Here is a 56,189-nt window from a genome sequence, read left to right as displayed (position 1 = left end):
TGCACAGGCCGTGGAAGGTGCCGATCCACATGCCGCGGGTGTTGATCGGCAGCATCGACGACAGCCGCGTCTGCATTTCCTTGGCGGCCTTGTTGGTAAAGGTCACCGCCAGGATGCCCGCCGGCGAGACCCGGCCGTTCTGGATCAGCCAGGCGATGCGCGTGGTCAGCACGCGGGTCTTGCCGCTGCCCGCGCCCGCCAGGATCAGCGCCGGTTCGTCAGGCAGGGTGACGGCGGCTAGTTGTTCGGCGTTCAGGTTGGCAAGCAGGTCGGACATCGGATCAGCCTTGTGGATTGACGGCAATTATACCGGCGGGCCCTGTCCTGCAAGTCACATCCGGCGGGGCCGGATGGCCGGGAAATAGGCACCAGCCTGCCACCCCCGTATAATTTAACGTTTTACTGGCGCAATGCCGGCCGCCGACGGCCGCCGCCTCGCCAGGCGCAGGCCGAAGCACCCTGCGACGACCCCCGACGCCAATATCGACATCCCAGCATGACCGCCCAAGACCAGTCCCTCGCCAAAAGCTTCGAACCCACCGCCATCGAGGCGAAATGGGGCCCCGAGTGGGAGAAGCGCGGCATTGCCAAGCCGACCTTCGACCCTGCCCGCCCGGACTTTGCGATCCAGCTGCCGCCGCCCAATGTGACCGGCACGCTGCATATGGGCCACGCTTTCAACCAGACCATCATGGACGGCCTGGCGCGCCATGCGCGCATGAGCGGCGCCAATACGCTGTGGGTGCCGGGCACCGACCACGCCGGCATCGCCACCCAGATCGTGGTGGAGCGCCAGCTCGAGTCGCAGGGCGTGTCGCGCCATGACCTGGGCCGCGAGAAGTTCACCGAGAAGGTGTGGGCCTGGAAGGAAGAGTCGGGCTCGACCATCACCCGCCAGGTGCGGCGCATGGGCGCTTCGATCGACTGGAGCCGCGAGTACTTCACGATGTCGCCCGAGATGTCGAAGGCGGTCACCGAAGCTTTCGTGCGCCTGCACGAACAGGGCCTGATCTACCGCGGCAAGCGCCTGGTCAACTGGGACCCGGTGCTGGGCACCGCCGTGTCGGACCTGGAAGTCGACAGCATCGAGGAAGAAGGCTCGCTGTGGCATATCCACTATCCGCTGGTCGAGGCTGATGCCAAGGGCGGCCTGACCCACCTGACTGTGGCCACCACCCGCCCCGAAACCATGCTGGGCGACGTGGCCGTGATGGTCCACCCGGAAGACGAGCGCTATGCGCACCTGATCGGCAAGTTCGTGCAGCTGCCGCTGACCGAGCGCCAGATCCCGGTGATTGCCGACGAGTACGTCGACCGCGAGTTCGGCACCGGCGTGGTCAAGGTGACCCCCGGCCATGACTTCAACGACTATGCCGTGGGCCAGCGCCACAACCTGCCGCAGTTGTCGATCCTGACGCTGGACGCGAAGATCGTTGCCGACGCCCCCGCCGCCTACGCCGGCCTGGACCGCTTCGACGCGCGCCGCGCCATCGTCGAGGACCTGGACAAGCGCGGCCTGCTGGCCGAGGTCAAGAAGCACAAGCTGATGACCCCGCGCAGCGAGCGCACCGGCAGCGCGATCGAGCCGATGCTGACCGACCAGTGGTTCGTCGCCATGAGCAAGCCGGCGCCGGAAGGCACCTTCTACCCGGGCCGCTCGATCGCCGAGGTGGCGCTGGAAGCCGTGCAGAGCGGCGAGATCAAGCTGGTGCCGGAAAACTGGATCAGCACCTACAACCAGTGGCTGGGCAATATCCAGGACTGGTGCATCTCGCGCCAGCTGTGGTGGGGCCACCAGATCCCGGCGTGGTATGACGATGCCGGCAACTGCTTTGTCGGCCGCACCGAAGAAGAAGCGCTGGCAAAGGCAAAGGCCGCCGGCAGCACCGGCAGCCTGCGCCGCGAGGAAGACGTGCTCGACACCTGGTTCTCGTCGGCGCTGGTGCCCTTCTCCTCGCTGGGCTGGCCGGGAGAAACGCCCGAGATGCATCACTTCCTGCCGTCGTCGGTGCTGGTGACCGGCTACGACATCATCTTCTTCTGGGTGGCGCGCATGGTCATGATGACCAAGCACTTCATCGGCAAGGTGCCCTTCCATACCGTCTACGTGCACGGCCTGGTGCGCGATTCGGAAGGCAAGAAGATGAGCAAGTCCGAGGGCAACACGCTGGACCCGGTGGACCTGATCGACGGCATCGACCTCGACACGCTGCTGCAGAAGCGCACCACCGGCCTGCGCCGCCCCAAGGACGCGCCCAAGATCGAGAAGAAGACGAAAAAGGAATTCCCCGAGGGCATTCCCGCATTCGGCGCCGACGCACTGCGCTTCACCTTCGCGTCGCTGGCCACGCTGGGCCGCAACGTCAACTTCGATACCGGCCGCTGCGAGGGCTACCGCAACTTCTGCAACAAGCTGTGGAACGCGACCCGCTTCGTGCTGATGAACACCGAAGGCCATGACTGCGGCATGGGCCCGTGCAACAACGACTGCGGCCCAGACGGCTACCTGGATTTCTCGCAGGCCGACCGCTGGATCGTGTCGCTGCTGCAGCGCGTGGAAGCCGAGGTCGAGAAGGGCTTTGCCGAATACCGCTTCGACAATATCGCCAACGCCATCTACAAGTTCGTCTGGGACGAATACTGCGACTGGTACCTGGAACTGGCCAAGGTGCAGATCCAGAACGGCACCGAGGCCCAGCAGCGCGCCACGCGGCGCACGCTGCTGCGCGTGCTCGAGACCGTGCTGCGCCTGGCGCATCCGATCATCCCCTTCATCACCGAAGAGCTGTGGCAGAAGGTGGCCCCGCTGGCCGGCCGCGCCAAGGGTGACGGCTCCGAGACCATCGCGCTGCAGCCCTACCCGCTGCCTGCGGTCGCCAAGATCGACGAGCAAGCCGAGCAATGGGTTGCGCGCCTGAAGGAAGTGATCGATGCCTGCCGCAACCTGCGCGGCGAGATGAACATCTCGCCGGCCCAGCGCATCCCGCTCTATGCTGAGGGTGACAGCACCTTCCTGAAGGCGGCGAGCGCACATATCCAGGCACTGGCGAAACTTTCCGAGGTACGCGTCTTCGAAGATGAAGCTGCCCTGCAGGCTGAAGGCGCCGGCGCGCCGGTCGCCATTGCCGGGGGCAACCACCTGCTGCTGAAGATCGAGATCGATGTCGGCGCCGAGCGCGCGCGCCTGTCGAAGGAAGTCGAGCGCATCGGTGGCGAAATCGGCAAGTGCCGCGCCAAGCTCTCCAACGAGAGCTTTGTCGCCAAGGCACCGCCTGCCGTGGTGGCGCAAGAGACGCAGCGCCTGGCCGATTTCGAGCAGACGCTGGCCAAGCTGCAGGGCCAGCTGCAGCGGCTGCCGGCCTGACGGCACGGCGGCCGCATTCACGCCCCTGCCTGCCGGGGGTTCTGTCCGGCTTCGTCGGACAGAACCGGACAGACGACGCCCGCAATGGCTGGCAGGGTTATGGACTGGAATCTGAGAGGTACACCTGATATGGAAAATCGCGTCACCAAGGCTGTGTTCCCGGTTGCGGGCCTGGGCACTCGCTTCCTGCCGGCCACCAAGGCCAGCCCCAAGGAAATGCTTCCGGTGGTGGACAAGCCGCTGATCCAGTACGCCGTGGAAGAAGCCATGGCCGCCGGCATTACCGAGATGATCTTTGTCACCGGCCGCTCCAAGCGCGCCATCGAGGACCATTTCGACAAGGCCTTCGAGCTGGAAGTGGAGCTTGAGGCCAAGAACAAGCAGGCGCTGCTGGACGTGGTGCGCTCGATCAAGCCCGCCAACGTGGAATGCTTCTACGTGCGCCAGCCCGAAGCGCTGGGCCTGGGGCATGCGGTGCTGTGCGCGGCCAAGCTGGTCGGCGACACGCCGTTCGCAGTGATGCTGGCCGATGACCTGATCGACGGCAACCCGCCGGTGATGAAGCAGATGGTGGATACCTTCAACCACTACAACTGCTCGGTGCTGGGGGTCGAGGAGATCACGCCGGAGCAAAGCCGCTCCTACGGCGTGATCGACGGCCGCGAATGGGATGCGGACGTGATCAAGGTCTCCGGCATCATCGAGAAGCCGGCGCCGGAAGACGCGCCGTCCAACCTGGGCGTGGTCGGCCGCTACATCCTGACCCCGCGCATCTTCGAACACCTGCGTGACCTGAAGCCGGGCGCCGGCGGCGAGCTGCAGCTGACCGACGCGATCCAGTCGCTGCTGGGCCAGGAGCAGGTGCTGGCCTACCGCTACCAGGGCCGCCGCTATGACTGCGGCAGCAAGCTGGGCTACCTGAAGGCAACCGTTGAATTTGCCTTGAAGCACCCGGAAGTCGGGACTGAATTCAGCGCCTACCTGGAATCGCGCGAGCACCTGACCGGCATCGGCAGCTGATCGCGCCCTGCCCTGCGGACAGGAAAGGAAGTTCCTGGACGTCTGCAGCCGTGAGAGGCCGCAACCATTCCGGCAAATGCCGGGAGGGTTGCGGCCTCTCCTTATTTGCGCTCAGGCGATGTAGGACACCGTCGGCAGCGCGAACGTTTCGCGCACCAGCCCGGCCCGCTGCGTGACCTTCGCGCACGACAGCTCCAGGTGTTCCCGCAACAGCTCAGCGGCCTTGCGCGGCGCGCCTGCGGCGGCGGCCTGCAGCACGGCCATGTGCTCGGAGAGGAAGGGATCTTCCTGCGGCATCGGCGCCGACGCTCCCAGTACATGCTTGCTCAGGGTCAGGATGCAGCGCGTGCGCTGCAGGCTGCCCAGCAGCTCCTTGTTCGGGCACAGCGACAGCAGGCGCACGTGCAGGTCATGCTCCAGCTTGTCCATGGCGGTGCGCGACACCTTCGGGTAGACACGCTGCACCTTGTGCAGGTCTTCCATCATGGCAGCCAGCTCGGCCGCGTCCGCATGGACGATGGCGCCGCGCAGCGCGGCCGGCTCCACCAGTGAGCGCAGCTCGTAGAGATCGTGGATGCGCTGCGCATCCAGCGGGATGATGACCCAGCGCTGGCGCTCGTCCTTCTCCAGGATGCCCAGGCTTTCCAGGCGCAGCAGCACATCGCGCACCACGGTGCGCCCCACGTTGAAATAGCGCGCCAGCTCGACTTCGTTGACACGGTAGCGCCCGAACACCGACAGGTGGACCAGGTTGCGCTCCACCTCGTCGTAGATGACCTCCCAGCCCAGCGTCTTGCGTGCCACGTCCGGCGCGCTGTCCACGCCCAGCATGGCCGCGTCCAGCGGCACACGCCTGGGCTCGGTGCCGGCCGGGCCGGCGACATAGCCGCGCCCGTCGAAGCGGCTGACCAGGCCTTCGGCCTCCAGCTCGCGCAAGGCCTGCCGCACCGGCGACCGGGTGGCGCGCAGAATCTCCGCGACCGGCCCTTCCAGCAGCACGGTGCCCTGCTCCAGCGTCCCGTCCAGCATCGCCTTGCGCAGCACCTGGTGGATCAACGCGTAGATCGGCGCATGGCGGCTGGCTTCCTCCGCTTCCAGGCTGGCAGCAAGGGGGGCGACGCGATTTCGGTCTCGTGTCGTCATCGATGGGCTCGGCACTTTGTCTCCAGAACGTGGCGGTCGGTCAGTGTAGCCATGGCGGCACGCCAGGGCATCTCATCGCATTCCATCATACACGGGTATCCACGGATATTGATCATTGCCGGCAATGGTCATATATTTCATCCCACCACGGCGCGTGTCGCACGCCGCAAGCACGACAACGAAGCCACAACAAGAGACAGGGCGCGCGCCGGCCGCGGCGGCGCCACGAGAAGGAGGAACCCGCGCCGATGGACTACCAGTTTGATTTCAGTTTCCTGTCCACGGGCTGGCGGGACTTGCTCGACGGCGTGTGGCTGACCTTGCGCATGTCGGTCGCCACCATCGTGTTCGGCTTCGTGCTGGGCACGGCGCTGGCCGTGGTGCGCACGCAAGGCCCCGCGTGGGCGCGCCGCTGCGTCACGGTGTATGTGGACGTGATTCGCAATACGCCGCTGGTGATCCAGGCCTTCTGGCTCTTCTTCGGGCTGGCGGCGGTGCAGGTGCGGGTGCCGGCCATGGCGGCGGCAGTGGTGGCGCTGGTCGTGAACGTGTCGGCCTATACCACCGAAATCGTGCGCGCCGGCATCGAGTCGGTGCCGCGCGGCCAGCTCGAGGCCGCTTCCTGCCTGGGGCTGTCGCGCTGGCAGATGCTGCGCCTGGTGGTGTTGCCGCAAGCGGTGGAGCGCATGTATCCGGCGCTGATCAGCCAGTTCGTGCTGATGATGCTGGCCACTTCGATCATGTCGCAGATCTCGGCCGAGGAACTCACAGCGGTGGGCTACCGCATCCAGTCGGAGACCTTCCGCGGCTTCGAGATCTACCTGGTGATCGCGCTCGTCTACCTGCTGCTGTCCTGGCTGCTGCGCCTGTCGATGGCAGGCATCGGCGCCCTGGCCTTTACGCGCCGCCGGCGCCTGCAAACCCCTCTCTGAACCGGAGCGCGCCTCATGCACGGAATTTCTTTCGATCAAGTGTTGTTCATCCTGCGCGGCGCAGGCTGGACCTTGCTGCTGGCAGGCATGGGCTTTGCCGGCGGCGCGCTGGTGGGCGTACCGCTGGCGCTGGCGCGCAGCCGCGGCGGGCGCGTGCTGCGCACGCTCACGGGCGCCTACGTGCAGCTGGTACAGGGCGTGCCGCTGCCGGTGATCATGTTCGTGGTGTATTTCGGCATCAGCGTGGGCGGCTTCGAGCTGCCGGCGCTGGTCGCCGCGGGGATCGCGATGACGGCGTATTCCAGCGCCTACCTCGGCGAGATCTGGAAGGGCTGCATCCAGGCCGTGCCGCGCACGCAGTGGGAGGCCGCCGAATGCCTGGCGCTCACGCCGCTGCAGCGGGCGGTGTACGTGATCCTGCCGCAGGCCGCCCGCATTGCCATTGCGCCCACGGTGAGCTTCCTGGTGCAGATCGTGAAGAACTCGTCGTACGCGGTGGTGATCGGCTTCTTCGACCTGACCTATTCGGCGCGGGTGGTCAACAACTCCACCTTCAAGCCCTTTCTGGTGTTCACCATCGCCGCGGCGCTGTATTTCGCCATCTGCTATCCGCTCTCATCGCTCTCGTACCGCCTGGAGCGCCGCTTCAACAAGGCACGCGCCTGAGCCTGACAGCGCCAAAACCCGACAACAAAGGAACGTCATGGAGACAAGCGTGGACGAAGTGGTCCGCTTCGACAAGGTAAGCAAGTCCTTCGGACAAGTGGAAATCCTCAAGGGCGTGAGCTTCTCGGTGCGCCGCGGCGAGGTGGTGGCCCTGATCGGCCGCAGCGGCTCGGGCAAGAGCACGGCCCTGCGCTGCATCAACGGGCTGGAGCGCGTGAGCGGCGGGGCCCTGCATGTGTGCGGCCATGCCATGCACGAAGACGCCGTTGACCTGGGCGCGCTGCGCAAGGAAGTCGGCATCGTGTTCCAGAGCTACAACCTGTTCCCGCACCTGACCGTGGCCGAGAACGTCATGCTGGCACCGCGCAAGGTCAAGGGCATGGGGCGCAAGGAAGCGGGCGAACTGGCCCGCCACGTGCTGCGGCAAGTCGGCATGGAAGAGCGCGCCGACTACTACCCGGAACAGCTCTCCGGCGGCCAGCAGCAGCGCGTCGCCATCGCGCGCTCGCTGGCCATGCAGCCGCGCCTGATGCTGTTCGACGAAGTCACTTCCGCGCTCGATCCCGAGCTTACCGGCGAGGTGCTGCGGGTCATTGAAAAACTGGCCGAAGACGGCATGACCATGGTGCTGGTCACGCACGAGATGTCGTTCGCGCGCTCGGTGGCGGACCAGATCATGTTCATGCACCAGGGCATCGTCTGGGAATGCGGCAGTGGCAGGCTGCTTGACGAACCTGCCACGCCGGAACTGCGCCAGTTCGTCAGCAACGGCCTGTAAGCGCGGCAGCGCCCGCTCAGCAAGAACCCGTTTCGATATCCAACAATATGGAGACAACCTCATGAACTATCGCCGCTATCTCTTTGCCCCACTCGCCGCCCTGCTGCTGGCCGGCACCTCCGCCGCCTCGGCCGACACGCTCGACACCATCAAGCAGCGCAAGAAGATCCTGGTGGCGGTCGATATCAGCGCGCCTCCCTACGGCATGCTGGATACACAAGCCAGGCAGAGCGGCTCCGACATCGAGACCGCGCGCCTGCTCGCCAAGGACCTGGGCGTCGACCTTGAGATCGTTCCGGTCACGGGCCCCAACCGCGTGCCCTTCCTCCTCACCCGCAAGGCGGACGTGGTGCTGGCCTCCTTTTCCGTGACGGACGCGCGCAAGAAGGTCATCGATTTCTCCGAGCCGTATGGCGTGATCCCCGTGGTGGTGGGCGGCCCGACCAAGGCCCAGGTCAAGTCCTTCGCCGACCTGTCGGGCAAGACCGTCGCGGTCACGCGCGGCACCACCAGCGACCAGGAACTGAGCCGGGGCGCCAAGGCCGTGGCAGCGGTGAATATCGTGCGCTACGAGGATGACGCGACCACCAATACCGCGGTCTCCACCGGCCAGCAGGACTACCTGGCCGCGGCCATCAGCGTGATTCCGGAGGTCAGGCGCAGCAATCCGTCGCGCGACCTGGAAATCAAGTTCGTGATGCAGACCTTTCCCTATGCGATCGGCCTGCGCAAGGGCGATACCGCCCTCAAGGACTGGCTCGACGGCTGGGTCAGGACCAACCTGAAGAACGGCAGGATCAACGACATCTACAAGCGCTATTTCGGCCTGTCGCTGCCGGCCGAGATGCTGAAATAAGGAACGAGGGAGCTCATCGCATGAACGCACCTGCCAACCCCGGCAAGGCAGCACAGCTGCACGCCGCCTTGCGCGTGATCCGGCTGCACCCGGAAGACGACGTCGTCATTGCCCGCGACCAGCTCGTGGCAGGCACCACGCTCGACGAAGAAGACGTGACTGTGCTCGGCCTGGTCCCGCCCGGCCACAAGGTGGCAACGCGCGCCATCGGCGCCGGCGAGGCGGTGCGCCGCTACGGGCAGATCATCGGCTTCGCCAGCCAGGACATCCGCCCCGGCCAGCACGTGCACACCCACAACCTGGCCATGGGCGACTTCACGCGCGACTATGCCTATGGCGCCGATGCGCGCGCGCCGGAGCCGGTGCCGGCGCCGGCCACCTTCGCGGGCATCGTGCGGGCCGATGGCCGCGTGGCCACGCGCAACTACATCGGCATCCTGACCTCGGTGAACTGCTCGGCCACGGTGGCGCGCGCCATTGCCGACCACTTCCGCCGCGACATCCATCCCGAGGCGCTGGCCGCCTATCCCAACGTCGACGGCGTGGTGGCGCTCACGCACGGCGTCGGTTGCGCGGTGGACCCGCAGGGGGAAGGGCTGGCGCTGCTGCAGCGCACGCTGGGCGGCTATGCCTGCCATCCCAACTTCGCCAGCGTGCTGGTGATCGGGCTGGGCTGCGAGACCAACCAGATTTCGGCGCTGCTTGCCACCCAGGGGCTGGCCCACGACGACCGCCTGCAGACCTTCACCATCCAGGACAGCGGCGGCACCACCAGGACCATCGCACGCGGCATTGCCATGATCCAGGAGATGCTGCCCGCCGCGAATGCCGTGCAGCGCCAGCCGGTGCCTGCCAGCCACCTGGTGGTGGGCCTGCAGTGCGGCGGCTCCGACGGCTACTCGGGCATCTCGGCGAACCCGGTGCTGGGCGCGGCGGTAGACCTGCTGGTGCGCCACGGCGGCACTGCCATCCTCTCCGAGACGCCCGAGATCTACGGCGCCGAGCACCTGCTCACGCGCCGCGCACAGACACCGGAAATCGGCCGCAAGCTGGTGGCGCGCATCCGCTGGTGGGAGGACTATTGCGCGCGCCACGGTGCCAGCATGGACAACAACCCGTCGGCAGGCAACAAGGCGGGCGGGCTGACCACCGTGCTGGAAAAATCCCTGGGCGGCATCGCCAAGGGCGGCTCGGCCAACCTGGCCGAGGTCTATGAGTACGCGCAGCCGGTGCGCGCGCGCGGCCTGGTGTTCATGGACACGCCGGGCTACGACCCCATCTCCGCGACCGGCCAGGTCGCGGGGGGTGCCAACCTGATCTGCTTCACCACGGGGCGCGGCTCGGCCTACGGCTGTGCGCCCTCGCCCTCGGTCAAGCTGGCGACCAATACCGCGCTGTGGCAACGCCAGTCCGATGACATGGACCTGAACTGCGGCGCCGTGCTGGACGGCAGCGCCACCATTGGCGGGCTCGGTGAGGAACTGTTCCGGCTGATGCTGGACACCGCCTCCGGCAAACGTTCACGCAGCGAGCTGCACGGCTACGGGCAGAACGAGTTCGTACCCTGGCAGCTGAGCGCGATCACCTGAAGCCCGCCGGCGCGCAGCCGGCGACGCGGCGGCCCATCGGGCCGCTGCGCTGCGTCTTGCCCCGCCTCAGTCCAGGCGGCGGCACATGCAGTGCGTCCAGGCGCCGAAGCGGCGTTGAAATTCCCTGGACAATTCCAGTTCGGTCGGCAACTCGTCCACGGATGTCAGCGAGAAGCCATAGCGCGCAAAAAAGGCCGGATGCTCCGTCGTCAGCAGGACGGCCTTGGTGCAACCGTTAGCACGGGCGCGCATCAACAGGGCCGCAACCAGATGGGTCGCAATTCTTCGCTCCCGAAAATCGGGAAGCACGCCAACGGTCCTGACGACAAAGGTCTGGTCGAATATCTCCCCGCAGGCACAACCAGCTACGATTTCCCCGAATTCAGCGACATGGCACAGACATGCGGCCGGCCTCACATTTTCAACTGACAACCCACATTGCTGCAGCACTTCCGAAATAGCTTGAATATCGGCAATTCCAGCGGCTCGGATACGGACGTCCCTTGGCATCGCCTCTCCTGAATCACTTGATCAACTTCCGCCCTCCCCACAGTGACCATCACGGCACCAGGCAAGGGCGCAGTAGTAATTTAGCGCATACATAAAAACCAGCCCAATCCGGGTAAACACATGTGCCGCGGCGCCGCCATTATGGGGAGAATAATGCAGCCCAAAACCGGCGGAAACGCAATGGGATTAATCCTTGCGAGATGTCCCGCCAGGAATAATGCAGGACTTGCAATTTACGCCAATCTCGCATTGCCGCGCGCCTGGAAAATCGTGCCGATATTCATCGACGCAGAATCCCAAAGAAAAAAGCCACGTAATTCTGATTACGCGGCTTTTTTCTTTGGGAGCGGGAGCGCTTCAGCGGCGGCGCATGTAGAACACAAACACCTTGTCCACTTCCGAGTGCGACAGCAGCTCATTGCCGGTCTGCTTGGCAAAGGCCTGGAAATCGCGCGTGGCGCCGGGATCGGTGGCCAGCACCTTGAGCACATCGCCGCTGGCCATGTCGGCCAGGGCCTTCTTGGTGCGCAGGATCGGCAGCGGGCAGTTCAGGCCGCGCGCATCCACTTCTTTCTGGAACTCCATTCGTCTCTTCCTTCGATTCTGGGGGCTGGGCGGCTGGCCGGAGGCCAGCCTCACCAACGGTATTGTAGCGAACCCCCGACCAGGCTGAAGTCGTGCGGGCGGCGCGGGTCCGGAATGTCGGCGCCGGTCTGGCGGTCGAAGAAGCGCACCGGATAGCCGCGCGCGGCCAGCCAGTCGGCAACCGCGAAGCCGGTGCCAGCCGACCAGACGCGCACGTCCTCCGGCGCCACCAGCTTGTAGTCGGCCAGTTCCTCGGACAGCGCCACGGTGCCGGTCGCCTTGACGTGGTAGGCAATGATCAGCTCGTTCTTGCGCATGAACTCGTAGACGCCGATCAGCGACACCGACTCGGTATCGAGGTTGGTCTCTTCCTTCAGTTCGCGCGCCACGCCCAGCTCGGGCGGCTCGTCACGCTCCAGGAAGCCCGTCACCAGCGCGAACATGGTCTCCGGCCAGGCGGCATTGCGCGCCAGCAGCAGCTTGTCCTGGTACTCCACCACCGCCGCCAGCACCGGCAGCGGGTTGTTCCAGTGCACGAAGCCGCATTCCTGCTGCACGCAGGCGTGGCGTTCGCGCCCGGACAGCGGCAGCACCTCAAGCGGCGCGCCGCACTGCGGGCAGAATCGGTATTGCATTTGGGGGCTCCTGAAGGGTCTCGTCGTTATAGGTATGGGTGCCGGTCAGGCGCCGCAAGCCGCCCGCATGTCGGCGGCCAGCGCCTCGACCGTCTGCGGCTGCAGGTCCCATGAACACATGAAACGGCAGCCGCCGGCGCCGATAAAGGTATAGAAGCGCCAGCCCCTGGCGCGCAGCGCCTCGATCGCGGGCAGCGGCAGCTCGGCGAACACGGCGTTGGACTGCGTCGGGAACATGATGCGAACGCCCGGAATATCGCTGATGCGCTGCTGCAGCAGCTGCGCCATCGCATTGGCATGGCGCGCGTTGGCGAGCCATACGTCGTTCTCGAGCAAACCCAGCCACGGCGCGGAGATAAAGCGCATCTTCGACGCCAGCTGCCCGGCCTGCTTGACGCGGTAGGCAAAGTCCTCGGCCAGGCGGCGGTCGAAAAACACCACCGCTTCGCCCACCGGCAGGCCGTTCTTGGTGCCGCCGAAGCACAGCACGTCGACGCCGGCGCGCCAGGTAATCTCGGACGGATGCACGCCCAGCGACGCCACCGCATTGGCAAAGCGCGCGCCATCCATATGCACGCGCAGCTGGCGGCGCTTGGCGATGGCAGCGATCGCGCGCACCTCTTCCACGCTGTAGACGGTGCCGACTTCGGTCGACTGCGTCAGCGACACCACCTTGGGCTTGGGGTAATGGATATCGGAGCGGCGCGTGACCAGCGCCTCGACCGCGTCAGGCGTGAGCTTGCCGTCAGCGCCGGGCGCGGTCAGCAGCTTGGAGCCGTTGGAGAAGAACTCCGGGCCGCCGCATTCATCGGTCTCGATATGCGCCAGCTCGTGGCAGATCACCGAGTGGTACGACTGGCACAGCGCCGACAGCGCCAGCGAGTTGGCCGCCGTGCCGTTGAACACGAAGAACACTTCGCAGTCGGTCTGGAACAGGTCGCGGATACGGTCGCAGACCTTCTGCGTCCAGGAATCGTCGCCGTAGGCCTGCTCATGGCCGCTGGCGTTGGCTTCCAGGAAATACTTGAGCGATTCCGGGCAGAAGCCGGCGTAGTTGTCAGAGGCGAAGTGCTGCATGGTGTTCAGTGTGGGGCTGAATGGAGCCTTACTTCTTGTCGGCCCACAGCTCGCCGCCGGTGGCCCAGTTCTCGCGCTTGATGTCGGTGATGATGATGTCGACGGCCGAGGCCGAGCAGCCCAGGGTCTCGCAGCTGACGCGCGTCACTTCCTCGACAAACTTGCGCTTCTGCTCGATGGTACGGCCTTCAAACATTTCGACGTGGAAAGTCGGCATGCAATGCTCCTTTGATGAATGTGGTTGAGTCGCGGCGGGAAATCGATCCCGCTCAGTCCCGGTATGAAGGATCGATTCTATCCAGTTTGCGCAGCAGCGCGGGCCACTCCATCACGCCTTCGACGGCGCCGTTGTCGTAGAGTTGCTCCGAGGTCTTGTCCGCCACGGCCGCGCCTGGCTGCACCAGCGCACCGCCCGCCTGTGCGGCAATCTGGACCTCGCAGGCCTTGATCAGCGTCGCCATCAGCACATAGGCCTCGGCCACGGTGCGGCCCACCGTCAGCGTGCCGTGGTTGCGCAACAGCATGGCGGGATGCCCACCCAGCGATGCGGTCAGCCGCGCGCCTTCGGCCGGGGTGAAGGCCAGGCCTTCGTAGTCGTGGTAGGCCATGCGGCCGTGGAAGCGCATCGCGTGCTGCGACAGCGGCAGCAGCCCGGCGGCCTGCGCCGATACGGCAATGCCGGCGGTGTTATGCAGGTGCATCACGCACATCGCGTCGGCGCGCGCCGCATGCACCGCGGCGTGCAGCGCAAAGCCGGTCACATTGACCGGATGCACGGTCGCGCCGACGACCTCGCCGCGGCCGTTGATCTTGACCAGGTCGCTGGCGCGGATCTCGTCGAAGGCAAAGCCGAAGGGGTTGATCAGGAAGTGGTCGGACTCGCCCGGCACCGTGGCGGAGATATGGGTGTAGATCAGGTCATCCCAGCCCTCGCGCGCGGCCAGGCGGTAGGCGGCGGCCAGGTCGACGCGCACACGCTGTTCTTCGGCGGAAACGGGCCGGATGGGGGCACCCGCGGCACGCGCGGGCTGCAAGGCAAAAGACATGGGGTCGCTCCTGCGCCGCCCGGTCTCGCGTGCCGGGTACGGCCCCGGCCTTCTGTGCCGCGCCACGGGGGCTGCACGCCAGGCGCGGCAGCCGCTCGCGTGGCGCGCCAGGCGGCAAAGGCAATACTTTAGCGCACCTTGCCGATCAGCTCCGGGCAGCCGCCAGCGGCCAGGCGCGGCCCATCCAGGCGAACACCAGCGCGCCGAGCAGCAGCGCCGCCGCCGCGCACGCCAGCGAGCCGGCAAAGCCGCCGGTGCGCGCCACCAGCGCGGTTGCCAGCGGCGGCCCGGCGATCTGGCCCAGGCCGTAGGACGCCGTCATCAGGCCCATCAGCCGCGCCGCTTGCGGCCCCCACAGGCGCCGCGCCTCGCGCATCGCAAACGCCACCAGCGCGGTGAACGGCAGCCCCGCCAGCAGGCTGCTGAGGGCAAAGCCGGCCACGGTCGGGAACACCACCGCGATCGCCACGCCCAGCGCCTGCATGCCGTACAGCAGCGTCAACAGCTTGCGGTTGTCGTGCGCCATGCCGACCCGCGTGACCAGGAACGCGCCCACCGTCACGCCCGCGCCGAAGATCGGCCAGAACAGGTCGGCCCAGACCGTGCCGGGCAGCGCCTCGCGCGCAATCACCGGCAGGAAGGTCGCGGTGATGATGTAGCCGAAGCCGGCCAGGCCGTAGGCAAAGGTCAGCGCCCAGGTCTGGGCATCGAGCCGCGCGGCGCCGGTGTCGGCTGCCGCCGGGGATGCCGACACCGGCGCCGTCATCGGCACAGCCGGCTGCGCGACGAAGATCCGCCAGACCGCCGCCACCAGCACCACCGCCAGCGCCGTGAACGCGAGCCAGCCATAGTCCGCATGCCAGCCCGCACCGACCATGCCGGATGCACCCAGCCCAGTGACCACGATGCCCAGCCCCGGCCCGCAGAAGATCAGCCCGGCGAGTTCCGGCTTGCCCAGTTCCGCCAACCGCTGCAGGCACCACCCCGCGGTGTAGACCATCACCACGGCGCTGGCCACGCCCGCGGCGGCGCGCCACAGCGACCATGCCGCCATGCCGCCCGGCAGGGCCATGCCCAGCGTCAGCAGCACCGTTGCGGCCAGGCCCCAGCGCACCATGCGCACCGCGTCGGGCCGGATGAACATGCACACTGCGGCGCCGGCGAAGTAGCCGATGTAGTTGACCGTGGCCAGCCAGCCGCCCTGATCCAGCGTGACGGTGCCGTCATGCAGCATCATCGGCAGCAGCGGCGTAAAGGCAAAGCGGCCGATGCCCATCACCACCGCCAGCGATACCAGGCCGGCCATGGCCACCGCCACCGCGCCGGCTTCGCGCCGTGCCGACGCCCGGGTGGCCACGCGCGCAGCGGCGGGGTGTTCAGGGTCGAGGCTGTGGGGGTTCGGCATGGCTGGAGGCTGGCGGGGCAGCGGTTGCATTGCGATGCCTGTATGCTACGCTGGCTTCATCATTCCAAAAAATGAATTATCAAGATGTCAGGCATCTTGATAAGAGATGAATAGCCTCAGGAGTCCCGCATGGACCTTGCCGCCCTCGAGATCTTCCGCGCCGTCGTCGAAGCCGGCGGCATCACCCGTGCGGCCGAGCGGCTGCACCGGGTGCAGTCCAATGTCACCACGCGCATCCGCCAGCTGGAGCAGTCGCTCGGGGTCGACCTGTTCGTGCGCGACGGCCGGCGCATGGTGCTGACGCCTTCCGGGCAGACCCTGTTCGACTATGCCTGCCGCATCCTCAGCATGACCGAAGAGGCACGCCAGGCGGTGCTGCCGGCGCGGCCGCACGGCCGGCTGCGCATTGCCTCGATGGAGAGCACCGCCGCCAGCCGCCTGCCCAATGTGCTGGCCGCGTACCACCAGGCCTGGCCCGCGGTGCAGCTGGAGCTGGTGACGCTGGCCACGCGCCAGGCGCTGGATGCGCTGGCGCGCTTCGAAGTCGAATGCGCCTTTGTCGCCGAGCCGCTGACCGACCCGGCACTGAGCGCCGTCCCGGTGTTCGAGGAAGAGCTGGTGGTGATCACGCGCGCCCGCCATCGCCCGGTGCGCACCGCGGCCGACCTGGAGGTGCCGACGCTGCTGGCGTTCGAGCCCGGCTGCAACTACCGCGCCCGGCTCGAGAACTGGTATGTGATCGGCGATGCGCCGACGCCGCGCGTGCTGCAGCTGAGCTCGTACCATGCCATCGTCGCCTGCGTCGCGGCCGGCATCGGCGCGGCGATCGTGCCGCGCTCGGTGCTGGGGCTGTACCGCGACCTGCCCGCCATCCGCCAGCACAGCCTGGGCGCGGCCGGCCGCGTGCGCACGCTGCTGGCCTGGCATCCGTCCATGGCCAGCGCGGCCTTGCATGCGCTGATCGACACGCTCACCGCCCACTCACCCGGCCCCTCGGCCAGGCCGGACCTGGCGGCGGCCTGAGCGCCCGGCGCGCGGGCCCGAGGCAGCCCGCGTGCAAGATGTGCCCGGTGGCCTACACTTGAAGTGGCGCCATCACGGCACCTTGCGTGCCCCGCCCCTCTCATGAAACCTGCCACCGCGCTGCTGCGGGCCCTTCGGCCGATGTCCGGCCGGCTGCTGGCCGGCCTGGCGCTGGCGTGCGGCGCCGTTGCCCTCGCCGGCCCAGGTGCCCGTGCGGCGCCGCCCTCCGGCGCCTCGGCGCCTGCCGCCACCGTCACGACCACGGCAACCGCGCCGGTCTACGTGATTCCGCTCAAGGGTGCGGTCAGCCCCGCCAGCGCCAGCTTTATCCTGCGCAGCATGGAACGCGCGCGCGCGGGCGGCGCCCAGCTGGTGGTGCTGGAAATGGACACCCCGGGCGGGCTGGACGCGTCCATGCGCGAGATCATCCAGGCCATCCTGGCCTCGCCGATACCGGTGGCCAGCTACGTCTATCCCGGCGGCGCGCGCGCGGCCAGTGCCGGCACCTACATCCTCTACGCCAGCCACATCGCGGCAATGGCGCCGGGCACCAACCTGGGCGCGGCCACCCCGGTGCAGGTCGGCATTGGCGGGCCGCAGAAGCCAGAGGCCCTGCCCGGCGCCAAGCCCGCCTCCACCCCCGCCAGCGAGCCAGCGCGGGCCGACGCGATGGAACGCAAGCAAATGCACGATGCTTCGGCCTATATCCGCGGCCTGGCCCAGCTGCGCGGACGCAATGCCGAGTGGGCCGAACGCGCGGTGCGCGAATCGGTCAGCCTGTCGGCCGACGAGGCCCTGGCCCAGCGCGTGGTCGACCTGGTCGCCCCCGACCTGCCCGCGCTGTTGCGCCAGGTTGAAGGCCGCACGATCACCGCTGCCGGTGGCAAGGCCGGCGTGCTGCACACCGCCAATGCGCCGGTGGTGACGCTGGAACCCGACTGGCGCAACCGCTTCCTGGCCGTGATCACCGAGCCCAGCGTGGCGCTGCTGCTGCTGATGATCGGCATCTACGGCCTGATCTTCGAATTCTCCACGCCGGGCATGGTAGTGCCCGGCATTGCCGGCGCGATCTGCCTGCTGGTGGCGCTGTTCGCGCTGCACATGCTGCCCGTGAACTACGCCGGGCTGGCGCTGGTGGCGCTGGGCATCGGCTGCATGGTGGCGGAGCTGTTCCTGCCGTCCTTCGGCGCGCTGGGCGTGGGCGGCATCATCGCCTTTGCCTTTGGCGCGGTGATGCTGATCGACACCGACGTGCCGGGCTTCGGCGTGCCGCTGCCGATGGTGGCGGCGATGTCAGCGCTGTCCGCGATTTTCGTGTTCGGCATGTCGGCGATGCTGGTGCGCTCGCGCAAGCGCCCGGTGGTCAGCGGTGCCGACACCCTGGTCGGCGCCCGCGGCGAAATGCTGGACGACCTGCGCGAGGAAGGCTGGGCCACGGTGCGCGGCGAGACCTGGCGCGTGCACAGCGCCAGCTCCTTGCCGCGCGGCACGCCGGTGGTCGTCACCGCGCGCAAGGGCCTGGTGCTCGAGGTGATCGCCGCCGGCAACGCCCCGCTTGTCCCGACAACTCCACCCCAACCGACGCCAGACAAGGGAGCCTGACCATGGCCTACGGATTCAGCTTCGGCGGTTTGATCTTCCTGCTGGCACTGCTGGTGATCACCTCGTTCCGCGTGCTGCGCGAATACGAACGCGGCGTGGTGTTCATGCTCGGACGCTTCTGGCGGGTCAAGGGCCCGGGCCTGGTGCTGCTGATCCCCGCCGTGCAGCAGATGGTCAGGGTGGACCTGCGCACGGTGGTGATGGACGTGCCGCCGCAGGATGTGATTTCGCGCGACAACGTCTCGGTGAAGGTCAATGCGGTGGTGTACTTCCGCGTGGTCGATCCGGAACGCGCCATCATCCAGGTGGCGAACTTCCTGGAAGCCACCAGCCAGCTGGCGCAGACCACGCTGCGCTCGGTGCTGGGCAAGCACGAGCTGGACGAGATGCTGGCCGAGCGCGAGAAGCTCAACCTCGACATCCAGCAGGCGCTGGACGCCCAGACCGACGCCTGGGGCATCAAGGTCTCGAACGTCGAGATCAAGCATGTCGACCTCAACGAAACCATGATCCGCGCGATTGCGCGGCAGGCCGAGGCCGAACGCGAGCGGCGCGCCAAGGTGATCCATGCCGAGGGCGAACTGCAGGCTTCGGAGAAACTGCTGGAAGCGGCACAGATGCTGGCGCGGCAGCCGCAGGCGATGCAGCTGCGCTACATGCAGACGCTGACGCAGATTGCGGGAGACAAGAGCTCGACGATCGTGTTTCCGTTGCCGATGGAGTTGCTGACGGTGCTGGGCAGCGGCAAGGGAACGCCGGAAAAATAAAAAGCAGAAAGGGCGCCGGGGCGCCCTTTCTGCTTCTGTGACAACGTCAGGCCCGACCTGCTGGTTTGCCCCCCTCTCCCGCACGCGGGAGAGGGGGGCAAACCAGCGGCGGCGCTACGCGAGTCAGATCTTGCCCGCCACCCACTCGCCGACACCAGCCAGCGCCTGCGGCAGCTTGGCCGGCTCGGTGCCGCCAGCCTGGGCCATGTCGGGACGGCCGCCACCCTTGCCGCCCACCTGCTGCGCGACAAAGTTGACCAGCTCGCCGGCCTTGACCTTGCCCGTGGCATCGGCGGTGACACCAGCGATCAGGCTGACCTTGCCGTCGGACACCGCACCCAGCACGATGGCCGCACTCTTCAGCTTGTCCTTGAGCTTGTCCATGGTCTCGCGCAGGGTCTTGACGTCGGCGCCGTCCAGTTGCGCGGCCAGCACCTTCAGGCCCTTGATGTCGACCGCCTGCGCGGCCAGCTCGTCGCCCTGCGAGGCGGCCAGCTTGCTCTTCAGGCGTTCCAGCTCCTTCTCCAGCGCGCGCACCTGGTCCTGCACCTGGCCGATGCGCGGCACCAGCTCCGACGGCTGGGCCTTCAGCACGGCGGCGGCTTCGTTCAGCCTGGCGTCCAGGCCCTGCAGGTAGTGCAGCGCGTTGTCGCCGGTAATGGCTTCCACGCGGCGGATGCCGGCGGCAACGCCGCCTTCCACCACGATCTTGAACAGGCCGATGTCGCCGGTGCGGTGCACGTGGGTGCCGCCGCACAGTTCCTTTGAGGTGCCGATCGACAGCACGCGCACGTCGTCGGCGTACTTCTCGCCGAACAGTGCCATCGCGCCGCTCTTGACCGCGTCGTCGAACGGCATGATCTCGGCATGCGTGTCGTCGTTGCGCAGGATCTCGGCATTGACGATCTCTTCCACGCGGCGGATCTGCTCGTCGGTCAGCGCCGCGTTGTGCGAGAAGTCGAAGCGGGTCTTGTCCGCATCCACCAGCGAGCCCTTCTGCTGCACGTGGCTGCCCAGCACTTCACGCAGGGCCTTGTGCATCAGGTGGGTGGCCGAGTGGTTGCGCACGGTGCGCGCACGGCGCTGCGCGTCGACCTGGGCCGACACGGCATCGCCCACCTTGAGTGCGCCGCCTTCCAGCGTGCCCTGGTGGCCGAACACGTCGGCCTGGATCTTGGTGGTGTCAGTCACGGCGAAGACGGCATTGCCTGCCTTCAGCACGCCCTGGTCGCCGGCCTGGCCGCCGGACTCGGCGTAGAACGGGGTGTTGTCGAGCACCACCACGCCGGTCTGGCCCGGCTGCATGGCGTTCACGGCGGCGCCGTCCACATACAGCGCGGTGACCCTGGCTTGCGGCAGTTCCAGCTTCTCGTAGCCGTGGAACACGGTCTTGTCGCCGGTGTACTCCAGGCCGGCGGCCATCTTGAACTTGCCGGCGGCGCGCGCCTGCTCGCGCTGGCGGTTCATGGCCGCGTCGAAGGCGGCCTCGTCCACGCCGATTTCCTGCTCGCGGCACACGTCCTGCGTCAGGTCCAGCGGGAAGCCGAAGGTGTCGTGCAGCTTGAACGCCAGTTCGCCGTCCAGCGTCTTGCCGCCCTTGAGCTTCAGGTCGGCCAGTGCGGCGTCAAGGATCGACATGCCGTTCTCGATGGTCTCGAAGAAGCGCTCTTCCTCGGCCTTCAGCACTTCGGTCACGCGCGACTGGGCTTCAGCCAGTTCGGGATAAGCCTGGCCCATCTGCTCGACCAGATCGGCCACCATCTTGTGGAAGAACGGGGTCTTCTGGCCCAGCTTGTAGCCATGGCGGATGGCGCGGCGGATGATCCGGCGCAGCACGTAGCCGCGGCCTTCGTTGCCGGGGATCACGCCGTCGACGATCAGAAACGAGCACGCGCGGATATGGTCGGCGATGACCTTGAGCGAGTTCTGGTTCAGGTTGTCGATATGGGTTTCACGCGCGGCGGCCTTGATCAGCGCCTGGAACAGGTCGATCTCATAGTTGCTGTGCACGTGCTGCAGCACCGCGGCAATGCGCTCCAGGCCCATGCCGGTGTCCACGCACGGCTTGGGCAGCGGCGTCATATTGCCCTGCTCGTCGCGGTTGAACTGCATGAACACCAGGTTCCACACCTCGATGTAGCGGTCGCCGTCTTCCTCGGGCGATCCCGGCGGGCCGCCCCACACGTCCGGGCCGTGGTCGTAGAAGATTTCCGAGCACGGGCCGCACGGGCCGGTGTCGGCCATCTGCCAGAAGTTGTCCGAGGCGTAGCGCGCGCCCTTGTTGTCGCCGATGCGCACGATACGCTCGGCGGGCACGCCCACTTCCTTGGCCCAGATGTCGTAGGCCTCGTCGTCTTCCGCGTAGACCGTCACCCACAGCTTCTCGGCCGGCAGCTGGTAGGTCTTGGTCAGCAGTTCCCACGCGTACAGGATGGCATCGCGCTTGAAGTAGTCGCCAAACGAGAAGTTGCCCAGCATCTCGAAGAACGTATGGTGGCGCGCGGTGTAGCCCACGTTCTCGAGGTCATTGTGCTTGCCGCCGGCGCGCACCGAGCGCTGCGCCGAGGTGGCGCGGGTGTACGGGCGCTTGTCGGTGCCCAGGAACACGTCCTTGAACTGCACCATGCCGGAGTTGGTGAACAGCAGCGTCGGGTCGTTCGCCGGCACCAGGCTGGACGAGCGGACCACGGTATGGCCCTTCGATTCGAAGAACTGCAGGAACTTGCTGCGAATGTCTGAGACTTTCATGGGATGGCGGACGCTTGCCCTGGCGTGGCCGGGCGCGACGAATCAGTATTGGATTTGCAAACCGTTGATTATACGGGCAAGGCAGCCTGCCGGGCACGTCAGGCATGGCGCCGGGGAGCCGGCCGGCTATCGCCCAAATCCCATCGCCACAAGCGCCTTATAAAGCACCCAAAGCCGCACCGGCGATTTGCCGGTGGTACATTGCAGGCAACCCGTGCTGGCCCCTGCTTGCAGGGGCGCGCCGCCCCCTCGCCGTTGCGACCGATCCCCCGCCTTACCCACTGCATTGACTACCGCCATGGGAGCTTTAAGCCATCTCCGCGTCCTCGACCTGACCCGCGTCCTTGCCGGGCCGTGGTGCGCCCAGAACCTTGCCGATTTCGGCGCCGACGTGATCAAGATCGAGCGCCCCGGCGCCGGCGACGATACCCGCACCTGGGGCCCGCCCTGGCTCAAGGACGAGGACGGCCGCGACACCGCCGAAGCCGCCTACTACCTGGCCGCCAACCGCAACAAGCGCTCCGTGACCTGCGACATCAGCACGCCGGAAGGTCAGCAGATCGTGCGCGAGCTGGCGGCGCAGAGCGACGTGGTGCTGGAGAACTACAAGGTAGGCCAGCTCAGGAAGTACGGCCTGGACTATGAGTCGCTCAGGCAGGTCAAGCCCGACCTGATCTACTGCTCGGTCACCGGCTTCGGCCAGACCGGGCCGTACGCCGCGCGCCCGGGCTATGACTTCATCATCCAGGGCATGGGCGGCTTCATGAGCCTGACCGGCGAGCGCGACGACCTGCCCGGCGGCGGCCCGCAGAAGGCCGGCGTGGCCATTTCCGACCTGATGACCGGCCAGTACGCCACCATCGCCGTGCTGGCGGCGCTGGCGCACCGCGACCGCACCGGCGAGGGCCAGTACATCGACATGGCCCTGCTGGACGTGCAGGTGGCGATGCTGGCCAACATGAACACCAACTACCTGGCCAGCGGCCAGGCGCCGCGCCGCTGGGGCAATGCGCACCCCAATATCGTCCCCTACCAGACCTTCCAGGCCGCCGATGGCTGGATCATCGTGGCGGTGGGCAACGACGGGCAGTTCCGCAAGTTCGTCACCGACGGCGGCAAGCCCGAGCTGGCCGACGACCCGCGCTTTGCCACCAACCCGCAGCGCGTGGCCAACCGCGACGTGCTGGTGCCGATCCTGGCCGAGATGGTGCGCCCGCGCACCCGCGCCCAGTGGATCCGCGACCTGGAGGCCGCCGGCGTGCCGTGCGGCCCGATCAACACCCTCGACGACGTGTTCGAGGACGACCAGGTCAAGGCGCGCGGCCTGCGCGTGGACCTGCCCCACCCCAGCGCCGGCGAGGTCAGGCTGGTGGGCAGCCCGATCAAGATGAGCGCCACGCCGCCGCAGGCACTGCGCCACCCGCCGCTGCTGGGCGAGCACACCGACACGGTGCTGGCCGAGACGCTGGGCTACGGCCCTGAGCAGATCGAAGCGCTGCGTGCAAAGGGTGTGCTGTAAGATTCTCCTCCTGCCGGCGGGCGGCCCTGGTGCCCCGCCGGTGCCTTCCCGAAGCAGTTCAGTCCCCACTGAAGCAAAGGCAAAGGAGAATCCATGCTGACCGACGCCATACTGTCCTTCCTGCATTTCCTTGCGATCTTCGTCCTGATCACCCTGATGGCCGCCGAGGCCGTGGTGCTGCGCCCGGAAATCACGCCGGCCGCGGTGCGGCGCCTGTCGCTGTACGACCTGTTCTATTTCCTGTCGGCGATGGTGGTGCTGGGCACCGGCCTGCTGCGCCTGTTCTACGGCGCCAAGGGCGCCGACTTCTACCTGCACAACCCGTGGTTCCATGCCAAGGTGGGCGTGTTCGTGCTGATCGCGCTGTGCTCGCTGCCGCCGACCTTCGCCATCGCGCGCTGGCGCAAGCAGGCGCGCCGGCTGCCGGATTACGTGCCGCCGCCGTCCGAGTTGAAGGCCGCCCGCCGCTGGGTGATGATCGAAGCCCACCTGGTGATCCTGCTGCCGCTGTGCGCGGTCATGATGGCGCGGGGCATCGGCGCCAGATAAGAATCCCAATCCCCTGAAGTCCGAAACATGCTGAAGAAACTGCTTGCCGCCGCGCTGACCGCGGCCCTGCTGCCCGCCGCCGCCGTGGCGGCCACCAATGCCTACCCGACCAAGCCGGTCCGCTTCGTGGTGCCCTACCCCGCCGGCGGCCCGCTCGACACCGTCGCGCGCGCCATCGGCGAGAAGCTGCGCGACAGCCTGGGCCAGCCGGTGGTGGTCGAGAACAAGCCCGGCGCGGGCGGCAACCTGGGCGCGGACTACGTCGCCAAGCAGCCGGCCGACGGCTACACCATCGTCATGGGCGCGGTGGCCACGCACGCCATCAACCCGACGCTGTTCAGCAAGATGCCGTACGACCCGGTCAAGGACTTCGCGCCGATCACGCTGGTGGCCGACGTCCCCAACGTGCTGGTGATGCACCCGGGCAAGGCCGCCGACCTGCATATCAACAATGTGCGCGACCTGGTCGCGTACGCGCGCAAGAATCCGGGCAAGCTGGATTACGCCTCGGGCGGCAACGGCAGCGCCGGCCACCTGTCGGGCGAGCTGTTCAAGAGCATGGCGAAGGTCAGCATGGTCCATATCCCGTACAACGGCGCCGCACCGGCGCAGCTGTCGGTGCTGTCGGGCCAGACCGACCTGATCTTCGACAACCTGGCTTCGGCCTCGGCCAATATCAAGGCGGGCAAGCTGAAGGCCTTTGCGGTCACCACCGCCAGCCGCGCCGCGGCCTTCCCGGAACTGCCGACCATCGCGGAAGCCGGCAAGGGGCTGGGCCTGGAAGGCTTCGACATCTCGACGTGGTTCGGCGTGTTCGCGCCGGCCAACACCCCGCGCGAGATCGTCGAGCGGCTTAACCATGAGATCGTGGCAATCCTGAAGACCGACGAGATGAAGGCACGCCTGGCCCGCATCGGCGCACAGCCGGCACCGACCACGCCCGAGCAGTTCGCGGCGCTGATCCAGCGCGAGCTGAAGAAATACGCGCAGATCGTGAAGGTATCCGGGGCGAAGGTGGATTGAAAACAAGGCGGCCATGGCCGCCTTTTTTGTCATTACTCCGCCTCGGCGCCCTCCCCGCCCCGCTCTGCCCCTTCCTTGCGCCGGCGCGGCCATAGCCGCCCGCCCGAATCCCCGTCCAGCCGCGGCAGCAGCAACCCCACCTGCAGGATCTGCGCGCCTTCCATGCGCGTCACCGTCAGCGGCAGGCCGGCGATCGCGACGCTGTCGCCCTCCACCGGCGGCGAGGTGAAGGCCCGCTGCATGGCAGACTCAAGCGTCAGCGGCTCCTCTTCCGGGGTCAGCGCGCGCGTGCCGTACAGTGCCGCGACGTCGCGCAGCAGCGCATCGCCCGACAACAGGAAATCATGCGAGGCCTGCTCCCAGGTAGGCGCGCGGCCCGGTGCCTGGAACAGCGCCGACAGCATCGGCAGGGTCGTCACCGGCGCCAGCACCGAGACGCTGTCGCCGGCGCGCAGCACGGTCTGATCCAGCGCCGCCAGCGCATCGTCGCGCGCCACCGTCAGCAGCCGGCAGCGCGGCGGCAGCTCCAGCTGGTCGGCGCGCACGTTCTCCACGGGCGCATTGGGCCCCACCTCGAACTGCATCACCTCCAGGATCGGCGCGCGCGTGCCGCGCAGGCGCGAACGCGCCAGCGGCTCGGGGTAGCCGGGGCGCCGCACGCGCGCCAGGCGCGCCGCCACCGACACCGTGGTGCCCTGGAACAGCAGGCTGGCCAGCACCACGGCAAAGGCGATCCGGAACAGCAGCCCCGATTGCGGCACCTCGCGCAGCAGCGGAAACAGCGCCAGTACGATCGGCACCGCGCCGCGCAGGCCCATCCAGGCGATAAAGCCGGTCTCGCGCGCATTGAAGCGGAACGGCAGCAGCGCCAGCCACACCGCCACCGGCCGCGCCACCAGCATCAGGAAGGCCGCCACCGCCACCGCCGGACCGGCCACCTCCCAGATCCGGTGCGGCGACACCAGCAGGCCCAGCAGCAGGAACATGGCCGACTGCGCCAGCCAGGCCATGCCGTCCATGGCGCGCATGGTGTCCGGCGTCACCGCGCGCTCGCGGTTACCGATCAGCATGCCGGTCAGGTACACCGCCAGGAAACCGCTGCCGCCGGCGCTCTGCACCAGCGCGAACACCATGGCGCCGCCCGAGCACAGCAGGATCGCCTGCAGCCCTTCGGCCACGCGGATGCGCTCCAGCACGCGGGCCAGGCAATAGCCGAGCGCCAGGCCGAGCACGCCGCCCACGCCGAACTGCACCAGCAGCCGCGTGACCAGGCCCAGCGGCGTCAGGCCGTCAGGCGCGGTCAGCCATTCGATCAGCGTCAGGGTCAGGAAGATCGCCATCGGGTCGTTGATGCCGGACTCGATCTCGAGCACGCTCGCCACCCGCTCCTTCAGCCGGATGCCGCTGCTATTGAGCATCGAGAACACCGCGGCCGCGTCGGTCGAGCCGACGATGGCACCAAGCAGCAGCCCGAGCCTCCAGTCGATGCCCAGCAGCCACGCGGCGAACACGCCGACCAGCGCTGCCGTCACCAGCACCCCCACGGTCGCCAGCGACAGCGAAGGCTTCAGCGCCACCCGGAAGGTGGCAAAGCGCGTGCGCAGCCCGCCATCGAGCAGGATCACCGCCAGCGCCAGGTTGCCGACCAGGAAGCTGAGCCAGGTATCGGAGAAACGGATGCCGCCCGGCCCGTCCACGCCGGCCAGCATGCCCACGGCCAGGAAGACCAGCAGGAACGGCACGCCCAGGCGTGCCGAGAAAGCCCCCAGCACGATGCCCAGCGACATCACGACGGCGCCGATCAGAATGATGTGGTCAATGCTCTCCAAACCGCTCCTCGCGTTGCGTAGTGGTTCCTTGCGGAACCTTTCAAACCTTTCAGCGGCGGGTAGCGCCGCACGGCGCACGACCGCCCCGGATGATAGCGCAGCGACTGGCGCCACGGCCCGCCAACCCGCTCCCAGCTTGGCTTGGCGGCACTTTTAAACGCTCTTTCACTAGGGGATACCCTCAGCATGACCCTGTTTGCAGACATCTGAAAGGTAGCTGAAAGGTCGCCCCCTTAACTTCCACCCTGCCCGTAGGAGAGCTCCCGCAAACTGCCGCATTGATGCATCGCAACAAAGGCAGAGGAAGGGAGCCCTCCTGAGATTTCAAGCAGTCTTATCGAGGAGATTCACTTTGCGCATACGTAGCCAAAAGGACTTCGCCTCCGGCCTGATGTTCATCCTGGTCGGATTCGGCTTTTCCTGGGTCGCGCGCGGTTATTCCATGGGAACCGCCGCAAAAATGGGACCGGGATACTTCCCGTTCTGGCTCGGCATCGTGCTCGCCCTGCTGGGCGTGCTGGTGCTGTGGGGCTCGTTGTCTTCCAAGTCGGAAGAAGACAACCTGGCCCGCTGGGACATCAAGACGCTCTTGTGGATCCTCGGTTCGGTGGTGCTGTTCGGCCTGCTGCTCAAGCCGCTGGGCATGGTGCTGTCGGTGCTGGTGCTGGTGCTGGTGTCGTCGATGGCCAGCCATGAATTCAGCTGGAAGGGTGCCATCCTCAACGCCATCATCCTGGTGCTGATCAGCCTGGGCGCGTTCGTGTACGGCATCAACCTGCAGATGCCGGTGTGGCCGGCTTTCCTGGCAAGCTAAGGAGGCCGCCAACATGGAACTACTCGCCAACCTGGGTCTGGGCTTCTCCACCGCCCTGACCTTCCAGAACCTCGCGTACGCCTTCCTGGGCTGCGTGCTGGGAACCCTGATCGGCGTGCTGCCGGGCCTGGGGCCGCTGGCCACCATCGCCATGCTGCTGCCGGTGACCTACACGCTGCCCCCGGTGGCCGCGCTGATCATGCTGGCCGGTATCTACTACGGCGCCCAGTACGGCGGTTCGACCACCGCCATCCTGGTGAACCTGCCTGGTGAATCATCCTCGGTGGTGACAACCATCGACGGCTACCAGATGGCAAGGCGAGGACGAGCGGGGGTGGCGCTGGCCACAGCCGGGCTGGGCTCGTTCTTCGCCGGCTGCGTCGCCACCATGATCCTGGCCGCCTTTGCCGCGCCGCTGTCGGAACTGGCGTTCAAGTTCGGCCCCGCCGAATACTTCTCGCTGATGGTGCTGGGCCTGATCGGCGCCGTGGTGCTGGCTTCGGGTTCGCTGGTCAAGGCCATCGCCATGATCGTGCTGGGCCTGCTGCTGGGCCTGGTCGGCACCGACGTGAACTCGGGCGCCGCGCGCTTCTCGTTCGACGTGCCGGAACTGACCGATGGCCTGAACTTCGTCTCGGTGGCAATGGGTATCTTCGGCTTTGCTGAAATCATCGCCAACCTGGAGCAGAAGGAACACCGCGAAACCTTTACCGACCACATCACCAACCTGTTCCCGACCAAGGAAGACTTCAAGCGCATGATCCCGGCGGTGTTGCGTGGCACGCTGCTGGGCTCGGCACTGGGCATCCTGCCGGGCGGCGGTGCATCGCTGGCTTCGTTTGCTGCCTACTCGCTGGAGAAGAAGACTTCCAGGTATCCGCAGGAATTCGGCAAGGGTGCGATCGAAGGCGTGGCGGGTCCGGAATCGGCCAACAATGCGGCTTCGCAGACCTCCTTCATCCCGCTGCTGACGCTGGGCATTCCGCCCAACGCGGTGATGGCGCTGATGGTGGGTGCGATGACCATCCACAACATCCAGCCCGGCCCGCAGGTGATGACCAGCAACCCGGCGCTGTTCTGGGGCCTGATCGCCTCGATGTGGATCGGCAACCTGATGCTGATCGTGCTGAACTTGCCGCTGATCGGCATCTGGGTGAAGCTGCTGAAGGTGCCTTACCGCTACCTGTACCCGGCCATCCTGACGTTCTGCTGCATCGGCGTGTACTCGGTCCAGAACACCACCTTCGACGTGTTCCAGACCGCGGCCTTCGGCGTGGTGGGCTACCTGTTCATCAAGCTCAAGTGCGAACCCGCGCCGCTGCTGCTCGGCTTCGTGCTGGGGCCGATGATGGAAGAGAACTTCCGCCGCTCGCTGCTGCTGTCGCGTGGTGACTTCAGCGTGTTCGTGACGCGCCCGCTGTCGCTGGGCCTGCTGATCGCCGCTGGCGTGCTGGTGCTGATCGTGGCGATGCCGTCGATCAAGGCCAAGCGCGAGGAAGCGTTCCAGGAAGAATAAGCAGGGAATATCGCCGGCCCCGGGGCCGGCGGCACAACACACTAAGGGCACCGCAAGGTGCCCTTTTTTTGTGCTTGCCGGCTACGTCCTGGCTCGGCCCCACCGCCACCCGACCCCCGACGACCTATATTGATAGGACTCGGACAACGGTCGCGCTGCGCGCGTCGGAGGTTGAAATCATGACCATGTCTACCACGCTGGCGAGATGCCTGAGCAAGAAGCAAAGCCAGTTCGACACCGTCCGGCACCCCTACAGCCTCAGCAGCATGGCCACTGCGCAGGCCGCACACATTCCCGGAGACCGACTGGCCAAGACCGTCCTGCTGGAAGACAGCAGCGGCTACGTCGCTGCCGTGATTCCTTCGACTCACCACCTGAAACTGTCGGAGATCTGCGAGCAGACCGGCCGCAAGCTGTCGCTGGCGCATGAGGATGGCGTGCGCGAAGTGTTCCGCGACTGCGACCACGGCGCGCTCCCGCCGGTCGGCATGGCGTACGGCACGCAGACCTGGCTCGACGACAGCCTGCTGACGCATCCCGACGTCTACTTCGAGGCGGGCGACCACCAGGAACTGGTGCACATGAGCACCGGGCAGTTCCTCGACCTGATGGCCGATGCGCGGCGCGGGCATTTTGCGCACAGGATCATGTAGGCGGGGGCATGCCCTGGCAGGCCACGCGGCCGGCGCTTGCCGGCCGCTTGTCATTGTGTCGGCGACGCGTCCACTGCGCCGCTCACACCCGGGTTGAGAAAGCCCCGTCAGGGAGGACGGCCCTGACGGGGCCACGCGACCGTTCAGGCAACGTCGAACCGGTCGAGGTTCATCACCTTGGCCCAGGCGGCGACGAAGTCACGGACAAACTTCTCCTGTCCGTCCTCGCTTGCGTAGACCTCGCAAAGGGCCCGGAGCTGGGAATTCGAACCAAACACCAGGTCGACGCGGGTGCCGGTCCACTTCTTCGCACCGGTCTTGGCGTCACGCCCCTCGAACACGTCCCGGGCCTCCGAGAGCGGCTTCCATTCCGTACGCATGTCGAGCAGGTTGCGGAAGAAATCGTTGCTCAGCGTTTCCGGACGGTCGGTGAAGACGCCGTGCGCATCCTGCCCGGTATGCACGTTCAGGACGCGCAGTCCGCCAATGAGCACCGTCATCTCGGGAGCAGTCAGGGTCAGCAATTGCGCCTTGTCGATCAGCAGGTCCTCCGCCCGGATGTTGTACTTCCCCTTCAGGAAGTTGCGGAAGCCATCTGCAATCGGCTCGAGCGCCCCGACGGATTGCACGTCGGTCTGTTCCTGCGAGGCGTCCATGCGGCCCGGCGTAAACGGCACGGTCACCCGATGGCCGGCCTTCTGCGCCGCCTGCTCGATCCCCGCGCCACCGGCCAGCACGATCAGGTCGGCAAGCGAGATCTTCTTGCCGCCGGACTGTGCGCCGTTGAACTCGGCCTGGATCCCTTCGAGCACCTTCAGCACCTTCGCCAGTTGCTCGGGTTCATTGGCTGCCCAGTCCTTCTGCGGGGCCAGGCGGATACGCGCGCCATTGGCGCCGCCGCGCTTGTCCGAGCCGCGGAAGGTGGATGCCGAGGCCCAGGCGGTCTGCACCAGTTGCGAGACCGGCAGCCCTGACGCCAGGATCTTCTGCTTGAGCGCGGCGACGTCCTGCTCGTTGACCAGCGGATGATCGACCGCCGGGATCGGATCCTGCCAGAGCAGCTCTTCGGCCGGCACTTCCGGTCCGAGGTAGCGGGCGCGCGGGCCCATGTCACGGTGGATCAGCTTGAACCAGGCGCGGGCAAAGGCATCGGCGAGCTGGTCAGGATGCTCCAGGAAGCGCCGCGAGATCTTCTCGTAGGCCGGGTCGAAACGCAGCGACAGATCCGTGGTCAGCATCGTCGGCCGCAGCTTCTTCGCAGGATCGTAAGCGTGCGGGATGGTTTCCGCGGCATCCTTGGCAACCCACTGGTTGGCACCGGCGGGGCTCTTGGTCAGCTCCCATTCGTGGCCAAACAGGTTCTCCAGATAGCTATTGCCCCACTTCGTCGGTGTATTGCTCCAGGTCACCTCCAGGCCGCTGGTGATGGTGTCGGCGCCCTTGCCGGTGCCAAAGGTGCTCGCCCATCCCAGGCCCTGGCGTTCGAGATCGGCGCCCTCGGGCTCGGGCCCGATGTTGTCCGCGGGACCGGCACCGTGGGTCTTGCCGAAGGCATGCCCGCCGGCGATCAGCGCGACGGTCTCCTCGTCGTCCATGGCCATGCGCCCGAACGATTCGCGGATGTCGTGGGCCGCGGCAAGCGGGTCCGGATTGCCGTCGGGGCCTTCCGGGTTCACGTAGATCAGGCCCATCTGCACGGCGGCCAGCGGGTTCTCCAGGTTGCGCCCGGAGTCGGTGCGGCTGGTCTCGGTGCCATGCAACGCCTCGTCGGCCACGACCACGCCTTCATCCTTGCCGGCAGCACCCTTGCCATAACGCAGGTCACCGCCCAGCCAGGTCTTTTCCTTGCCCCAGGAAACATCCGCATCCGGTTCCCAGGTGTCTTCCCGGCCACCGCCGAAGCCGAACGTCTTGAAGCCCATGGTCTCGAGCGCGACGTTGCCGGCCAGGATCATCAGGTCGGCCCAGGAGATCTTCTGGCCGTACTTCTGCTTGATCGGCCATAGCAGTCGGCGCGCCTTGTCCAGGCTGGCGTTGTCCGGCCAGCTGTTGAGCGGTGCGAAACGCTGCTGGCCGCGCCCTGCACCACCGCGGCCATCGCCAATGCGGTATGTGCCCGCGCTGTGCCAGGCCATGCGGATAAACAGCGGGCCGTAGTGGCCGAAGTCCGCCGGCCACCAGTCCTGCGAGTCAGTCATCAGCGCGGCCAGGTCCTTCTTCACTGCTGCGAAGTCGAGACTCTTGAAGGCCTTGGCATAGTTGAAGTCGCCGCCCAACGGGTTGGACTTGCTGGAATGCTGGCTCAGCAGGTCCAGACGCAGTTGATTCGGCCACCAGTCACGATTCGTCGTGCCGCCGCCGGCGGCATGGCTGAACGGACACTTTGTTTCGTTAGACATACGTTTCTCCATGTAGGGACGTACTGAACACGCCTGCAGCGATGGCGTCAAAGGTCGGGCAATCAGCGGACGCGCGAGGGCGTGCGCCAACGCAGGAGTCGTGGCGCCCATGGCGAGTCGGGCCGCGTCAGCGGCCGTCCGCAACCGAAATATATGCAATAGGGATCTTCAGGAGAACGTGTTTCTGACTATCCGCGCGATAGGACTTGGTTATGGCACGGCGACAGCTAGGCGCCGAACAGCTCGCTGCAGGCCGCCCGTACTGCCGCGGTCACCTTCCCGCGCCCGTGGTCGCGCCGTTCCAGCATGCCGATGTGACGCATCACCGGCTCGCCGTTGACCAGCAGCGGCAGGATGCGCAGCGCCTCGTCGTCGCGCCAGCGCGCGCGGCGCAGCAGCGGCACCACGGTCACGCCGACCTCCTGCCGCACCAGTTCCACCAGCGCCTCGATCGCGTTCAGCTCCAGGAACTCGTTGACCTTCAGGTGCGCGCGGCGCAGCGCGCGCTCGACCAGCACGCCGGTGCGCTGGCTGCGGTCGAAGCGCAGGTAGGGATTGGTGGCGAGCGCCTCGCGTGCGTCGCGGCCCGGGCTGCCGCGTGCCGCGATCGCCACCAGCGGCTCCTGGTACAGCGGCGTCCAGCGCAGCGTGCCGGGCACGCGCGCGGCGCCCTCGACCAGGATGGCGGCATCCAGCTCGCCGGCCTCGACCTGCGCCGCCAGCTCGATCGACTTGGCGCCGACCAGGCGCACGTCGAGCGCAGGATAAGTGCGCTTCATATGCGCCACCGCATGTGACAGCCCTCCCATCACCGACACCACCGCACCCACCGCCACCGCACCCGCCATGGCTTCGTCCGAGGCCAGCGGCAGGCGCATCTCTTCATACAGCGCCAGCATGCGCCGCGCCTGCGGCAGCAGCGCGCGGCCGTCGGCATTGAGCACGGCCACGCGGCCGTTGCGGTCGAACAGCTCGCGGCGCAATTCGGTCTCCAGCGCGCGCATCTGCAGGCTGACGGCGGCCTGGGTCAGCGCCACCTGGCCGGCAGCGGCGGCAAAGGAGCCGTGCTCGGCCACGGCAACGAAGGTACGGAGGAAGCGGACAGTGCTCATCGGTGCACAGAAGGGAAGAGTCAGGCATATGCCGGCAAGGGCTGATCCTTAAGATTTCCTTGTGACATTGGAAAGAAATATTAGCTTTCTTTGTGACCGGCAGCACGGAATAATGAAGGCCGGCTCATGAATCGGGGCCAATCGCCTGACACCGGAGACAAGAATGAAATCCTGGCTGCGCCGCTTCGGCATCGGCCTTGGCTGCGGGCTTTGCCTGGCCGCCACGCCCGCACTGGCCGATACCTATCCCAGCAAGCCGATCCGCCTGATCGTGCCCTTCCCGGCCAGCGGCGCGACCGACCTGCTGGCACGCGCCATCGCGCAGAAGGTGGGCGCCAACCTGGGCCAGCAGATCGTGGTCGACAACCGCCCCGGCGCCGGCGGCGCGATCGGCTCGGACATGGCCGCCAAGGCCGCTCCCGATGGCTATACGCTGCTGATCGCCACCACCAGCACGCACTCGATCGGGCCGTATATCAACACCCGCCTGCCATACAACACCGAGACCGACTTCACCCCGGTCAGCCAGGTCGCGATCGCCACCAACCTGCTGGTGGTGCCGAACAGCCTGCCGGCGAAAAACGTGCGCGAGCTGATCGACTACGCCAAGAAGCATCCCGGCGAGCTGAACTACGCCTCCAGCGGCAACGGCACCGTGGTGCACCTGACCGCCGAGGCCTTCAAGGCGCAGGCGGGCGTGTTCATCACCCACATCCCCTACCGCGGCACCGCGCTGGCCGTGCCGGACCTGATCTCGGGCAAGGTGCAGGTGCTGTTCGACAGCATCGTGTCGGGCCTGCCGCATGTGAAGGACGGCAAGCTCAAGGCACTGGCAGTGACCAGCGCCAAGCGCTCGCCGCTGGCACCGGAAATCCCCACCGCGAGTGAGTCGGGCCTGCCCGGCTTCGAGTCCGACACCTGGTTCGGCATCTATGGCCCCAAGGGCCTGCCGGCGGATATCGTCAACCGCCTGAATGCCGAGTTCAACAAGGCCATCCAGTCGCCCGAGGTCAAGGAACGCCTGGGCAAGCTGGGCGCCGAGCCGGTCGGCGGCACGCCGGCGCAGTTCGCCGCGATGGTGAAGAAGGACAGCGCGCGCTGGGGCAAGCTGATCAAGGATCGCAAGATCACGGCAGAATAAGGGCCGCAGAATTTGCGCTACGGGCGCACCGAGCACAAGGACACAGACAAGCATGCAGAACTTCAACTGGACCAACCCCTACCCCTCCGTGCGCATCCCGCTGTTTGCGCGCAACGTGGTTTCCACCTCGCACCCGCTGGCTGCGCAAGCCGGACTGCGCATGCTGCTCAAGGGCGGCAATGCGGTCGATGCCGCCATCGCCGCGGCCGCCGCGATCACCATCGTCGAGCCGGTGTCGTGCGGCCTGGGCAGCGATGCCTTTGCCATCCTGTGGGACGGCAAGGAACTGCACGGCCTGAACTCGTCGGGCGTGGCCCCGGCGGCGTGGAGCCCGGAATACTTCAAGAACAAGTACGGCACCGATGCCAACGGCCTGGCCAACCGCCCGATCCGCGGCTGGGACTCGGTCACCGTGCCCGGCGTGGTCGCCGGCTGGGCCGCGCTGCATGAGCGCTTCGGCAAGCTGCCGTTCGCCGACCTGATGGAGCCGGCGATCGAGATCGCCGAGCGCGGCTATGCCGTGCCGCCGGTGGTGGCACACAAGTGGGCCGCCGCGGTGCCTGAACTGAAGGACCAGCCCGGCTATGCCGAGACCTTCATGCCCAATGGCCGCGCACCCGCGGTGGGCGAGAAGTTCACCATGAAGGCTGCCGCCGAAACCCTGCGCAAGATCGGCGCGACCCGTGGCCGCGCTTACTATGAAGGCGAGATCGCCGAGCAGATTGCCGCCTTCAGCCAGCAGTGCGGCGGCGCCATGACGCTCGATGACCTGCGCAACTACCGCCCCGACTGGGTCAAGCCGATCAGCAAGTCCTACCGCGGCTACGAGCTGCACGAGATCCCGCCCAACGGCCAGGGCATCGCCGCGCTGATCGCGCTGGGCATCCTGGACCAGTTCGACATGGCTTCGATCCCGGTGGACTCGGTCGATTCTCAGCACCTGCAGATCGAGGCAATGAAGCTGGCCTTTGCCGACCTCTACCGCTACGTGGCCGACCCGCGCAGCATGGAAGTCACGCCGGAGGAAATGCTCGATGACGCCTACCTGAAGTCACGCGCGAAGCTGATCGACATGCAGCGCGCCACGCATTTCGACTTCGGCATGCCCAAGGTGGGCGGCACCATCTACCTGACCGCCGCCGACGAGAACGGCATGATGATCTCGTTCATCCAGTCCAACTACATGGGCTTCGGCTCGGGCGTGGTGGTGCCGGGCACCGGCATCAGCCTGCAGAACCGCGGCGTGGGCTTCTCGATGGACCCGAAGTCGGCCAACGTGGTCGCGGGCGGCAAGCGTCCGTTCCACACAATCATCCCGGCCTTCCTGACCAGGGACGGCCAGCCGGTGATGAGCTTCGGCGTGATGGGCGGCGACATGCAGCCGCAGGGCCACCTGCAGACCGTGGTGCGCATGCTGGATTACAACCAGCAGCCACAGGCCGCGTGCTGCGCGCCGCGCTGGAAGGTCAACCGCGACTTCACGCTGGATGTGGAAAGCACCATGGACCCGGCCACGGTCGCGGGCCTGAAGGCGCGCGGCCACCAGCTCAAGTCGGTGGACGATCCGTACATGGACTTCGGCTCGGGCCAGTTCATCTGGCGCCTGTCGGAGGACGCCGAGCACGGCTATGTCGCGGCCAGCGACAGCCGGCGCGATGGCCAGGCAGTGGGGTTCTGAGCCGGCTGACTCAGTGCCCTCGCCAGCGATACGCCCGGGTCCGCCCGGGCGTTTTTCATGGCACGGCACAACTGTCCGCAACTGGCCCGCCGGCGATCGGCCCAACTGTGCATGGCGTGTCCGCCCCCGCTCCGTACACTGGTGATCAACCAGCCTCCGGAGCCCCCCGCGCCATGACCACCTACGCCTTCCGCCTGCTCAACGTCTTTGCCGAAGCCACCTTCGGTGGCAATCCGCTATGCGTGTTCGAGGATGCGCGCGGTATGGACGAGGCCACCATGCAGGCACTGGCGCTGCAGTTCAACCTGTCGGAAACCACCTTTATCCTGCCGTCGGAACGTGCCAGCGCGCGGGTGCGCATCTTCACGCCGGGCTATGAAATGCGCTTCGCCGGCCATCCGACGCTGGGCACCGCGCACGCTGTGCGCGACCTGGCCGGAACCGGCGACGCGCTGACGCTGGAGTTCGCGGCGGGCGTGGTGCCGGTGACCGCGCAGGGCGATGTCTGGACCTTCACCGCCCCCCACAGCGGCAAGCCGAAGACCGCGCCGGCGGGCCTGTCCGATGCCGACATCGCCAGCCTGCTCGGCCTGCGGGAACACGACCTGCTGGTGTCGCCGATGTGGGTCGACACGGGCGCCGACCAGCTGCTGGTGGCAGTGCGCGGCACCGATGCCGTGCGCCGCGCCAACCCCGACAGCGCGCGCCTGCAGATCTGGCCGCAGAGCAGCCTGGGCCGCAAGACCGTCTACGTCTTTGCTTTCGACCCGGAGCAGCCCGGCCGCGTGCTGTCGCGCTACTTCTTCACCAAGCAAGGCGGCGGCGTGGCCGAGGACCCGGGCACGGGTTCGGCCTGCGCCAACCTCGGCGGCTGGCTGCTGGCCACCGGCCACGCGCTGCCGGCCGAGTATGCGATCGACCAGGGCGAGGCCGTTGGCCGCCCCTGCCGGCTGCGCCTGAAGGCCGATGCCGAAGGCACCATCCGCGTGGGCGGCCGCGTGCTGGAGATCGGCCGGGGTACCGTGACCGTGTAACGGCATCTGCGCTACATTGACGGTTTCGCCTCCCGCCGACCCACGCCCCGCCTGCCATGACCTCGCACGCCATCACCACGCTGGCCGAACTGGAAGCGCTCTACGCGCAACCGGCGGCCCCGTCGCTGTCCAAGGAAGTCGACTACCTGCACCCGCACTACCGCGCCTTTATCGAGGCGGCGCCCTTCTGCCTGCTGTCGACGGTGGGCGAGGACCGGGCTGAATGCTCGCCGCGCGGCGATGCGCCGGGCTTTGTGCAGGTGCTGGACGAACACACGCTGCTGCTGCCCGACCGGCGCGGCAACAACCGCATCGACAGCCTGCGCAATATCGTTGCCGATCCGCGCGTGGGGCTGCTGTTCGTGATCCCCGGCATCAACGAGACCATCCGCGTCAACGGCACCGCGCAGATCAGCGTCGACCCGGCGCTGGTCGCGCGCTGCTTGGCCGACGGCAAGGCCCCGACCACGGTGCTGGTGGTCACGGTGCAGTCAGTGTTCTTCCAGTGCGCCCGCGCGCTGATCCGCTCGCGGCTGTGGGCAGCGGATGCGCAGGTGGCGCGCCAGTCGCTGCCCAGCAACGGCGAGATCCTGGCCACGCTGAGCGACAACGCCATCGACGGCGCCGCCTACGACCGTGACCTGCCCGAGCGGCAGCGCACCACGCTCTACTAACCTAGCCGCGCGGCAGCCACTCCGGCGCGTGCGTGCCGAGCGGCTCGGACGGCAAGGTCCAGCGCGCCGGCGTTTCCGACAGATGCGCCGCATGACGCACCACCGTCAGCATGCCGAAGCCCGACGGCACGGCCTCAAGCAGGTCGGAAACGTCGTCGATCTTCTGCTCGGGCGCCTTGAGCCCGTCCGGCACGCGCCCCAGGCCGCGCAGCCACTGCCCCACCTGCGCCAGCGACACCCGCACATGCCAGCTGCCGCCCTCCACCGCGCGCCGGTGCAGCGCGGCCATCGCGCCGAAGGCCAGCAGGTAGCCCGCGGCGTGGTCCAGCACCTGCGCCGGCAACGGGCGCGGCATGTCGCTGCCGGCCGCCTGCGCTTCGGCATCATTGAAGCCGGTGGCGGTCTGCACCAGCGAATCGAAGCCGCGCTTGTGCGACCACGGCCCCACATGGCCATAGGCGCTCAGCGACACATAGACGATGCCCGGACGTGCGCGCGCCGCGGCCTCCGGCCCCACGCCCAGCTCGGCCAGGCCGCCGGGCCGGTAGCCCTGCACCATCACGTCGGCACCGTGCAGCAGCTTGTGCAGGGTGCGCTTGTCATCGGGATCGCGCAGGTCCAGCTGGCAGCTGCGCTTGCCGCGGCCGGTGTCGATCACCAGCGGCGGGATCGACGGCAGGTGCGAGGCAGTGACCAGCAGCACGTCGGCGCCATGCGCGGCCAGCGTGCGGCCCGCCACCGGGCCGGCGATGATGCGGGTGAAATCGAGCACGCGCACGCCCGACAGCGGCTGCGCATCCGCGGATGCGGGCGCCGGCAGTGGTTGTGGCGGGGCGTCGCCGATGCGCTCCAGCGTCACCGGCGGCAGGCCGCGCAAGGCGGCCGCCTGCGGATGGCGGTCCCATTCCTCGAAGCTGCGCAATGCCGCAACCACCAGGCCCGCGTCGGACGCCGCGGTCTCGAAGGCTTCGGCGTCCCGCTTTTCCAGCGCGGCCTGCACGGCCGCCTTGTCATTGGCGCAGCCGAGCAAGCGCACCACGCCGTCGCGGTGGTGCGGGAAATTGGTATGCAGGCGCACCCAGCGGCCGTCGCCGCAGCGGTAGATGCCGGCCAGCTTGTCCCACAGTTCGGGCGCGGGGCCACCATCGACGCGCAGGTAGCGTTCGCTGCGGAATTCGGTGATGGCGTGGCGCATGTCGACGCTGACGTCCTGCCAGCGGCCGGTGCGGCTGTGCCACAGTGCGGCGGCTGCCAGCGCCGCGGCGCCAAGGCTGGCCTGGGCGGCGGTGCCCACGGCAAAGCTCGACGGCAGCACCGGCTCGGCGCCGTCCAGCTTCAGGTGCGCCAGCGCCTCGGCGGGCAGGCCGGCATCACGCCACAGCGCGGCAACGACTTCAGAGGGCTCAAGCGGCACTGGCGCCGCATCGGGTTGGGCGTTCATGGGCATTCCTGCAGCGATGGACCAAAGCCGGCCACCACGGGCCGGCACGCTCCCATGCTACTCCGACACATCACTTTCGTCGCAGCCAGGCGCATCCGCGCGGACGCAAATCCGGGATAAGGGCGGAAATCCGCGGCGGCTCGCGGCGTGCGGCGGCTCCGGCACGGTAAAATCCCGCTATTGGCATTCCGCCACGCAATCTGACGACCCGGCCCCAAGCACCCAGACGCATCAGGCCGGCCAACCGGCGCCATCATGAGCCACGACAACAAGCCTACCGACAGCACCCCCGCCGCCTCCAACTTCCTGCGCAGCATCATCGACCAGGATCTCGCCGCCAGCACCTATGCCGGCCGCCAGGACAAGGCCGGCGAACCGCTGCCGACCGTCATCACCCGCTTCCCGCCGGAGCCCAACGGCTACCTGCATATCGGCCACGCCAAGAGCATCTGCCTGAACTTCGGGCTGGCGCGCGACTATGGCGGCCGCTGCCACCTGCGCTTTGACGACACCAACCCGGTCAAGGAAGACACCGAATACGTCGATTCGATCATCGACGCGGTGCACTGGCTGGGCTTTTCCTGGGACAGCGAGGGCAAGGACGGCACCAGACAGCCGCACCTGTACTACGCCAGCGACTACTTCGACCAGCTCTACGCCTTTGCCGAGACCCTGATCGAGCGCGGCGCCGCCTACATCGACAGCCAGACCGCCGAGCAGATCGCCGCCAGCCGCGGCAATTTCTCCGAGCCGGGCAAGCCCTCGCCCTACCGCGAGCGCAGCGTCGAAGAGAACCTGCAGCTGTTCCGCGACATGCGCGCCGGCAAGTACGCCGACGGCGAGCACGTGCTGCGCGCGAAGATCGACATGACCGCGCCCAATATCGTGATGCGCGACCCGGTGCTCTACCGCATCCGCCATGCGCATCACCACCGCACGGGCGACAAGTGGTGCATCTACCCGATGTACGACTTCACCCACTGCATCTCGGACGCGCTCGAGAACATCACGCATTCGCTGTGCACGCTGGAGTTCGAGAACAACCGCCCGCTGTACGACTGGGTGCTTGAGCACCTGCGCGATAGCGGCGTGTTTCGCGACCCGCTGCCGCACCAGTATGAGTTCGCGCGGCTGAACCTGACCTACGCCATCACCAGCAAGCGCAAGCTCAAGCAGCTGGTCGACGAGCAGCGCGTGGACGGCTGGGACGATCCGCGCATGCCCACGCTGGTGGGCGTGCGCCGGCGCGGCTACACCCCGGAATCGATCCAGCTGTTCTGCGACCGCGTGGGCGTGGCCAAGGCCGACAGCTGGATCGACATGAGCACCCTCGAAGGCGCGGTGCGCGACGACCTGGACGGCCGTGCCGCGCGCGGCGTGGCCGTGCTGGACCCGCTCAAGCTGATCATCGACAACTACCCCGAGGGCCAGAGCGAGGAATGCTCGGCACCGGTCCACCCGAAGAAGCCGGAACTCGGCAAGCGCGTCTTTCCGCTGTCGCGCGAGCTGTGGATCGAGCGCGAGGACTTCAACGAGACTCCGCCTAAGGGCTACTTCCGCCTGTTCCCGGGCAACAAGGTGCGGCTGAAATACGGCTACGTGATCGAGTGCACCGGCGTGGACAAGGATGCCGACGGCAACGTGATCGCCGTGCACGCCAGCTACCTGCCCGAAACCAAGAGCGGCACGCCGGGCGCCGACAGCGTCAAGGTCAAGGGCGTGATCCACTGGGTCAGCGCGGCGCACGCGTACGAGGCCGAAGTGCGCCTGTACGACCGCCTGTTCAACGACCCCAACCCGGATGCCGGCGGCAAGAACTTCCTGGATGCGCTCAACCCGGATTCCAAGCAGGTGATCACCGCCTACCTGGAGCCGGGCCTGCGCGAGGCGCAGCCCGAAGACCGCTTCCAGTTCGAGCGCCATGGCTACTTCGTCGCCGACCGCACCGATTCGCAGCCGGGCAAGCCGGTCTTCAACCGCATCGTCGGTCTGAAAGACAGCTGGGGCAAGTGATGGCCAAACCTGGCAAGGCAGCCGTGCAAACCATCACCTTCCCGCTCGAGGGCGAGTTCATCGCGCTCAATGACCTGCTCAAGCTGGCGGGCGTGTGCGACAGCGGCGGCGCCGGCAAGGCGCTGGTCGCCACCGGCGAAGTCTCGGTGGACGGCGCGCCTGAATCGCGCAAGACTGCCAAGATCCGCGCCGGGCAGGTGGTGGGCCTGGCGGGCATCGAGATCCGCGTGGTCGCCGCCTGACCGCTCGGGCCGGGCCGGCGGCGCCAGTGACGGCGGCGCCGGCATTGCAACCGAAAGGACTGGATTATGCCGATCGCTTTCTGGTGCGTGCTGCTGGCCGGCATCCTGCCGCTGGCGACGGTGGCCATCGCCAAGGCCAGCGGGCCTGGCTATGACAACCATGACCCGCGCGGCTGGCTGGAGCAGCAGTCCGGCCGCGCGCGCCGCGCCGACATGGCGCACCGCAACCACTTCGAGGCCTTCCCCTTCTTTGCCGCCGCCGTGCTGGCCGCCAGCCACCTGCAGGCGCCGCAGGCCCGCATCGACGAGCTGGCCGTGGTCTTCATCGTGGCCCGCCTGCTCTACACCGTGTGCTACGTGACCGACCGCGCCACGCTGCGCACGCTGTGCTGGACCATCGGCTACCTGTCGGTGGTGGGCATGTTCCTGCTGCCCGTGTTCGTCCACTGAACGCCGACTGAGCCATGGCCGCACGCGCGCTGGCACTCGCTGCCGCCCTGGGCATCACCGCTGCGCAGGCGGCGCCGCTTGAGTACACCATCGATCCGGCGCACACCACCGTCTATTTTTCCGCCAGCCATTTCGAGCGCAGTTCGGTGCGCGGGCGCTTTGGCAAGATCGACGGGCGCCTGGTCTATGACGCGGACAGCGGCGCCGGCGCACTCGACGTGACCGTGGACCTGGCCTCGGTCGATACCGGCAACCGCACCCTGGACGGCGTGCTGCGCTCGGCACAATTCTTCGATACTGCCCAGCACCCGGTGGCGCGGCTGCGCGCGGACCGCTTCCTGATGGAAGGCGGCCGGCTGGCGGCGGTGGAAGGCGAGCTGACGCTGCACGGCGTCACGCAGCCGCTGCGCCTGCAGGCCGAACGTTTCCGCTGCGGCGAGGTCACCCTGTTCGGCGTGAGCCGGCAGGTCTGCGGCGGTGACTTCCGCGCCGAGGTGCCGCGCAGTGCCTTTGGCATGACCCGCTTCCTGCCCGAGGTAGGCGACACCGTGACGCTGCAAGTGGCGGTCGAGGCATCGCCCGCGGGCAGCACCCCACGGTAACCGTATTCGTCACCTCCGGCGCAAATTTCTCTTGTAGAATCAGCGCTTTGCCCAATTCCCGCCACGCTCGCCTGCGTGTGCCTGATGGGGGCGCGCGAGACCAAGACCATGTTCGACATCCATTCCGGCGACATCGTGGCCGCCGCACTGGCAGCTGCCGGTGCCTGCCTGGCCTGCAGCATTCCGGGCGACTTCCTGCGCCGCTTCCCGCTGTGGGCAGTGCAAACCTACGGCCGCGGCGCGCTGCTGATGCCGTTCCTGGCGATGATGGTCGGCACCTGGCTGTTCCGCCTCGGGGTGGCCGGCCAGATCGACTCCACCGCCGGGCAGGCGCTGATCGTTGCCGCCGGCTTCCTGAGCACGCTGCTGCTGTCGGCGCTGCTGCGCTTCTACCTCAAGGAATACCGCAAGCGCTGAGCCACTGCGCGAGTATGCCGGGCCCGCAGGCGGTGTCCGGCAAATGGCGTATGATGCGGCCTTTTGCGTCTCCCGCACCCCAGCCGGGGCGCCTGCCGCTCACTTCACCTCATGGCGCTCAAATCCACCATCTTCAAAGCTGACCTGTCGGTCTCCGACATGGACCGGCCCTACTACGGCAGCCACAGCCTGACCATCGCCCAGCACCCGTCCGAGAATGACGCGCGCATGATGGTGCGCCTGCTGGCCTTTGCCTGCGAAGCCACCGAAACGCTGGCCTTCACGCGCGGCCTGGACGAACCCGACGAACCCGACCTGTGGGACAAGCGCCTGACCGGCGACATCGCCCACTGGGTCGAACTGGGCCAGCCCGACGAAGCGCGCCTGAAGCGCGCCGCGGCGCGCGCCGAGCGCGTGACCGTCTATACCTACAACGCCGCCAGCGCGCGCGAATGGTGGAAGGGCATGGCGGGCAAGGCCGGCAAGCTGCGCAACGTCACCGTCTACAATGTCCCGGCGGAAGCGGTCGAAGCCCTGGCTGCGCTGGCGCAGCGCGCCATGCGCCTGTCGGTGACGATCCAGGACGGCGACATCTGGGTGGCCGACGACGACCGCAATGTGCAACTGACGCTGGATGTGCTCCAGCGCGCCCAAGCCTGAACGCAGCCGCGCTGCGTTCTCCTCTCACCACGTCTGTTCCCATCGGAAGGAAATACGCCATGCAAACCACGCCCTCTGGCCTGCAATACGAAGACACCACCGTCGGCGCCGGCGCCGAAGCCACCGCCGGCAAGCACGTCACCGTGCACTACACCGGCTGGCTGTACGAGAACGGCCAGGCTGGCCGCAAGTTCGATTCGAGCAAGGACCGCAACGACCCGTTCGTGTTCCCGCTGGGTGCCGGCCATGTGATCCGCGGCTGGGACGAAGGCGTGCAGGGCATGAAGGTGGGCGGCGTGCGCCGGCTGGTGATCCCGGCCGACCTCGGCTACGGTGCCCGCGGCGCCGGCGGCGTGATCCCGCCGAACGCTACCCTGCTGTTTGAAGTGGAACTGCTGGCGGTCTAAGCCGGCAGCAAGGTTGTCGCGCCTGCACAGGCAGGGGCGACAACCGCGGCAACTACCCGTCTTGCTGGCGCGCCCGCGCCTCAGAACCCGATCGCGGCGTTGCCGACATCGACGCGGACCTTGTCCCGGTCCAGCAGCCGCGCCGCATGGCGGGCATAGTCCTGCGCCCAGGCAGGATCGCCGGAGAAGCGCGCCTCTCCGGAAAACTTGGCGACATTCAGGATCTTGTCGATCACCAGCACCTTGCCGACCGGGCTCGACGCCTGACAGCCCAGCTCGCTGTATTCCCGGTCGAACCAGCGCCACGCGGCGTCCTCGGTGACCGCGGCCAGCTCGTCCGTGCCGATCGTGAAGTCATATTCCTTGCCACTGCCGAACACCACCGTAAGCGTGCGTGCCATCGCGGGTTCCCCCTGTGAATTGAGGCCACCATTGTAAGGACATGGCAGCCGCGCCGGCCAGCAATTCACGTGCACCTGATCGCGGACAAAGGTGCGGCAGCACCCGTCCGCGGCGAGTGACAGAGGCGGCACGCCACGCCAAACGTTGTCAGGCGCCCACACCCGTGCCGGTTGCTCAGGCAATTCTGAGAAAAACTGGCACTTATGTCATTTCCCCCACCTTCCCGTGGCGCCGCTTTGATTTATGCTTCCACCATGGCCATCACGCGACAGGACCTCGAATCCGACCGTCTGCGCACCTCGCTGTGCAGTACTCCGGTCGCGTCCTCGCTGCTGCCGGAAGCCGTGCTCGAGCAGTCCCTTTCCGACACGCTGGCGCGCCGCCCGGAAGATCCCGCGCTTGGCGGCGATGTCTGGCTGTTCGGCTATGGTTCGCTGATCTGGAACCCGATGGTGGTGCACACCGAGCGCCAGCGCGCCACCGTGCACGGCTACCACCGCGGCTTCTACCTCTATTCCCGCATCAACCGGGGCACCTGGGACAACCCGGGCCTGGTACTGGGCCTGGACCGGGGCGGCTGCTGCCACGGCATGGTGTTCCGCATCCCCAGCCATGTGGTCGAGCAGGAATTCCGCGTGCTGTGGCGCCGCGAGATGCTGACCGGGGCCTACCATCCGCGCTGGCTGCGCATCCGCACCGGGGATGCCAGCGCGCCTGAGCAGCGTGCCCTCGCCTTCGTCATGAACCGCTCGCACGAGGCCTACGCCGGCCGGCTGCCGGATCCCAGCGTGGTCGAGCGCCTGCGCCACGCTGCCGGACTGTACGGCCCCGCGCGCGAATACCTGCAGCAGACCTTGCTGGGCCTGGCCACCAACGGCGTCGACGATCCCTACTTGGGCAGGCTCTGGCGCCAGCTGCAGGCCAACGATGCCGCCGACGCCGAGCGCGCTGCGCACGCCGCCCGCGACGACGCAGCGCCCCTGCCGGCCAGCCCCCACGAAACCGTCTGAGCCAAGGAGCTGCCGCCATGACGCGCCCCGCCGCCCTCACCCGCAGACAGGCACTCAACGAGCTGCTGGGCCTGATGGGATTGCTGATGGGGGGTGGCCTGCTGGCGGCCCAGGGCGGGCAAACCCTGGCGGCACGGCCCGCCGGCGGCGCGGCCAGCCAGCCCGCCGCCCGAGCGCCGCGCAGCGCGGCCATGCAGCCGCCGCCACGCCGCGACGCCATCGGCACGCTCGACCGCAACCTGATCACCGCCGCCAGCGCCGGCGACCAGGACCTGGTGGCGCGCCTGCTGGCCGCCGGCGCCTCGGCGCGCGCGGCCGACGAGCGCGGGCGCAGCGCCCTGCTGGCGGCGGTGCAGAACCGGCACACCGAAGTCGCGCGCACGCTGCTGCTGGCCGGCGCCGATGTGAACCTGAAGGACACCGAGGCCAACAGCCCCTTCCTGCTGGCAGCCGCCACCGGCCAGGCCGACATGGTGCGCCTGGCGCTGGCGCACGGCGCCGACCTGGCCAGCACCGACCGCTATGACGGCACCGCGCTGATCGCCGCCAGCCAGCACGGCCATGTCGAGGTGGTGAAGCTGCTGCTGAAGGCCGGCGTTGCCGTGGACCATGTCAACGACCTCGGCTGGACCGCGCTGCTGGAAGCGGTGATCCTGGGCGATGGCAGCACCCGCTACGAGGAAACGGTGCAACTGCTGCTGGATGCCGGCGCTGACGCCAACCTCGCCGACCGCGAAGGCGTGAGCCCCACGCGCCATGCGCGCGAGCGGGGCTACAAGACGATGGTGAAGATGCTGATGCGGGTGCGGGGGCATTGAGGGCCGGCACCGCGTAAATAAAAAAAGCTGGTCGGTCGACCAGCCTTTTTCATATGGCTACCCGGCTGCCTCAGGCCGCGGGCCTCTCCTCTGCGCCGGTGTTGCGCGCATTCTCGCATTCCTGCAGATGGCGCCACATCACCTTGCCGGTGCCCGACTTCGGCAGCGCCTCAACGAACTCCACCACGCGCGGGTACTTGTAGGCGGCCATGTTCTCCTTGGCCCATTCGATGATCTGCTCCGGCGTGGTCTTGCCTTTGGCATGGGCGCGCAGCACCACCACCGCCTTGACGGTCTCGCCGCGGTACGGGTCGCGCGTGCCGATGATGCAGGCCTCCTGCACGTCCGGATGCTTGTACAGCAGGTTCTCCACCTCGGCCGGCCACACCTTGAAGCCCGACGCATTGATCATGCGCTTGAGGCGGTCGGTGATGAAGAAGTAGCCCTCTTCGTCCATGCGGCCCAGGTCGCCGGTGCGGAAGAAGGCCTTGCCCTCGAACTCGATAAAGGCGTCGCGGGTGGCGTCTTCCTTGCCCCAGTAGCCCTTGAACACCTGCGGGCCGCTGACGATGATCTCGCCGATCTCGTTGGGCGGCAGTTCCTTGAGCGTGACCGGGTCGACCACGCGCGCGTCGGTGTTGAAGGTCGGCACGCCCAGGCACTGCAGCTTGGGCCGGTCCGACGGGTTGCTGTGCGTCGGCGCCATGGTCTCGGACAGGCCGTAGCCTTCCAGGTAGTTCAGCCCGAACTGCTCGCGCAGGCGCTCGGCCACGGCCTGCGGCATGGCCGCGCCGCCGCCGCCGATATAGCGCAGGCTGGCCAGGTCGAACTGGGCCAGGTTGGGGCTGGCCAGGAAGTCGATCACCATGGTCGGGATATTGGTCCAGTGCGTGACCTGGTAGCGCGAGATCAGGCGGCCGGCCACCTCGCGGTCCCAGCGCGGCAGCATCACCACGGTGGCGCCGCTGTAGATCGGGCCGTTCATGCCGTACTGCATGCCGGTGACGTGGAACAGCGGCAGCACCGACAGGATCACCGATTCGGCGCCCGAGCCCGACCAGGTTGAGCCGCCGACGATGTTGTGCATCACCGAGCGGTGCGTATGGATGCAGCCCTTGGGGAAGCCGGTGGTGCCCGAGGTGTAGGGCATCACCGCCATGTCGTCCGGGCCGGCGGTGTGCGGGCCAGGCTGCAGGCCGGCACCCAGTACCTCGGGCCACGCGGTGGCGCCCGCGGGCAGCGGATGCGGCGTGGTCAGCCAGGCCGGCGGCGCGTCTTCCGGATGTTCGTGCGTGGGCGGCAGCGCGTCGGCATACTGGGTCACCAGCATATGCTCCAGGCGCTCGGCCGGCGCCAGTTCCGCCTGCGCCTGCTCGACCCCGGCGGCCAGGTCGGCGGTGAAGATCGCCACGCGCGCCTGCGCGTCGGTCACGTAATGCTTGAATTCCTCGGCACGGTTCATCGGGTTGACCGGCACCACCACCGCGTCGGCGCGCAGGATGGCGTAGTAGCTGACGATGAACTGCGGGCAGTTCTGCATGTACAGCAGCACCCGGTCGCCCTTCTTCACGCCCGCCTTCTGCTGCAGCCAGCCGGCCAGGGCGGTGGCCTGCGCCTCCAGCTCACGGAAGGTGATGGCATTGCCGAAGTAGCGGATCGCGGCCTTGTCGGCATAGCGGAGCGCCGAGACTTCCAGGTTGGCCCAGAGCGAGGTCTCCGGCAGCACGATGGCGGTCGGCAGGCGCTTCGGCCAGAACTGGAAATGCGGGCGAGCTGGGGTCTGCATGCAAGGTCTCCTGTGCGGTCTCGCGGACCGGGGCTTTTGGTATGATCAAGGACTATAACCGAACGATCGTTCTATTTTCAACCGCAGACTTTCCCGAACCCTGCGGGCACGGTATTGGCACAAGGCGTTGCATTCGGCGCCTTCGCCCTCACAATAGGGGTATAGATTGCCTTGCCCCTTCGGGCGGCCCGCCCGGGCTGGCCGCTCCCGCCTCTCCCCGATCCAGGATTTCCCATGAGCGACGTGACCCTGCAGAATTTCGAAACCGAAGTGATCGAGGCCTCGCGCCAGGCGCCCGTGCTGGTCGACTTCTGGGCGCCGTGGTGCGGCCCCTGCCGCACGCTGGGCCCGATGCTGGAACGGCTGGAATCCGAGGCCGGCGGCCAGTGGAAGCTGGTCAAGGTCAATGTCGACGAGAACCAGGACCTGGCCGCGCACTTCGGCGTGCGCAGCATCCCGCATGTGGTGGCGATTGCCGACGGCCAGGCGGTGGACCAGTTCATCGGCGTGCTGCCCGAGTCCGGCCTGCGTGAATTCCTCGGGCGGCTGATGCCCAGGCCCGCGCAGACGGCCCTGCATGACGCGCTGCAACTGGCCGCCGAGGGCGACCGGGCCGGCGCCGAGGCGAAGTTCGACGAAGCCATTGCGCTCGACCCCGAGACCGACGCCGCCCGGCTGGCCTATATCGGTTTCCTGCTGGACGGCAATGCCATCGCCGAGGCCAGGTCGCAGTTCGAGGCCCTGTCGCCGCAGGCCGCGCAGCAGGACGCCCATGCCGCGCTGCGCATGCGCATGGATGCGATGGAGGGCCTGTCCGGCCTGCCGGACGAGCCCACCCTGAGCGCGCGCATTGCCGCCGACCCGCGCGACCTGGCGGCGCGGCGGGACCTGGCCAGGCTGCTGATCGCGCGCCAGCAGTACGAGCCGGCGCTGGAGCAGTTGCTGGAAATCGTGCGCACCGATCGCACTTTCGAGGACGATATCGGCCGCAAGACCATGCTGTCGGTGTTCGAGATGCTGGCCGACCGGCCCGACGTGGTGTCGCACTGGCGCCGCCAGCTGAGCACGGCGCTGAACTGAACGGCCGGGCCGCGGGCCCCGGCGCGGTAAACTGGCGGACTCAGTTCCGCCATTTTTCCTGCCATCCGCCATGCCAGCGCCCCGCCTGATCGACTTCAAGACCGAGCCCGCCCCCAGCCACGACCGCCCGCGCCCGGACCGGCTGGTGTCAGGCAACCCCGACCGCACCACCTGGACGCACTACAGCGCGCAGCACGGCGATTTCGACTGCGGCATCTGGGCATGCGAGCCCGGGGCATGGCGCATCGCCTTTCCGGCCGGCAAGGAAGAGTTCTTCCATGTCATCAGCGGCCGGATCCGCATCAGCGACGATGCCGGCCAGGCCAGCGATTTCGGCCCCGGCGACGCCTGCGTGATCCCGGCCGGCTTTACCGGGCTGTTCGAGGTGCTGGCGCCGGTGCGCAAGTATTTCGTGGTGATCGACCGCGCCGCCGCCCACCCGGCCTGACTGCGCTCAGGCCGCCGTGACCGGGCCTTCGACCAGCGTGAAGCCGTGCTCGCGCATATGTTCCACCATCATCGCGTCCATCGACTTGACGTGATGGTCGAACCAGCCCGAGAGCTCGGCCACCAGGCGGCGGCCAAGCTGGAACTCGGCATCGGTGTGCACCTTGTCGCGCACCGCGGCGGCCACGGCCAGCACCTGCTGGTGCTCGCCCGCGTGGCAATGGCGCGGGCCGAAGCCCATCGCCTCCATCCACTGCTCTTCCTGTGCGAAATGATGGCGGGTATGGTCGATCCATTCGTCCATCGCCGCCAGGAAGCCGGCGTCGTCGGCGCCGGCCACCGCGGCCAGCAGCTGCACGAACTCGGCATGGGTGGCGTCGGTGACCGGTTCGCCCAGATGGAGGTGGTCCGGCAGGCCGGCGGAGGAAAGCTGGTCTTTGGCGTCCATGGATCGACGGCAATCGTGGGAGAAAACGGCAAGGATACCGAATCGGCGCGGCCCGGGCCTGATCTGGCGCAAGCCCAGGGGGTATGCTGTGGGCGATGCGCCCTGTCCGCTACACCAAACCCTCATGCCAAGACTGATCTTCTTCTGCGGCCATGCCGGCACCGGCAAGACCACCCTCGCCCACCGCCTGATCGGCCCGCTGATGCAGGCCACCGGCGAGCCCTTCTGCCTGCTCGACAAAGACACCCTGTACGGCCGCTACAGCGCCGCGGCCATGGCCGCGATCACCGGCGACCCCAATGACCGCGACAGCCCGGCCTACCTGAACAACCTGCGCGACCCGGAATACCAGGGCCTGCTCGACACCGCGCGCGAGAACCTGGCGCTGGGCATCAGCGTGATCGTGATCGGCCCGCTGTCGCGCGAGGTCAAGGCCCACCTGCTGCATGACCCCGGCTGGCTGCACGTGCCCGCCGGCACGACGGTGCGCACGGTCTGGGTCCATCTGCCTGAAGACGAGGCCCATGCGCGCATCATCCGGCGCGGCAATCCCAACGACGCCTACAAGCTGGGCCACTGGGAAGCCTACCGCACCCGGCGCTTCATGCCGGCGCCCGCGGATTATCCGGAGCTGATCTTCTTCGACAACCTTGCACCCGGCGACGCCGAGATCGACGGGCTGCTGCGCGCGCTGAGCGCCTGAGCGGCCCGGGCGGCTTCAGCCGCGCGCGATCGCGCCGATCACCGCCGACGCCGCGACAAAGCCGAACACCGCCGTCACCGCCACCGACGAGCCAAAGCCCGCGCAGGCCAGCCCCTGCGGGCCGCGCATGGCCGGCTGGCCCGGCTGCAGGTCCAGCGGCGGCGCCTCGTCGATCTCGCAGGCCTGCTGCTCGGGCTCGGGATATTGCAGCGGCTCGTCCGAATAGACCGCGGCGATGCCGAACTTCTTCTTCGGGTCGCGCGTAAAGCCCCATTGCTTGCGCAGGCCGGCGCGCACCTTGGACAGCAGCGGGTCCTGGATCGTACGCGCCAGGTCGTCGATGCGCACGCGCGTGGGGTCGAGCTGGCCGCCCGCGCCGCCGCAGGTGATCACCGGCACGCCCTGGCGCCGGGCCCAGCCGAGCATCCCAGTCTTGACGCGCACCGCGTCGATGGCGTCGATGACGTAGTCATAGCCGGCTCCGAGCAGCTCGGGCACGTTGTCCGGCGTGACGAAATCATCGACCTGCGTTACCCGGCAGCGCGGGTTGATGGCCACGATGCGCTCGGCCATGGCCTCGACCTTGGCGCGCCCGTAGGCATCGCCCAGCGCATGGATCTGGCGGTTGGTGTTGGACAGCGCGATATGGTCCAGGTCGATCAGCGTGATGCACCCGACCGCATTGCGCGCCAGTGCCTCGGCCGCCCAGCTGCCGACGCCGCCAATGCCGACCACGCACACGCTGGCCGCCTCCAGGCGGGCCAGGCCGGCGGCGCCGTAGAGCCTTGCCACGCCGCCGAAGCGGCGGTGGTAGTCATCCTCGGCCGGGCTTTCGTGGGTCAGCGGCTCGGGCAGGCCGGCCAGGTCGTGTGCGGCATCGTTCATGCTGGAGGTATCGGGTCGATGGAGTGCGGCAGGGTCGGCGCTTGGCTGCGCGGGGCAAGAATCCGGCATTTTCCGGCGGCGATGTCAGCCAATCCCCGACAAAGACAGGAAGCGCGCAACTATACAATAGACGTGCAGTGGTCCGTTCGCCGCCCCGCGCTGGCTTGGGCGGCCCCGGCCCTGCCCCCCCGCCAGACAGGAGAGCCCGCCTCATGCCCGTGCGCCGCAAGGTTGTTCTGTGGAGTGTGCTGACACCCATCGCGCTGATCGCGCTGCTGGTGGTCGTGATCCTGACCTTCGACTGGAACCGCCTCAAGCCCTGGCTCAATGACCGCGTCACCGAGGCCATCGGCCGCCCCTTTGCCATCAACGGCGACCTGAGCGTGACCTGGCGCCGCGGTGAGGGCGAGAAAGGCTGGCATACGCTGGTGCCGTGGCCGCGGCTGTCGGCGCGCGACATCACCATCGCCAATACCGACTGGGCCAAACAGCCCAACCTGGCAACCGTGCGCGAGCTGATCTTCGTGCTGCGTCCGATACCGCTGCTGGCGCACCAGATCGCGGTGCCGACCATTGTCGTCGACAGCCCGGCGGTGTGGCTGGAGCGCCTGCCGGACGCCCGCAACAACTGGACCCTCGAGTTCGGCCCCAAGAAGGGCCCGTCCGAATGGGAGCTGCATATCGGCGAGGTGGTGCTGGCGCGCGGCAACCTGGCGCTGGCCGACCAGCTCAAGAAGATCGAGCTGCAGGCAGAGCTCGACACCATCGGCGGCAGCCCGCTCTATGACAAGGCCCGCGACGGCGCGCTGGTCGCGCCCGAGGCCTCCGCGGTGCCGCCAGGGCCCCCGGCCAGTGCACCCGGCGCGGCCAGGGCAGCCTCCGCGCCAGCGGCTTCGGCGCCGGGCGTTTCCGCCCCGCCGGCCACGGCCAAGGGCCCCGACGACCGCTACGGCGTGCGCTGGAAAGCCACCGGCCGCTACAACGAGGCCACCATCAACGCCAGCGGCAAGGCCGGCACGGTGCTGAGCCTGCGCAACGCCGACGTGCCCTTCCCGATCCTGGCCGATGTGCGGGTTGGCACCACCCGCGCCGTGATCGAAGGCACCGTGACCAACCCGGCCCACCTGGCCGCGCTGGACGTGCACCTGACCCTGAGCGGCGACAGCATGGCCAGGCTCTATGCGCTGACCGGCGTGGTGCTGCCGTCCACGCCCCCGTACCAGACCCGCGGCCGGCTGATGGCGACGCTGCGCAAGCAGGGCTCGATCTACGAGTACCAGAAGTTCACCGGCCGCGTCGGCGGCAGCGACCTGTCCGGCACGCTGACCTTTACCAAGCGCGAGCCGCGCCCGCTGCTGGCCGGCAACCTGGTGTCCAACCAGCTGCGCTTTGTCGACCTGGCGCCGTTGATCGGCGCCGATGCCAAGCCCGGACGCCCCGCCAAGGACAGCCCGGTGGCCCAGCCGGCCGACAAGGCGCTGCCGGTGGCGCCATTCCGCACCGAGCGCTGGGACGAGATCGACGCCGACGTGCGCTTTGCCGGCAAGCGCATCATCCGCGATGCCGACCTGCCGATCACCGACCTGGTCACGCACCTGAAGCTGCAGGACGGCGTGCTGCTGCTGGACCCGCTGAATTTCGGCGTGGCCGGCGGCAACCTGGTGTCGACCATGCGCCTGGACGGCAAGCGCGAGCCGATGGGGGCCACGGTCGACATGACCGCGCGGCACATGAAGCTCAAGCAGCTGTTCCCCACCTTTGACCTGATGCGCACCAGCATCGGCGAACTCAACGGCAGCGCGAAGCTCTCGGCCACCGGCAATTCAGTGGCGGCACTGATGGCGTCTTCCAACGGCGAAGCCAAGCTGCTGGTCGAGAACGGCACGGTCAGCAAGTTCCTGCTTGAGGCGATGGGGCTGAACGTGGGCAGCGTGGTGATCCGCAAGCTGTTCGGCGACAGGCCGGTGCGGATCAACTGCGGCGTCAGCGACTTTGCCTTCACCGACGGCATCGCGCGGGCGCGCACCTTTGTGCTGGATACGGAAGATGCGGTGGTCGAAACCACCGGCGGCATCGACCTGCGCAATGAAAGGCTGGCGCTGACCATCCACCCGGACTCCAAGGGCCTGCGCGTGTTCTCGCTGCGCTCGCCACTGTACGTGGGCGGCACCATGAAGAAGCCGTCCGTCAGCCCCGATATCGGGGTGCTGGCGCTGCGCGCCGGCGGCGCGCTGTCGCTGGCGCTGCTGGCACCGGTGGCGACTGCGGTGCTGCCGCTGGTGGACCTGTCCCCGGACGGCGAAGACAACCTGTGCGCAACGCTGCTGGCCGACCTGCGCAAACGCCCGGTCGCGCCGCCGCCGGGCAAGACCTACAAGGATCCCAGGACCGGCAAGACCGCCGGCATGACCGCCGGCAGGCCGATCCCGAAGGAAACGCCGGGGACCGCCGCGCAGGCTGACGCCCAGACCCGCCAGCCGGCACGCGCCAGCGAGCGCGAGGAGCGCAAGCCGGCGCCGGCACCGGCGCGCCCGGACAACGATCCCCTGTACAAGGGCGGTTGAGGCGCGTGCAAACCATGGCGCGTCGCCTGGCGGCCACATGTCCGCCCTTGTCTGAAGCAAAATCGCAACACTTTGCCCCGCTGCGACATCCTGCCGCACGCAGCCGTTGTGCCGCGCCCACGCCGGGCGCATAATTAAACGGCCATTTACAAGAAGTTTAAGCATGGCAAGCATCGGGTGCGGTGCGGGTTCGCCCGCTGCATCCTTCTGAAGGCGCGGCTGCGGCCGCCCTTTGTTTCCTCTTTATTTTCCCGCCTCGGCACGGCCGCCGGCCGCCACGAGCGCGGCCACCGCGAGCCCCCGTTCCCATGTCGCTGCCGCACGCCGCCGTCCCGCCGATCACCTGGCTGATCGCGCTGACGGTGTGCAACCACGTGGCCTTCAATGCCAGCCGCGTGGTGGTGTCGCTGTTCGCGATTTCCCTCAAAGCCTCCACCATCACACTCGGCGTGCTGATGTCGCTGTATGCGGTGCTGCCAATGCTGCTGGCAATCCGCGCCGGCAAGCGCATCGACGAGATCGGGCCGCGCAAGCCGATGACCGCGGGCTCGCTGATGGTGGTGGCGGGCACGCTGCTGCCGGCGCTCTGGCACGACCTCGGCGCGCTGTACCTGTCATGCGCGCTGATCGGCGTGGGCTTCATGCTGGTCCAGGTGGCGATGCAGCTGCTGATCGGCCAGGTCTCCACCAACGAGACCCGGCTGCGCAACTACACCTGGCATGCGCTGGGGCTGTCGGTGTCCGGCACGCTCGGGCCGGTGGCGATGGGCTACGTTATCGAGCATGCGGGCTTCCGTCCCGCCTTCATGGTGCTGGTGGCGGTGGCGCTGGTCGGCCAGGCCGGCCTGCAATGGCTGCGTCCGCGCCTGCCGGCGCAAGGCGGCAATGCCGGGCGCATCGCCATCGAGGACGGCAGCCGCCACTCCACGCTGGACCTGCTGCAGCATGCCGAGCTGCGCGCGGTCTTTATCGCCAGCGCGGTGCTGTCCGCCGCATGGGACCTGCACGCCTTCCTGATCCCGATCCAGGGCTCGCGCATCGGCCTGTCGCCGTCGTCGATCGGCTGGGTGCTGGGCGCTTTCGCGATTGCCACCTTTGCCATCCGCGTGGCCATGCCGGCGGTGTCGCGCCGGCTCTCGGAGTGGAAAATCATCCGCAGCGCGCTGCTGGTGGGAGCGCTGGCCTACCTGGCCTACCCCCTGGTCACGCAGTTCTGGCTGATGTGCGGGCTGGCCTTCGTGCTGGGCCTGGCGCTGGGCAGCGCCCAGCCCAATGTCATGAATATCCTGCACACGGCGTCGCCGCACGGCCGCGCCGGCGAGGCACTGGGCCTGCGCTCGGCGGTGCTCAATACCAGCCAGGTGGTGTGGCCGCTCACGTTTGGCGTGGTCGGCACGGCGCTGGGCATGCTGCCGATCTTCCTGTCGATGGCGGGCGCGATGGGCGCGGCCGGCTACTACTCGCGGCGCCAGGGGCGCAAGGCGCTGCCACCGCCGGTTTAGCCGCCGCGGCAGGTGGCGCTGCCGATACGTTTGTCGCCACGCAAATGCGATCCCCGATGCATTCGCTATACTCGAATCAGCCGGACCTGCGGCCCCCGCCCCCGGGCGCACCGCGCATCCCGACCGATATCCTGATGATTGCGACATGACTCAACTTGCCGACCTTCGCCGTAGCTATGTGCTGGGCTCTCTGTCCGAAACCGACGTAGCGCCCGACCCGATGAGCCAGTTCAAACGCTGGTTCGACGAGGCGGTCACGGCCAAGCTGCCCGAACCCAATGCCATGACCCTGGCCACGGTCGACGCCGACGGCCAGCCGTCCGCGCGCATCGTGCTGCTCAAGGGCATCGACGACCGCGGCTTCACCTTCTTCACCAACTATGAAAGCCGCAAGGGCCTGGACCTGGCGGCAAACCCGCGCGCGGCGCTGCTGTTCCACTGGGTGCAGCTGGAGCGCCAGGTACGCGTCGAAGGGCGCGTCGAGAAAGTCTCGGACGACGAGAGCGACGCCTATTTCGCCACGCGCCCGCTGGGCTCGCGCGTGGGCGCCTGGGCCTCTGCGCAAAGCCGCGAGGTGCCCGGCCGCGACGTGCTGGAGCAGCGCGAGCAGGAATACCGCAGCAAG

General features: G+C 67.8%; 53 protein-coding genes (2 of these 53 only partly in view). 35 read left to right on the top strand and 18 right to left on the bottom strand.

Translation table 11 applies throughout. The features are described 5' to 3' along the window. Positions 1-277 carry the 5' portion of a UvrD-helicase domain-containing protein gene (locus I6H87_RS12095; RefSeq protein ID WP_011615812.1) on the bottom strand. The gene continues 2,072 nt to the left of window position 1, outside the view, so the window shows 277 of its 2,349 coding nt (coding positions 1-277); the start codon lies at positions 275-277; the stop codon falls past the left edge of the window. 219 nt (positions 278-496) lie between these two features. Here I6H87_RS12095 and I6H87_RS12090 point away from each other — a divergent pair, with 219 nt between their 5' ends. Then, complete coding sequence (locus I6H87_RS12090) at positions 497-3,364, top strand: valine--tRNA ligase (RefSeq protein ID WP_011615813.1); 2,868 nt, start codon at positions 497-499, stop codon at positions 3,362-3,364. Between the two features lie 129 nt (positions 3,365-3,493). Continuing rightward, entirely contained in the window at positions 3,494-4,384 is an 891-nt protein-coding gene (gene galU / locus I6H87_RS12085) for a UTP--glucose-1-phosphate uridylyltransferase GalU (RefSeq protein ID WP_011615814.1), read from the top strand. Between the two features lie 111 nt (positions 4,385-4,495). On the opposite strand, the gene I6H87_RS12080 is transcribed toward galU, so the two are convergent. Next, positions 4,496-5,527 (bottom strand): GntR family transcriptional regulator, encoded by a 1,032-nt coding sequence (locus I6H87_RS12080; protein WP_010813662.1) that lies wholly within the window; start codon positions 5,525-5,527, stop codon positions 4,496-4,498. Between the two features lie 248 nt (positions 5,528-5,775). Between I6H87_RS12080 and I6H87_RS12075 the strand changes: the two genes are divergently transcribed. From I6H87_RS12075 to I6H87_RS12055, 5 genes are all read left to right on the top strand, one after another. Next, positions 5,776-6,459: an amino acid ABC transporter permease gene (locus tag I6H87_RS12075; RefSeq protein ID WP_010813663.1), complete on the top strand. Its 684-nt coding sequence runs from the start codon at positions 5,776-5,778 to the stop codon at positions 6,457-6,459. A gap of 15 nt (positions 6,460-6,474) precedes the next feature. After that, the gene (locus tag I6H87_RS12070; RefSeq protein WP_010813664.1) at positions 6,475-7,125 is read left to right on the top strand and encodes an amino acid ABC transporter permease; all 651 of its coding nucleotides are present in this window, start codon (positions 6,475-6,477) and stop codon (positions 7,123-7,125) included. A gap of 49 nt (positions 7,126-7,174) precedes the next feature. Continuing rightward, the gene (locus tag I6H87_RS12065; protein WP_269446640.1) at positions 7,175-7,903 is read left to right on the top strand and encodes an amino acid ABC transporter ATP-binding protein; all 729 of its coding nucleotides are present in this window, start codon (positions 7,175-7,177) and stop codon (positions 7,901-7,903) included. Positions 7,904-7,964: 61 nt separating this feature from the next. Next, complete coding sequence (locus I6H87_RS12060) at positions 7,965-8,759, top strand: transporter substrate-binding domain-containing protein (protein WP_011615816.1); 795 nt, start codon at positions 7,965-7,967, stop codon at positions 8,757-8,759. A 20-nt stretch (positions 8,760-8,779) separates the two neighbouring features. Further along, positions 8,780-10,348: a UxaA family hydrolase gene (locus I6H87_RS12055; protein WP_011615817.1), complete on the top strand. Its 1,569-nt coding sequence runs from the start codon at positions 8,780-8,782 to the stop codon at positions 10,346-10,348. Between the two features lie 66 nt (positions 10,349-10,414). Here I6H87_RS12055 and I6H87_RS12050 read toward each other — a convergent pair whose 3' ends face one another. The 7 genes from I6H87_RS12050 to I6H87_RS12020 form a co-directional block, all read right to left on the bottom strand. Further along, positions 10,415-10,858 (bottom strand): GNAT family N-acetyltransferase, encoded by a 444-nt coding sequence (locus tag I6H87_RS12050; protein WP_010813668.1) that lies wholly within the window; start codon positions 10,856-10,858, stop codon positions 10,415-10,417. Between the two features lie 357 nt (positions 10,859-11,215). After that, entirely contained in the window at positions 11,216-11,443 is a 228-nt protein-coding gene (locus I6H87_RS12045; RefSeq protein ID WP_010813669.1) for a sulfurtransferase TusA family protein, read from the bottom strand. A gap of 50 nt (positions 11,444-11,493) precedes the next feature. Further along, positions 11,494-12,078, bottom strand: coding sequence for an NUDIX domain-containing protein (locus I6H87_RS12040; protein ID WP_010813670.1), 585 nt, complete (start codon positions 12,076-12,078; stop codon positions 11,494-11,496). A gap of 45 nt (positions 12,079-12,123) precedes the next feature. After that, the gene (locus tag I6H87_RS12035; RefSeq protein WP_010813671.1) at positions 12,124-13,155 is read right to left on the bottom strand and encodes a threonine aldolase family protein; all 1,032 of its coding nucleotides are present in this window, start codon (positions 13,153-13,155) and stop codon (positions 12,124-12,126) included. Positions 13,156-13,183: 28 nt separating this feature from the next. Next, a complete protein-coding gene (locus I6H87_RS12030) occupies positions 13,184-13,372 on the bottom strand; it encodes a 4-oxalocrotonate tautomerase (protein WP_010813672.1) in 189 nt (62 codons plus the stop codon). Between the two features lie 52 nt (positions 13,373-13,424). Further along, the gene (locus tag I6H87_RS12025) at positions 13,425-14,201 is read right to left on the bottom strand and encodes a class II aldolase/adducin family protein (RefSeq protein ID WP_010813673.1); all 777 of its coding nucleotides are present in this window, start codon (positions 14,199-14,201) and stop codon (positions 13,425-13,427) included. Positions 14,202-14,346: 145 nt separating this feature from the next. Then, the gene (locus I6H87_RS12020) at positions 14,347-15,606 is read right to left on the bottom strand and encodes a YbfB/YjiJ family MFS transporter (protein ID WP_041687474.1); all 1,260 of its coding nucleotides are present in this window, start codon (positions 15,604-15,606) and stop codon (positions 14,347-14,349) included. Between the two features lie 129 nt (positions 15,607-15,735). Between I6H87_RS12020 and I6H87_RS12015 the strand changes: the two genes are divergently transcribed. The 3 genes from I6H87_RS12015 (at position 15,736) to I6H87_RS12005 (ending at position 18,998) form a co-directional block, all read left to right on the top strand. Next, positions 15,736-16,629 carry a LysR family transcriptional regulator gene (locus tag I6H87_RS12015; protein WP_010813675.1) on the top strand — a complete coding sequence of 298 codons (894 nt, stop codon included), beginning with the start codon at positions 15,736-15,738 and terminating at the stop codon, positions 16,627-16,629. A gap of 102 nt (positions 16,630-16,731) precedes the next feature. Beyond that, positions 16,732-18,231, top strand: coding sequence for an NfeD family protein (locus I6H87_RS12010; RefSeq protein ID WP_413227074.1), 1,500 nt, complete (start codon positions 16,732-16,734; stop codon positions 18,229-18,231). A gap of 2 nt (positions 18,232-18,233) precedes the next feature. Continuing rightward, positions 18,234-18,998, top strand: coding sequence for a slipin family protein (locus I6H87_RS12005; RefSeq protein ID WP_041687478.1), 765 nt, complete (start codon positions 18,234-18,236; stop codon positions 18,996-18,998). 123 nt (positions 18,999-19,121) lie between these two features. Here the strand turns inward: I6H87_RS12005 and alaS are convergent, their stop codons facing one another. Then, entirely contained in the window at positions 19,122-21,746 is a 2,625-nt protein-coding gene (gene alaS, locus I6H87_RS12000) for an alanine--tRNA ligase (protein ID WP_011615822.1), read from the bottom strand. A 298-nt stretch (positions 21,747-22,044) separates the two neighbouring features. On the opposite strand from alaS, the gene I6H87_RS11995 reads away from it, so the two are divergent. The 3 genes from I6H87_RS11995 to I6H87_RS11985 all read left to right on the top strand — a co-directional run bounded on the left by I6H87_RS11995 (position 22,045) and on the right by I6H87_RS11985 (position 24,837). Further along, a complete protein-coding gene (locus tag I6H87_RS11995; RefSeq protein ID WP_011615823.1) occupies positions 22,045-23,265 on the top strand; it encodes a CaiB/BaiF CoA transferase family protein in 1,221 nt (406 codons plus the stop codon). A 93-nt stretch (positions 23,266-23,358) separates the two neighbouring features. Further along, positions 23,359-23,814 carry a DUF2214 family protein gene (locus tag I6H87_RS11990; RefSeq protein WP_011615824.1) on the top strand — a complete coding sequence of 152 codons (456 nt, stop codon included), beginning with the start codon at positions 23,359-23,361 and terminating at the stop codon, positions 23,812-23,814. Between the two features lie 27 nt (positions 23,815-23,841). Continuing rightward, a complete protein-coding gene (locus I6H87_RS11985) occupies positions 23,842-24,837 on the top strand; it encodes a Bug family tripartite tricarboxylate transporter substrate binding protein (protein ID WP_010813681.1) in 996 nt (331 codons plus the stop codon). Between the two features lie 32 nt (positions 24,838-24,869). Here the strand turns inward: I6H87_RS11985 and I6H87_RS11980 are convergent, their stop codons facing one another. Further along, positions 24,870-26,666 carry a potassium/proton antiporter gene (locus I6H87_RS11980; protein ID WP_011615825.1) on the bottom strand — a complete coding sequence of 599 codons (1,797 nt, stop codon included), beginning with the start codon at positions 26,664-26,666 and terminating at the stop codon, positions 24,870-24,872. Between the two features lie 352 nt (positions 26,667-27,018). Here I6H87_RS11980 and I6H87_RS11975 point away from each other — a divergent pair, with 352 nt between their 5' ends. The 3 genes from I6H87_RS11975 (at position 27,019) to I6H87_RS11965 (ending at position 29,649) form a co-directional block, all read left to right on the top strand. Beyond that, positions 27,019-27,480: a tripartite tricarboxylate transporter TctB family protein gene (locus I6H87_RS11975; RefSeq protein ID WP_010813683.1), complete on the top strand. Its 462-nt coding sequence runs from the start codon at positions 27,019-27,021 to the stop codon at positions 27,478-27,480. 13 nt (positions 27,481-27,493) lie between these two features. Continuing rightward, positions 27,494-28,996, top strand: a complete 1,503-nt coding sequence (locus I6H87_RS11970; protein WP_011615826.1) for a tripartite tricarboxylate transporter permease — start codon at positions 27,494-27,496, stop codon at positions 28,994-28,996. A gap of 179 nt (positions 28,997-29,175) precedes the next feature. Then, the gene (locus I6H87_RS11965) at positions 29,176-29,649 is read left to right on the top strand and encodes an aminoacyl-tRNA deacylase (protein ID WP_010813685.1); all 474 of its coding nucleotides are present in this window, start codon (positions 29,176-29,178) and stop codon (positions 29,647-29,649) included. 143 nt (positions 29,650-29,792) lie between these two features. Here I6H87_RS11965 and katG read toward each other — a convergent pair whose 3' ends face one another. Together katG and I6H87_RS11955 are read right to left on the bottom strand one after the other, a co-directional pair. After that, complete coding sequence (gene katG, locus I6H87_RS11960) at positions 29,793-32,048, bottom strand: catalase/peroxidase HPI (protein WP_011615827.1); 2,256 nt, start codon at positions 32,046-32,048, stop codon at positions 29,793-29,795. Positions 32,049-32,275: 227 nt separating this feature from the next. Further along, a complete protein-coding gene (locus I6H87_RS11955) occupies positions 32,276-33,160 on the bottom strand; it encodes a LysR substrate-binding domain-containing protein (protein WP_010813687.1) in 885 nt (294 codons plus the stop codon). A gap of 163 nt (positions 33,161-33,323) precedes the next feature. Between I6H87_RS11955 and I6H87_RS11950 the strand changes: the two genes are divergently transcribed. From I6H87_RS11950 to I6H87_RS11935, 4 genes are all read left to right on the top strand, one after another. Further along, on the top strand, positions 33,324-34,301 hold the full coding sequence (locus I6H87_RS11950; protein WP_010813688.1) for a Bug family tripartite tricarboxylate transporter substrate binding protein: 978 nt from the start codon (positions 33,324-33,326) through the stop codon (positions 34,299-34,301). Positions 34,302-34,353: 52 nt separating this feature from the next. Next, positions 34,354-35,979, top strand: coding sequence for a gamma-glutamyltransferase (gene ggt / locus I6H87_RS11945; RefSeq protein ID WP_011615828.1), 1,626 nt, complete (start codon positions 34,354-34,356; stop codon positions 35,977-35,979). Positions 35,980-36,152: 173 nt separating this feature from the next. Beyond that, positions 36,153-37,013 (top strand): PhzF family phenazine biosynthesis protein, encoded by an 861-nt coding sequence (locus tag I6H87_RS11940; protein WP_011615829.1) that lies wholly within the window; start codon positions 36,153-36,155, stop codon positions 37,011-37,013. 56 nt (positions 37,014-37,069) lie between these two features. Further along, entirely contained in the window at positions 37,070-37,687 is a 618-nt protein-coding gene (locus I6H87_RS11935; RefSeq protein WP_010813691.1) for a pyridoxamine 5'-phosphate oxidase family protein, read from the top strand. A 1-nt stretch (position 37,688) separates the two neighbouring features. Here I6H87_RS11935 and I6H87_RS11930 read toward each other — a convergent pair whose 3' ends face one another. Further along, positions 37,689-39,128: a CoA transferase gene (locus tag I6H87_RS11930; RefSeq protein WP_011615830.1), complete on the bottom strand. Its 1,440-nt coding sequence runs from the start codon at positions 39,126-39,128 to the stop codon at positions 37,689-37,691. Between the two features lie 255 nt (positions 39,129-39,383). Here I6H87_RS11930 and I6H87_RS11925 point away from each other — a divergent pair, with 255 nt between their 5' ends. The 7 genes from I6H87_RS11925 to I6H87_RS11895 all read left to right on the top strand — a co-directional run bounded on the left by I6H87_RS11925 (position 39,384) and on the right by I6H87_RS11895 (position 43,919). Further along, complete coding sequence (locus I6H87_RS11925) at positions 39,384-41,141, top strand: glutamine--tRNA ligase/YqeY domain fusion protein (protein WP_011615831.1); 1,758 nt, start codon at positions 39,384-39,386, stop codon at positions 41,139-41,141. After that, the gene (locus tag I6H87_RS11920; protein WP_011615832.1) at positions 41,141-41,383 is read left to right on the top strand and encodes an RNA-binding S4 domain-containing protein; all 243 of its coding nucleotides are present in this window, start codon (positions 41,141-41,143) and stop codon (positions 41,381-41,383) included. The genes I6H87_RS11925 and I6H87_RS11920 overlap by 1 nt, the downstream gene beginning before the upstream one ends. Positions 41,384-41,449: 66 nt before the next feature. Further along, positions 41,450-41,833: an MAPEG family protein gene (locus I6H87_RS11915; RefSeq protein WP_010813695.1), complete on the top strand. Its 384-nt coding sequence runs from the start codon at positions 41,450-41,452 to the stop codon at positions 41,831-41,833. A 14-nt stretch (positions 41,834-41,847) separates the two neighbouring features. Continuing rightward, positions 41,848-42,435, top strand: a complete 588-nt coding sequence (locus tag I6H87_RS11910) for a YceI family protein (protein WP_011615833.1) — start codon at positions 41,848-41,850, stop codon at positions 42,433-42,435. Positions 42,436-42,543: 108 nt separating this feature from the next. Continuing rightward, positions 42,544-42,852, top strand: a complete 309-nt coding sequence (locus I6H87_RS11905; protein WP_011615834.1) for a hypothetical protein — start codon at positions 42,544-42,546, stop codon at positions 42,850-42,852. A gap of 111 nt (positions 42,853-42,963) precedes the next feature. Continuing rightward, positions 42,964-43,512 (top strand): YaeQ family protein, encoded by a 549-nt coding sequence (locus I6H87_RS11900; RefSeq protein WP_010813698.1) that lies wholly within the window; start codon positions 42,964-42,966, stop codon positions 43,510-43,512. A gap of 59 nt (positions 43,513-43,571) precedes the next feature. After that, positions 43,572-43,919, top strand: coding sequence for an FKBP-type peptidyl-prolyl cis-trans isomerase (locus I6H87_RS11895; protein ID WP_010813699.1), 348 nt, complete (start codon positions 43,572-43,574; stop codon positions 43,917-43,919). An 80-nt stretch (positions 43,920-43,999) separates the two neighbouring features. Here I6H87_RS11895 and I6H87_RS11890 read toward each other — a convergent pair whose 3' ends face one another. Continuing rightward, positions 44,000-44,320 (bottom strand): hypothetical protein, encoded by a 321-nt coding sequence (locus I6H87_RS11890; protein ID WP_010813700.1) that lies wholly within the window; start codon positions 44,318-44,320, stop codon positions 44,000-44,002. A gap of 255 nt (positions 44,321-44,575) precedes the next feature. Here I6H87_RS11890 and I6H87_RS11885 point away from each other — a divergent pair, with 255 nt between their 5' ends. Together I6H87_RS11885 and I6H87_RS11880 are read left to right on the top strand one after the other, a co-directional pair. Further along, on the top strand, positions 44,576-45,331 hold the full coding sequence (locus I6H87_RS11885) for a gamma-glutamylcyclotransferase (RefSeq protein WP_010813701.1): 756 nt from the start codon (positions 44,576-44,578) through the stop codon (positions 45,329-45,331). 17 nt (positions 45,332-45,348) lie between these two features. After that, positions 45,349-46,149: an ankyrin repeat domain-containing protein gene (locus tag I6H87_RS11880; protein ID WP_011615836.1), complete on the top strand. Its 801-nt coding sequence runs from the start codon at positions 45,349-45,351 to the stop codon at positions 46,147-46,149. Positions 46,150-46,219: 70 nt separating this feature from the next. Here the strand turns inward: I6H87_RS11880 and I6H87_RS11875 are convergent, their stop codons facing one another. Continuing rightward, the gene (locus I6H87_RS11875; protein WP_011615837.1) at positions 46,220-47,935 is read right to left on the bottom strand and encodes a long-chain fatty acid--CoA ligase; all 1,716 of its coding nucleotides are present in this window, start codon (positions 47,933-47,935) and stop codon (positions 46,220-46,222) included. 234 nt (positions 47,936-48,169) lie between these two features. Between I6H87_RS11875 and trxA the strand changes: the two genes are divergently transcribed. Both trxA and I6H87_RS11865 read left to right on the top strand, forming a co-directional pair. After that, positions 48,170-49,015 carry a thioredoxin gene (trxA, locus tag I6H87_RS11870; RefSeq protein WP_010813704.1) on the top strand — a complete coding sequence of 282 codons (846 nt, stop codon included), beginning with the start codon at positions 48,170-48,172 and terminating at the stop codon, positions 49,013-49,015. A 70-nt stretch (positions 49,016-49,085) separates the two neighbouring features. Beyond that, positions 49,086-49,463: a cupin domain-containing protein gene (locus I6H87_RS11865; RefSeq protein ID WP_011615838.1), complete on the top strand. Its 378-nt coding sequence runs from the start codon at positions 49,086-49,088 to the stop codon at positions 49,461-49,463. Between the two features lie 6 nt (positions 49,464-49,469). Here I6H87_RS11865 and I6H87_RS11860 read toward each other — a convergent pair whose 3' ends face one another. Then, the gene (locus tag I6H87_RS11860; RefSeq protein WP_010813706.1) at positions 49,470-49,910 is read right to left on the bottom strand and encodes a bacteriohemerythrin; all 441 of its coding nucleotides are present in this window, start codon (positions 49,908-49,910) and stop codon (positions 49,470-49,472) included. 124 nt (positions 49,911-50,034) lie between these two features. On the opposite strand from I6H87_RS11860, the gene I6H87_RS11855 reads away from it, so the two are divergent. Further along, positions 50,035-50,613, top strand: a complete 579-nt coding sequence (locus tag I6H87_RS11855; RefSeq protein WP_010813707.1) for a P-loop nucleotide/nucleoside kinase family protein — start codon at positions 50,035-50,037, stop codon at positions 50,611-50,613. A 15-nt stretch (positions 50,614-50,628) separates the two neighbouring features. On the opposite strand, the gene tcdA is transcribed toward I6H87_RS11855, so the two are convergent. Further along, complete coding sequence (gene tcdA / locus I6H87_RS11850) at positions 50,629-51,498, bottom strand: tRNA cyclic N6-threonylcarbamoyladenosine(37) synthase TcdA (protein ID WP_011615839.1); 870 nt, start codon at positions 51,496-51,498, stop codon at positions 50,629-50,631. Between the two features lie 212 nt (positions 51,499-51,710). Here tcdA and I6H87_RS11845 point away from each other — a divergent pair, with 212 nt between their 5' ends. From I6H87_RS11845 to pdxH, 3 genes are all read left to right on the top strand, one after another. Further along, a complete protein-coding gene (locus tag I6H87_RS11845) occupies positions 51,711-54,062 on the top strand; it encodes an AsmA family protein (protein WP_011615840.1) in 2,352 nt (783 codons plus the stop codon). Positions 54,063-54,370: 308 nt separating this feature from the next. Next, positions 54,371-55,564, top strand: coding sequence for an MFS transporter (locus I6H87_RS11840; RefSeq protein ID WP_011615841.1), 1,194 nt, complete (start codon positions 54,371-54,373; stop codon positions 55,562-55,564). 145 nt (positions 55,565-55,709) lie between these two features. Next, on the top strand, positions 55,710-56,189 hold the 5' portion of the coding sequence (gene pdxH, locus I6H87_RS11835; protein ID WP_010813711.1) for a pyridoxamine 5'-phosphate oxidase. Its footprint extends 159 nt past the window's final position; only the first 480 of its 639 coding nucleotides appear in the window; it begins with the start codon at positions 55,710-55,712; its stop codon lies beyond the right edge, outside the window.

The organism is Cupriavidus necator, from assembly GCF_016127575.1.
GTDB lineage: Bacteria > Pseudomonadota > Gammaproteobacteria > Burkholderiales > Burkholderiaceae > Cupriavidus > Cupriavidus necator_D.
Note: the sequence above shows the minus strand (reverse complement) of the source record. Positions and strands in the feature narration are given on the sequence as shown.

Bases quoted from the DNA above. Each gene is read 5' to 3' on its own strand.
- I6H87_RS12090 (WP_011615813.1), top strand. From the start codon at position 497: ATGACCGCCCAAGACCAGTCCCTCGCCAAAAGCTTCGAACCCACCGCC.
- galU (WP_011615814.1), top strand. From the start codon at position 3,494: ATGGAAAATCGCGTCACCAAGGCTGTGTTCCCGGTTGCGGGCCTGGGC.
- I6H87_RS12080 (WP_010813662.1), bottom strand. From the start codon at position 5,527: ATGACGACACGAGACCGAAATCGCGTCGCCCCCCTTGCTGCCAGCCTG.
- I6H87_RS12075 (WP_010813663.1), top strand. From the start codon at position 5,776: ATGGACTACCAGTTTGATTTCAGTTTCCTGTCCACGGGCTGGCGGGAC.
- I6H87_RS12070 (WP_010813664.1), top strand. From the start codon at position 6,475: ATGCACGGAATTTCTTTCGATCAAGTGTTGTTCATCCTGCGCGGCGCA.
- I6H87_RS12060 (WP_011615816.1), top strand. From the start codon at position 7,965: ATGAACTATCGCCGCTATCTCTTTGCCCCACTCGCCGCCCTGCTGCTG.
- I6H87_RS12055 (WP_011615817.1), top strand. From the start codon at position 8,780: ATGAACGCACCTGCCAACCCCGGCAAGGCAGCACAGCTGCACGCCGCC.
- I6H87_RS12050 (WP_010813668.1), bottom strand. From the start codon at position 10,858: ATGCCAAGGGACGTCCGTATCCGAGCCGCTGGAATTGCCGATATTCAA.
- I6H87_RS12045 (WP_010813669.1), bottom strand. From the start codon at position 11,443: ATGGAGTTCCAGAAAGAAGTGGATGCGCGCGGCCTGAACTGCCCGCTG.
- I6H87_RS12040 (WP_010813670.1), bottom strand. From the start codon at position 12,078: ATGCAATACCGATTCTGCCCGCAGTGCGGCGCGCCGCTTGAGGTGCTG.
- I6H87_RS12035 (WP_010813671.1), bottom strand. From the start codon at position 13,155: ATGCAGCACTTCGCCTCTGACAACTACGCCGGCTTCTGCCCGGAATCG.
- I6H87_RS12030 (WP_010813672.1), bottom strand. From the start codon at position 13,372: ATGCCGACTTTCCACGTCGAAATGTTTGAAGGCCGTACCATCGAGCAG.
- I6H87_RS12025 (WP_010813673.1), bottom strand. From the start codon at position 14,201: ATGTCTTTTGCCTTGCAGCCCGCGCGTGCCGCGGGTGCCCCCATCCGG.
- I6H87_RS12020 (WP_041687474.1), bottom strand. From the start codon at position 15,606: ATGCCGAACCCCCACAGCCTCGACCCTGAACACCCCGCCGCTGCGCGC.
- I6H87_RS12015 (WP_010813675.1), top strand. From the start codon at position 15,736: ATGGACCTTGCCGCCCTCGAGATCTTCCGCGCCGTCGTCGAAGCCGGC.
- I6H87_RS12010 (WP_413227074.1), top strand. From the start codon at position 16,732: ATGAAACCTGCCACCGCGCTGCTGCGGGCCCTTCGGCCGATGTCCGGC.
- I6H87_RS12005 (WP_041687478.1), top strand. From the start codon at position 18,234: ATGGCCTACGGATTCAGCTTCGGCGGTTTGATCTTCCTGCTGGCACTG.
- alaS (WP_011615822.1), bottom strand. From the start codon at position 21,746: ATGAAAGTCTCAGACATTCGCAGCAAGTTCCTGCAGTTCTTCGAATCG.
- I6H87_RS11995 (WP_011615823.1), top strand. From the start codon at position 22,045: ATGGGAGCTTTAAGCCATCTCCGCGTCCTCGACCTGACCCGCGTCCTT.
- I6H87_RS11990 (WP_011615824.1), top strand. From the start codon at position 23,359: ATGCTGACCGACGCCATACTGTCCTTCCTGCATTTCCTTGCGATCTTC.
- I6H87_RS11985 (WP_010813681.1), top strand. From the start codon at position 23,842: ATGCTGAAGAAACTGCTTGCCGCCGCGCTGACCGCGGCCCTGCTGCCC.
- I6H87_RS11970 (WP_011615826.1), top strand. From the start codon at position 27,494: ATGGAACTACTCGCCAACCTGGGTCTGGGCTTCTCCACCGCCCTGACC.
- I6H87_RS11965 (WP_010813685.1), top strand. From the start codon at position 29,176: ATGACCATGTCTACCACGCTGGCGAGATGCCTGAGCAAGAAGCAAAGC.
- katG (WP_011615827.1), bottom strand. From the start codon at position 32,048: ATGTCTAACGAAACAAAGTGTCCGTTCAGCCATGCCGCCGGCGGCGGC.
- I6H87_RS11955 (WP_010813687.1), bottom strand. From the start codon at position 33,160: ATGAGCACTGTCCGCTTCCTCCGTACCTTCGTTGCCGTGGCCGAGCAC.
- I6H87_RS11950 (WP_010813688.1), top strand. From the start codon at position 33,324: ATGAAATCCTGGCTGCGCCGCTTCGGCATCGGCCTTGGCTGCGGGCTT.
- ggt (WP_011615828.1), top strand. From the start codon at position 34,354: ATGCAGAACTTCAACTGGACCAACCCCTACCCCTCCGTGCGCATCCCG.
- I6H87_RS11940 (WP_011615829.1), top strand. From the start codon at position 36,153: ATGACCACCTACGCCTTCCGCCTGCTCAACGTCTTTGCCGAAGCCACC.
- I6H87_RS11935 (WP_010813691.1), top strand. From the start codon at position 37,070: ATGACCTCGCACGCCATCACCACGCTGGCCGAACTGGAAGCGCTCTAC.
- I6H87_RS11930 (WP_011615830.1), bottom strand. From the start codon at position 39,128: ATGAACGCCCAACCCGATGCGGCGCCAGTGCCGCTTGAGCCCTCTGAA.
- I6H87_RS11925 (WP_011615831.1), top strand. From the start codon at position 39,384: ATGAGCCACGACAACAAGCCTACCGACAGCACCCCCGCCGCCTCCAAC.
- I6H87_RS11920 (WP_011615832.1), top strand. From the start codon at position 41,141: ATGGCCAAACCTGGCAAGGCAGCCGTGCAAACCATCACCTTCCCGCTC.
- I6H87_RS11915 (WP_010813695.1), top strand. From the start codon at position 41,450: ATGCCGATCGCTTTCTGGTGCGTGCTGCTGGCCGGCATCCTGCCGCTG.
- I6H87_RS11910 (WP_011615833.1), top strand. From the start codon at position 41,848: ATGGCCGCACGCGCGCTGGCACTCGCTGCCGCCCTGGGCATCACCGCT.
- I6H87_RS11905 (WP_011615834.1), top strand. From the start codon at position 42,544: ATGTTCGACATCCATTCCGGCGACATCGTGGCCGCCGCACTGGCAGCT.
- I6H87_RS11900 (WP_010813698.1), top strand. From the start codon at position 42,964: ATGGCGCTCAAATCCACCATCTTCAAAGCTGACCTGTCGGTCTCCGAC.
- I6H87_RS11895 (WP_010813699.1), top strand. From the start codon at position 43,572: ATGCAAACCACGCCCTCTGGCCTGCAATACGAAGACACCACCGTCGGC.
- I6H87_RS11890 (WP_010813700.1), bottom strand. From the start codon at position 44,320: ATGGCACGCACGCTTACGGTGGTGTTCGGCAGTGGCAAGGAATATGAC.
- I6H87_RS11885 (WP_010813701.1), top strand. From the start codon at position 44,576: ATGGCCATCACGCGACAGGACCTCGAATCCGACCGTCTGCGCACCTCG.
- I6H87_RS11880 (WP_011615836.1), top strand. From the start codon at position 45,349: ATGACGCGCCCCGCCGCCCTCACCCGCAGACAGGCACTCAACGAGCTG.
- I6H87_RS11875 (WP_011615837.1), bottom strand. From the start codon at position 47,935: ATGCAGACCCCAGCTCGCCCGCATTTCCAGTTCTGGCCGAAGCGCCTG.
- trxA (WP_010813704.1), top strand. From the start codon at position 48,170: ATGAGCGACGTGACCCTGCAGAATTTCGAAACCGAAGTGATCGAGGCC.
- I6H87_RS11865 (WP_011615838.1), top strand. From the start codon at position 49,086: ATGCCAGCGCCCCGCCTGATCGACTTCAAGACCGAGCCCGCCCCCAGC.
- I6H87_RS11860 (WP_010813706.1), bottom strand. From the start codon at position 49,910: ATGGACGCCAAAGACCAGCTTTCCTCCGCCGGCCTGCCGGACCACCTC.
- I6H87_RS11855 (WP_010813707.1), top strand. From the start codon at position 50,035: ATGCCAAGACTGATCTTCTTCTGCGGCCATGCCGGCACCGGCAAGACC.
- tcdA (WP_011615839.1), bottom strand. From the start codon at position 51,498: ATGAACGATGCCGCACACGACCTGGCCGGCCTGCCCGAGCCGCTGACC.
- I6H87_RS11845 (WP_011615840.1), top strand. From the start codon at position 51,711: ATGCCCGTGCGCCGCAAGGTTGTTCTGTGGAGTGTGCTGACACCCATC.
- I6H87_RS11840 (WP_011615841.1), top strand. From the start codon at position 54,371: ATGTCGCTGCCGCACGCCGCCGTCCCGCCGATCACCTGGCTGATCGCG.